Here is a 47912-nt window from a genome sequence, read left to right on the forward strand (position 1 = left end):
CAGCACCGGCAGCAGCCGGGCGGTGAGCACGATCGCGGCGAACGGCAGCAGCCGCAGCAGCAGCACGCTGATCAGCGCGTGGTTGCCGGTCAGCGCCGCCACCCACTTGGAGAACGCCACCCACAGCGGCCCGTACGGCGACGGGGTGTCGACCCACTTCCAGGCGACGTTGTCGAGGAACTTGCCGAGGTCCACGGCCGGCAGGTCGGCCGGGGTGGTGGTGTAGGGGTCCAGGCCGTGCCGGGCCAGCTGGGCCTGGGCCGCGTAGCTGTAGAGGTCGGAGCTGGCCAGCGGCATGCCGCACAGCAGCGGCACGCTCCAGCTGAGCAGCATCCGGCGCAGCCGGGCCGGCGCGACCACCTCGGTGCCGGTGGCCTGCTCGCCGCAGGTCGAGCCGGTCAGCAGCAGCCGGCCCAGCAGTAGCCAGGCGATCACCGCCACCACCAGCCCGAGGTAGTACAGCCCCAGTGCGGCGTGCAGGCCGGCCCGGCCGTGCCGCAGCAGCCCCAGCACCGGGATCAGCCGGGTTGGGTCGTTGGCGGGCAGCGCGCCGGCGCCGTAACTGCCCAGCGCGATCAGGACGGTGCCGACCAGGCCGGCCCGGCCGATCTGGGACAGTCCCCAGCCGGAGACCGGGCGTGCGAACCAGCGGAGCCGAGACGGCACCGGGGAAGGTGCCGGTAGCTGGCGCTGGACGCTAGCGGTCATGAAGCCATCGTGGCAGATGCCAGCGACACTTCAGGACGTGCGGTGCGAGGCGGCCCGGGCGAGTGCGGTCAGCGCCTGCGCGGCGTCCGGTTGCAGCCGGCCGTCGGCCAGCCGGCGGATCGCCTCGCCGGCCCGGGCGAGGATCCGCTGCTCGACCTGCTGGTGGGCACCGGTGGCGGTCAGCACCTCGCGCAGCCGGTCCACGCCGGTGCCGGACAGCTGCGGGTCGCCGATGCCGGCGCGCAGCAGCTCGCGCTGGGCGGGGTCGGCCTGCTGGTAGGCCAGCGCCACCAGCAGCGTCCGCTTGCCCTCGCGCAGGTCGTCGCCGGCCGGCTTGCCGGTCCGGGTCGGGTCGCCGAACACCCCGAGCAGGTCGTCGCGCAGCTGGAAGGCCTCGCCGACCAGCACCCCGTAGTCCGACAGCACCGAGATCAGCTCCGGGCTGCCGCCGGCCGCGGCGGCGCCGACCAGCAGCGGGCGCTGCACGGTGTACTTGCTGGTCTTGAACTCGATCACCCGCAGCGCCTCCGCCGGGTCGAAGGCACCCCGAGACTGGGCCAGCATGTCCAGGAACTGCCCGGCGACCACCTCGGTGCGCATCTGGCCGAACTGCGCGGTGGCGGCCCGGGCCCGGTCGGAGGGCAGGCAGCCGATCGCGGCGGTGAACAGCTCCTCCGACCAGGACAGCAGCAGGTCTCCCAGCAGGATCGCCCCGGCCGCGCCGAAGGACCGGGCGTTGCCCGCCCAGCCCTGCTCGCCGAGGAACCTGCCGAACCGGACGTGGGCCGCCGGCTGGCCGCGCCGGGTGTCGGAGGCGTCCATCATGTCGTCGTGCACCAGGGCGCAGGCGTGCAGCAGTTCCAGGCCGGCCGCGGCCCGGACCAGCTCGTCCTCGCCGGCGGCACCGGCCGGTGAGACGCAGCGCCAGCCCCAGTAGGCGAACGTCGGGCGCAGCCGCTTGCCGCCGTTGAGCACCGCCGCCCGGGCCACCTCGGCGAGCACGGACAGGTCAGCGGAGATGCCGGTCAGCTGGGCGGTCCGCTGGTCGAGGAAGGCCGCCAGCTCGGCCTCGACCCGGTCCGCCACCGGGACGGGCCGGTCGGTGCGGGGGGCGGGCGGGCCGAGGGAGGTCGGATCCGGGTCGGCCACAGTCGCGGACATTACCCTCAAGGCATGGCGCGTACGGTGCGGGACTGCTTCAAGGCCGGCAGGCCGACGTTCTCCTTCGAGTTCTTCCCACCGAAGACGCCGGAGGACGAACGGCTGCTGTGGACCACGATCCGGGAACTGGAGTCCCTGCATCCGGACTTCGTGTCGGTCACCTACGGTGCCGGCGGTGCCACCCGGGACCACACCATCCAGATTACCGAGCGGATCGCCAGCGACACCACGCTGCTGCCGGTGGCGCACCTGACCGCGGTCGGCCACTCGATCGCCGAGATCCGGGCCATCGTCGGCCGGCTGGCCGACGCCGGCATCTCCAACGTGCTGGCGCTGCGCGGCGACCCGCCCGGCAACCCGCTGGGGGAGTGGGTCTCGCATCCGGAGGGGCTGAGCTATGCCGGCGAACTGGTGAGCCTGCTGCGCGCGCACGGCGACTTCACCGTCGGGGTGGCCGCGTTCCCGTACAAGCACCCCCGCTCGACCACCGTCGAGCAGGACACCGACTACTTCATCGACAAGTGCCGGCGGGGCGCGGACTACGCGATCACCCAGATGTTCTTCGAGCCCGAGGTGTACCTGCGGCTGCGCGACCGGGTGGCGGCGGCCGGCTGCGACGTGCCGATCATCGCCGGGCTGATGCCGGTCACCAACATGGGCACCATCCAGCGCTCGGAGCAGTTCAGCGGTGCGCCGTTCCCGGCCGAGCTCGGCGCCCGGTTCGCCGAGATCGCGCACGACCCGAAGGCGGTACGCGAGCTGGGCATCGAGGAGACCTCGAAGCTGGCCCGCCGGCTGATCGACGAGGGCGTGCCGGGCATCCACTTCTACACCCTGAACCGGTCCCGGGCGACCCGCGAGGTGTGGGCCAACCTGACCTCCGCGGCGCTGACCGGCGGCTCGACCGGCTGAGAGCGGTCAGCCGGCGCCGGGTCGAGGGTCGCCTGCCGCCGGGGTGGTCAGCCGCCGGGTCGTCAGCCGGCCCGGCGGGGCTCGCGGGCGGCCCGTTCCGGCCCCGGCGGGAACGGCAGCCGGGCGCCCAGCACCCCGAACGGGCGGTGGTCGCCGGGAAACAGGTGGTCGCGGGCCAGGTCCTCGAAGCCCAGCCGGCGGTACAGCCGCCAGGCCCGGTTCTCACCCTCCGGGGTGGACAGCACCATCGTCCGGTGCGGCAGCCCGTCGGCCAGCGAGCGCAGCAGCCGCTCGCCGAGGCCAGCTCCCTGCGCGGGCGGCGTGACGTGCAGCTCGGACAGCTCGAAGGCGTAGCCCAGCCACTCCTGGGCACCGGCGGGAATGGCGCGCAGCACCAGGTCGTGCCACCACTGGCCGGGCATGCTGGTGTAGCCGTATCCGAAGCCGAGCATCCTGCCGTCGGCGTCGAGTGCCGCCCGGCACCGGAACGAGTCGAAGCCGGCATGCCGGAGCATGTGGGTGCCGCGCTGCGGGCCGCTGGAGGGCGGGTAGCCCATCGCGGTGACGTAGATGGCCATCGCCTCGGCCAGCCGGCCGCGGAGGGCGGAGCGCGGCACGTCGACGATGACGACCGTCGGCGCTCGGTCTCCGGTGGGCTGGGCCATCCCAGCAGATTAGGCGACTGCGACCGGCTGGGCCGACGTCAGGGCCAGCAGGTCGTCATAGCTGATCGGGAACATCGCGTGCGGGATGCCGCCGCCCGCCCAGATCTCGGAGTACTCGGCCAGCGCGGTGTCGAGCAGGGTGCGGATCGGCGCGGGGTGGCCGACCGGCGCGACCCCGCCAATGGGCTGCCCGGTGGCGGCCCGGACGAAGTCGGCGGTGGCCCGCGACAGCGAGGCGGTGCCGACCAGCGCGGCCATCTTGGCGGTGTCCACCCGGTGCGCGCCGCTGGTCAGCACCAGCAGCGGTTTCTGCTCGGCGGTGCTGAAGACCAGCGAGTTCACGATGGCGCCGACCGGCACGCCCAGCTGGCGGGCGGCGGTCACCGCGGTGGGGGCTGGCTCATCCAGGATGCGCACCCGGCCGGGCAGCCCGGCGCCGGCGAGGATCGAGTTGATGCGCACGCAGTGCGGGTGCAGGTCGGCCACGGTGGCACACCCTACGGCCGTCCGGCCGGAATGCCCGGCACGCTCAGACGTGCATGCCGCATTCGGTCCTCGACGTGCCGGCCCAGCGGCCGGCCCGGGCGTCCTCGCCGGGCAGCAGCCGGCGGGTGCACGGGGCGCACCCGATCGAGCCGTAGCCCTCGGACAGCAACGGGTTGACCAGCAGGCCGTGCTCGTCGATGTAGGCCTGGACGTCGGCGTCGGTCCAGGCCGCGATCGGGTTGAGCTTGACCAGGCCGTGCTTGGCGTCCCACTCGACCACCCGGGTGCCGGCCCGGCCGGCCGAGTCGGCCCGGCGCAGTCCGGACGCCCACGCCCGGTACGGCATCAGCGCCCGGTTCAGCGGCTCGACCTTGCGCATCGCGCAGCAGGCGTCGGGATCCCGCTGGTGCAGCCGGGGACCGAACCGGGCGTCCTGCTCGGCGACGGTGCGCAGCGGCAGTATCGTGCGCACCGAGACCGGCAGGGTGGCCGCGACCGCGTCGCGCATGCCGATGGTCTCGGCGAAGTGGTAGCCGGTGTCGAGGAAGATCACGTCCACGCCGGGCAGCACCTCCGATGCCAGGTGGGACAGCACGGTGTCGGCCATCGAGGACGCGACGCACCAGTCCGAGCCGAACTGTGCCACGGCCCACCGCAGGATCTCGGTCGCCGAGGCGGACTCGAGCTGCTCGCCGGCCCGTTCGGCCAGCAGCCGCAGCTCATCGGTGGAGGTTTGCGAATCAACGCTCATGTCAGGTGGTTCCCTTGCTGAGGCTGTGCGGGATCCGGCCCGGGCGGACGCACCTGCGCCGTCCAGTCAGCCGCGATTCCCAGATATCTCAAGGCGAAAACCCGTTGGCAGGCACCGCAGCGCCACTGCCCGTGGGTTTCGCCGAAGGGTCGGAGGTCTTCCTCTGCGCAGTACGGGCAGTGGAACGGTGCCGCGCGCTCAGTCATCGCGCACCGCTGTCCACTGTCCGACCGGCTCCGAAGGAGCCGGGGTCACAGCAGCCAGTCCTCGTCGGCGCGGCTGACGTACCCGGCGAACGACTCGCCTTCGGTACGCCGCTCGAGGTAGCCGGTCAGGATCCGCTCGACGTAGTCCGGGGCCTGCTCGGCGGTCACCTTCAGGCCGCGGAACTTGCGGCCGAACGCGGCCTGGCTGCCGAGCTGGCCGCCCAGATGCACCTGGAACGCCTCGGCGTCGGCGAACGAGCCGTCCTCGGCCTTCACCTTCTGCACGATGCCCTTGAAGCCGATGTCGGCGACCTGGAACCGGGCGCAGGAGTTGGGGCAGCCGTTGACGTTGATCGTGATCGGCGTGTCGAAGTCGGGCATTCGGCGTTCGAGCTCGGTCCGGATGGTCTCGGCCCGGCCCTTGGTCTCGACCAGGGCCAGCTTGCAGAACTCGATGCCGGTGCAGGCGATGGTGCCGCGGTGGAACGTGGTGGGGCGGGCCGACAGGTCGAGTTGCCCAAGGCCGTCCACCACCGCGCCGGTAGCTTCGGCGGGCACGTCCAGCACCACCAGCCCCTGCTGGGCGGTGGTGCGTACCCGGCCGCTGCCGACCGACTCGGCCAGGGCCGCCACCCGGGTCAGGGCGGTGCCGCTGGTGCGCCCGGACGGGGTGGTGGCACCGACGGCGTAGTTGCCGTCGGCCTGGGCGATCACGCCGATGTGGTCGCGGTGCGGCGGTGAGGCGTCCGGCGCCGGCCCGTCCGGCAGCTTGCGGTGGAGGTACTCCTCCTGCAGCACGTCGCGGAACTTGTCGGTGCCCCAGTCGGCGAGCAGGAACTTCAGCCGGGCGTGGTTGCGCGAGCGCCGGTAGCCGTAGTCGCGGAAGATGCCGGCCACCCCGGCCCACACCTCGGCCACCTCGTCCGGCTGGACGAACACCCCGAGCCGCCGGGCGAACATCGGGTTGGTGGACAGCCCCCCGCCGACCCACAGGTCGAAGCCCGGCGTGCCGTCGGCGTCGTGGACTCCGACGAAGGCCACGTCGTTGATCTCGTGGTTGACGCAGTGCTGGGCACAGCCGGAGATCGAGGTCTTGAACTTGCGCGGCAGGTTGGAGAAGGCCGGATCGCCCAGGTAGCGCTCGATGGTCTCGGCCAGCGCGTTCGTGGCGTCCGCGACGGCATCGGCCGCGACCCCTTCCAGCGGGCAGCTGAGCATCACCCGCGGGGTGTCGCCGCACGCCTCGGTGGTGCTGAGCCCGACCGCTTCGAGCTGTTCCCAGATGGTGGGAACGTCCTCGATGCGAATCCAGTGCAGCTGGACGTTCTGCCGGTCGGTGATGTCGGCGAGATCCCGGCCGTAGCGGGTGGCGATGTCGCCGACCACCCGCAACTGCTCGGTGGACAGCCGCCCGCCGTCGATCCGGATCCGCAGCATGAAGTAGCGGTCCTCGAGCTCTTCGGGCTCCAGGATCGCCGTCCGGCCGCCCGGGATGCCCTGGGCGCGCTGGGTGTAGAGGCCGTACCAGCGGAACCGGCCGCGCAGGTCACCGGGGTCGATGCCGTCGAAGCCGGTGTGCTGGTAGATGTCGATGATCCGCTGCTTGACCAGCAGACCGTCGTTGTCGCGTTTACTGCGTTCGTTGGGGTTCAGAGGCTCCCGGTAGCCCAGCGCCCACTGACCCTGTCCCTTGCCCGCTGCCATTGCCGGCGTTTCCCTTCGAGATTGCCCCCCGCTCGGGCTGAGAATCTGGTGAAGGGAAGATCAACAGGTCGCGCCGGCCACCCGAAGCAGATCGATGTGGCGGCGCGAGGTCAGGAGCAGGTCTCGGCGCACCCGTCCATGGTTCCACACCCGGTGCCTCTGGAACAACGTCGCACTGCTCACCCGGCCGGGCTTTACCGCAGGATGACGTGCTGGGCCCGGTTGCGGCCTGCCGGTCAGCGGCTGATGCTCCAGGTTGCGGTGTAGATGGAGTTGCTGCCGCAGCCGGAGGCGGAGTCGATGCCCGGGTGGTAGGTGGTGTGCGTGTACGCGCCGCGCGCGGTGTTGGCCCACAGTTGCGAGCCCTTGAACGCCGGCTGCTCGGCCGCCACCGGCCCGTCGCAGTCGGCGGTGAGCAACCCGGTCAGTTCACCGACCAGCCAGCCGGCGAGCAGGCCCAACACGGTGCCGACCACCGGCATCAGGTCCGAGCCGATCTCGGCGCCGACCGCGGCCCCGACGGCCGAGGTGGCCGCCTTGGCACCGGCCGAGGCGAGCGCCGAGCCGGCTCCGGTGAGGATCTTGTTGACGTCCTGCCAGCTCTGGTGGCCACTGTTGAGGATCACGTAGTTCATCGCGACGCCGACGTTCGGGTCGCTGATGGGGATCGGGCCGATGCTGAGGCCGATCGGGTAGCTGCCGTTGTTGACGTTCCCCAGATCCTTGATCACCGTGGTGGGGGTGCCGTTCGGGCCGACCGCGACGGTGAGGCTGGCCTTGTCCGAGTCCAGGTGCGCGGACCGGGTGTTGAGCACCTGCATGCTCACCAGCCGGAAGGTGTAGGACGCGGGCTGGAACGGTGGGATGGGCGGTGGCGGCACCGGGCGTGGGAACGGCAGGTGCGGGATCGGGTAGGGCCCGTCCTCTCCGATCAGCTCATTGATGGCTCGATGCTCGGGTGCCGGGGTCTCGGCCATGTGGTCTCCCTTTCTCGAGGTCAGGCAGTCCGGCCGATGGTCACAAGGCACGAAATACTAAGCAATACGTACTTTTGCGTAGACGAATAGTTAGGCTGTCGTGGTGTTGGCCGATAGCCAGGACATGGCACCTCGCGGTGAGCTGCGCGCCGAAGACCTCCGCAGGGCACTCGACCTGATCGGGGCCCTGCATGAGGCAACCGATCCGGGCGTACTGAGTCACCAGCTGGTGCTGCGGTTGCGATCGGTGCTCCCGGCCGACCTGGCCAGCTACCGGGATATCGACAGCACCGGTGCCACCGTCGGTGGCCACGCCTGGAGCCCGGAGCCGGCCGGCGGCTCGGCTGTGATCCGGGCCTTCGACCAGGTGCGGCACCAGCACCCGATGCTTGCCGATCTCATGGCTACCGGAGATCCGCGCTCGCGGCGGCTGTCGGACTTCCAGTCGCTCTCCGAACTGCGGAGGCTGGCGCTGTGGCACGAGGTGCTTCGGCCACTGGGCGTCCGCCGGCAGCTGATGTTCGCGGTGCGCCCGGCGCCGGGCCGGCTGGCAGATGTCGTCGTCAGCCGGCGGGCCGCTGACTTCTCCGACCGGGAGCTGGCGGTTGCCGAGCTGCTGCGGTCGCACCTGGCGGCCGCCTTCGACCATGCCCGGCTGCGTGCGCGGTTCGCCGACCGGCCCGATCTGCCGGCGCTGACTTCTCGCGAGCGGGAGATCTTGGCGTTGCTGGCCGGCGGCCGGTCCAATCGCGAGATCGCCCGGGTGCTGTTCATCCGACCGCGCACCGTGGACAAGCATGTGGAGAACCTGCTGGCCAAGCTGAGGGTGCACAGCCGGACCGAGGCAGCCGCGATCTACTTCGCCGCGGGCGGCTCGCGTGCACCCCGCATAGGTTGATTCCTACACTGCAGTCCGAAAGTGTCCCTGCCCTCGTTGGGTGTAGAGGCCATACCAGCGGAACCGGCCGCGCAGGTCACCGGGTCGATGCCGTCGAAGCTGGTGTGCTGGTAGATGTCGATGATCCGCTGCTTGACCAGCAGACCGTCGTTGTCGCGTTTACTGCGTTCGTTGGGGTTCAGAGGCTTCCGGTAGCCCAGCGCCCACTGACCCATGGCTGCTGCGCGTTAGAAACCATCAAATAGACCCCAAGTGTAGTGAAGTGCGGAGTTCCGGAGCTGACTCGAAAGGTGGATGTGTATATGCATGTTCGTGAGAGGACTAATGTAGTACCTGCCATCTCGCCCAGAATATGCGCTCATTGCTTGTCGCCTGCTGGCGGCCATGTAAACCAAGGACGAATGTCGTTCTCCGCATCTAGTCCATCTTCGAGTTCGACATGGACGTGTTCGGCGTGACGTTCAGTGCCGCGGTATGGAGTGGGGGTCCAAGGTGCGTAGACTTCGTGAGTTACCTTGTCTACGTGTTCTCTGCTCCACCACTTTGTGCCATTGAAGATGACCGCATATACCCGCGGATCGTGTCGGTCGACAATCTGTTTCGCGAGCCAATCCCCACTCAGTGTGTGTGTGTTTTTTACCATCGGCTGATCAGAACTCCCCGGAATTGCATAGACATCAAAGGCGTGGATCACCCCTTTGGCGTCCGGCACGTGCCAGGTCTGCCCCAAGAGACCTAACTTCAGGTGGTGGCCGTTGGGGTCGCCCTTACCCTCTCCGGGATGGTATCGATCCGGGAAGGCTTCGTAGAGTTGGTCATGGAGAACCATGAGTGACGGCGCAAGGTGCCACATAGAACGCGGAGGATAGTGCGCTAGGCATGACGCAGGGCACTCGCCAGCCGTGGGGTCAGCTGATCTTGCCGGCTTGCGACCATCCGGGTCGGTCTTGGTGAGTGGATTGGCGTCTGCATAGTCGTACAGATTGAGGAAGGTGGGAGCGGCGACGTCCGGTTCGGCGGCTTCGGCCTTCTTCGGTAGCTTGGCAAGGTTCTCGCCCAGCGCCGGGTCCGGGCTCTGCCATACCGAAGTACGCGCGTCGTAGTACCGAGCCCCGAAGTAGTAGAGCTGGGTTTCCTCGTCCAGTTCCTTGCCGGCGAACTCGTACGCGGTGTTGAAGCCGGGGTTTTGCTGGCTGTTGCTCTTCTCCTCGACCCAACTCTCGCCGGACGGGAAGTACTCCAGGTGCTCGTAAAGCTTGCCGGCGGCGTCGGTGACGTAGTTGGTGCTGGACAGATGGTCGGAGTGGAAGTAGAAGCTGTCCTTCTCGAAGGAGTGGTCCTTCACTAGCTTGGACGCCACCCGGGTGGTGCCGATGAAGACGTGCTTGGTGCCGATCTGGCCGTTGCTGCGGACGGTGAAGTACTGGTTGACGTAGTCGGTTTCCTCCTTCGGGCTTCGCTTGATCACCCGTTGGCCGGCGTCGTCGTACTTGTAGTCCTGTTCATTGCCGTTGTCGGTGACGCTCTGGATCCGGTTCTCCTCGTCCCAGACGATGGTTCGCCGCTGTCCGTTGCCGTCGTCGGTCCAGCCGTTCTGGTTGCCGTCGAGGTCGTAGGTGTAGGTCTGGGTGCCGATGTGCGACGGGGCGTGCGGCTGGGCGCCGGTGTAGGCGTAGGCCAGCGAGTAGGTGGTCTTGCCCTGGGTGACCGGCGTGCCGGAGCCCTGCACGATGGTGTTGGTCTGGTTCTTGGCCGTGATGTTGTGCAGGTTGTCGTAGCTCATCGCGTAGCTGTACTTATTGGTCTTGTCCGGCGAGAAGCTGTAGGACCCAGACGCACTTGTCAACCGGTCCAGGTCGTCGTAGTTGAAGGTCTGCGACGACGGGCCACCGAGAGTCGGCGACGGTGGTACCGCGATGCTGTTGGCGACCGCGGTGACGTTGCCGACGTTGTCGTAGGAATAGCCGAGGTTCTCGAAGTTGCCGAGGTTCTGCTTGTTGGGACTGAGCAGTGGCCCGGCCACCTGGTTGCTGAGCCGGTCCATCACCGGGTCGTAGGTGTAGCGAGTCTGGACACCGTTGCCGTCCTCGACGAACGCCTGCTGGCCGAACTTGTCGTACTCCACCCGATTGACGTAGTGGTAGCTGTCGCTGCCCTTCACCCCGGATGCGGCACGCACCATGCCACCCGAGTCATAGGCGTAGGTCAGCACCTCGCCGTCCGGGTAGGTCATGTTCTGCATCCGCCCGAACGTGTCGTACAGGTAGGACGTGGTGTAGGTCTTCGGCGAGCTGCCGGTGTATCCGACGACCGTCCGGACCTCCTTGGTGGTCTCACCCAGCTTGCCGTAGTAGCGGTCCTCACTGCCCGCTTGGTCCACCACATGGGTGATCCGGCCGGCCCGGTTGTCACTGGCCCCCGGCGCGCCGTAGGTGTAGCTGACGTTGTTGGCCGGGAACCGCGGGTAGCTGATCGTCTTCAGCCGCTCGAAGTCGTAGTCGTAGGTGATCTGCTGGCCGGTCGCGGCCAGGTTCGCGGTGATCTTCTGGTCCGGGTTGGACGCGAGGTCGTAGTGGGTGATGGTCTTGCCGGTGTCGGGGTTGTCCACGACGGTGCGCTGGCCGAGGCCGTCGAAACTCTGCCGGGTGACGTTGTTGCTGTTGTCGGTGACCTTGGTCAGCTGCCCCAACGGGTCGTAGCCGTAGCTGGTCCAGATGGTCTGCTGCGTGCCGCCGGTGGAGTGGAACTCCTTCAGGCTTACCAATTCCTCGCGGACATCGCGGTAGTAGGACTTCTGGTGAGTGTTGGCGTCGGTCACCGTCTGCTGGAACTGCCAGGTGCCGTAACGGTCGAGGCCGAAGCCGTAGGCGTTGGCGGTCGCGGTGTTGTCCGGGAACGTCGTCTTGGTGACCCGGTCGAGGACGTCGTAGGAAGACTTGGTCGGTGCGACCGTGTCGACGCCGGTGTTGAACGTGCCCGCGGTGCCGAGCGGCTCGGTGATCGGGTAGCGCACCGCGGTCTGCCGGCCGAATGCGTCGTAGCTGACGGCTCCGCTGACCGTCATCACGTCTTGGCCGCCGGCAGTGCCGTTGTAGACCGTGGAATCCTTCTTGGTCTGGATCTGTCGAGCCACACCGTCGATGAACACCACCGTGTCGATCGTGTCGGTCGGGCTGCGGAACTTGTCCAGGTGCCGGGTGATGGCCCACGGCGTGGCCGCCTCGGGGTGGTACTCGAAGGTGACCGTCGCCGGACCGCCACCCTGCTCGTACGGGCCGGTGACGCTGGTCTGGCGGCCGAACTCGTCGTAGCCGAAGCTTTCGACGTTGTTGTTCTCATCTTTCTGGGTCAGCACGGTGCCGAATCGAAGCTCATGGGTCGCGGACGAGGTCAACCCGTAGCTGTCGCTGATCTGCTCGACGTAGGTCTGCACCACCGAGTCGTAACCGTAGGTCTCGGTGTAGCGCTGGCCGTTGTCGTTCGGCGGGTTGGTCACCGTGCGGATGTTGCCGTCGGCGTTGTAGCTGAGGTCGGTGACCGCGACCCTGCCGTCCTCCAGGGACTGCCGCACCTGCGTGACATCGCCGGTGGCACAGTCCACGTCCGACTCGCGCCGGCGCATCTCGGTGCCACTGCCGGTGACGACGATGGAGTTCGCCGCCCGCACATGGGTGGTGGGGCAGGAGGTGTAGCCCACGTTCGCGATCACATCGTCGGCCGAGCCGACGTCACCTTGACCGGTCTCACCGAGGTCGGTGTAGACGTCGATGCCGCCGTAACTGTCGTAGTGGTTGGTGGTCGCCGTGCTCTTGACCGCTGTCGAGCCGCCTTCGTTGAACCGCTCGTCGGTGCGGGTCAACATCGGGAAGATGGTCGCGCTGGTGCTGGTGCCGTCGGCCGGCTCAGCCCCGCTGTTGACGTCGCGCAGCACATAGGTGTTCTGGGTGTCGGCGAACAGACCGCCGCTGGCGTCGTAGGTGCGCTCCCGCAACGACAGGCCGTGGGTGTAGTAGCTGTCGGTCGCGAAGTCGCGGACCACCTTGCGGTAAAGGGCATTGCTGTTGGCGGTGTCGAGCTGCTGCTGGCTGACCTGGCTGTAGCCGTAGAACTCCCGCTCCAGCCTGCTGTAGACGCCACCGGAGTAGGTGTACGTGGTTGCCTGGGTGTCCGCTCCGTCGCCGGAGTGCCCGTCGTTGACGGTGACCGTGGCCAGCACCCAGCGGGAGGTCGGGTTGGCGGTGGTGTTGCCGTCGCGGGTGTAGTCCACGGTGAAGGAGGCGCCCAGCGGCCGGGCCACCGACTTGAGCAGGTTGGTGCGCCCGGTCCGGTTGTGGGCGACCTTGAGGGTGCCGTCGCCGGAGCTGGCCAGGTGGTCGAGGTAGCCGTCCCCGTCGATGTCGCGCAGGCTGGCCTCGTCCCGGGACATGGACTGCGAGGAGTCGGCCCCGGGGTTGAGGATCACGAAGCAACCGGTGCCACACAGCGGGCCGATGCCGATGGTGAAGTAGGCGCCGGCGCCGTAGCCGGTGTTGCCGCTGCACAGTCGCGCGTGGCCCCAGTCGATGTTGGCGAGCCCCACGCTGGTGTCGTCGGAGCAGGCGCCGTCGATCGCGCCGTTCCAGGCGACGGGTACGGCAAAGCCGTCGCCGGTGTTCAATGCCACCTGCATGCCGCTGCTGCCGCCGGGCAGCACCCGGTCCGCCAGGCCGTCGCCGTTGACGTCTTCCAGGGTGTCACTGGTCTGGGACTTGTCCTTGGTCAGCGACAGTCCGCCGCCGAATTCGTAGATGCCGTCGTTGAAGCCGAGGGTCGGACCGACCGAACCGTTCTCGCTGGCTCCGTTGTTGATCGTCGCGCTGCCCCATGGTTCGGCGGCGGCGAAGCCGTAGCCGAGGTTGAGCGCCACCATCAGGGTCGAGCCGTTCCGGCTGACCACGTCGGGCAGTCCGTCACCGTTGACGTCGAGCAGGTCGTGATTCGGCTTGGACGAGCCCTTGCCCAGCGACGCCGAGAGGCCCAGCTCCACCATCTGGCTGCCGGTCTTGTTGCCGCGCGCCGGCGCCTGGTCGGCGGTGTCCACCTCGCCACGGCCGTTGGCCGCGAAGTGCGCCGGGCTGCCACCCACGTCGACATTGGTTGCCGAGGCGTCGCTGTCCCGCGGACTGCCGAGCCCGGACACCGCCCGGCTGCTCGCGTCCAGGCCGCCGGTGGCGGTGGTGTACTGCACCTTGCCGTTGCTGACGATGTCGGGGAACCGGTCACCGTTCAGGTCGAGGAAGTCCACGTCGCTGGCGGTGTTGCCGGTCGAGGTCGAACCGGACAGGTAGGACACCCCGGCGCCGACCGCGTCCTGACTGGTGTGGCTGAGCCGGGATACCCCTCGGGCACCGGCAAGATCGCTCGCGGCCGGCACTCCGATGCTGTCCAGGCCCTCGCGCGAGCTGCTCATCGTGGACGCCTTGACCCAGGCGGAGTCGTCCGCGCCGCGCCAGGACTTGTCGTCGGAGTAGGGCAGGAACGGGTACGCCTTCGCGGTGCGTGGGTCGTAGGTCGAGTTCGAGCTGAACGCCTGGTTCAGGTCGGTCTCGACCACGGGCTGGCCGGCCCGCGCCCCCGCGCCGTTGTAGCCCACGTAGGTCCACCCCCGGTACGGCGCCGCGAGCAGGCCCTGGGTAGCGGGGCCGTACAGCGCGTTGGGCACGGTGACCACCGTTCCGGTCGCTCGGGTGACCGTCACCTTGGTGGAGGTGATCTTGGACATCAGCGCGGGGTCGGTGACGGAGAAGTCGAAGTACAGCAGGTCACCGGCGGTGGCGAAGATCGAGAACGAGCAGGTGCCGGGGGTGCCGTTTGAGATGCTGACGGTGCACCGGGCCGCGACGTTCTTGTTGCGCTTGATGGTGAAGCTGACCTTGCCGGTGGTGCCGGCCGCCACGGTGAGGGTGGGGTTCACCTTGTCGCTCTCGGTGGCCGGAGCCGTCCACGGCTTCTGCGGCGCGGTGAGGTTGGTGGCGTAGCCGTCGATGCCGAAGGGCGGATGCAGCTGGATCAGCGGCTTGCCGGAGCTGTCGTTGACCGAGCTGACGTCCGGCGAGCTGAGGTAGTACAGGGTGGGCGACCAGCTCAGCTTGCTCAGGTCGACCGGCGTGCTGGAGGTGATGCTCAACGCGATGGTGTCCTGCTTGGCCACGGCGATATCGGTCTGGGTGGTGGTGTCCCCGGTACCGGCGGCAGCGATGGGCCAGCTAGCGGCCACCTGGCCGTTCTTGGTGACCTGCACGGTCAGGCTGTCGCTGAGGGAGGCGCTCTTGTGCAGCACGCCGGTCAGCCGCACGGTGCCGTTGAACGGTGCCTGCACGTAGCTGCCGCTGCGCCCAGCCATGGTGAAGTCCGCCGAAGCCTGGTAGCGGTAGGCATCCAGCCCGTTGGCATCGGGTGAAGCGGCCAACGCCGCCCCGGTGCTGGCGTTCACGTACTGGATCACCGGATCCCAGGCCACCTGGTCGTAGGCGCCGTCGGACTGGGATCCGACCCGGAAGTACAGCCGATCACCCTTGGCGACCGTGATCGCAGCCACCCCGGTCGGCGTCTTGGTCGTGTAATCGGTGGCACCGATCGAGGTCGACCAGAGTTCGGCGGTGTTCTTCTGGATGGCCACCCGGACGCCGTCGGCGCCGGTGTAGGCGGCCCGGGCCGCACTGGTGTCCTGGATCAGCGCCACCGTCCCGGTGACCTTCACGGTGCCGGCATAGGGCGCGGTCCAGCGGCGCAACACGTCGACCGGCGGGTTGTTGCTGTCCTGCTGGGCCTTGATCGCGGAGTAGTCCTGCACCAGCCCGCTGGAGTCAAGGGCTCCCGAGCCGATCGGCACCGGGGTGTCGTTGCTGTCGGTGGTGAAGGTCGGCACCCCGTTGGCGTCGAGGTGGTTGAACAGCACGGTGCCGTCGGTGACCAGATCGGTCAGGCCGTCGCCGTTGACGTCGCTGAAGTAGGTGGTGTCTTCGGTGAAGGTGTCACTGTGGTTGGTGAAGGCATTGACGGTGGTGTAGACCTCCGGGCCGAAGGAGGTCATGTCCGCCTTCTCCTTGGCGATGCCCGGCAGGGTCGGGGTTGCCACCGGAGAGCCGAAGTCGGTGGAGCCGTCCGGGCCGGAGGTGTTGAACCGGACCGAGATCCCGTTGCCGGACTTGAACACCTTGTCGGGCAGGTCGTCGCCGTTGAGGTCGACCAGGGCGAGCTGGCCGTCGGTGCTGGTGTGGGTGAAGCCGACCTTGCCACCGGCGCTGCCGTACTTGAGCGGCTTGGTCGGGTTGAACCCGGCATAGAGGTGGCCGCCGGTGGTGGTGGACAGCGAGCCGGACAGCGCGCTGGCCTTGCCGTGGCCGAGCAGTCCGGCGTCGACGCCGTCGGCACCCACCGTCCAGTTCACCGGGGGCGCGAAGGCGTTGTAGTTGCCGGAGGAGTCGCGGATGTCGTCGTAGTAGCTGAAGGTGTGGGTGCCGAGCGCGGTGTTGTTCGCACCGCGCTGGGTGACCGAGGCCAGCAGCTTCTTCCCGAACGCACCGGTGGTGTAGGCCAGGTCGTAGCTGCGCACCGGCTGGCCCTGGAACCCAACCTCGATACGGGACAGCAGCTCGGCGGTGACCATCTTGAACCCACCGCGCGCGTCGATCACCACATCCGCACGACGGGTGTAGTTCGCGAGTTCGCTGTCGCGCACGAACGTCACCGTGTACGGGCCGGCGGTGCTGCCCGAGCGGGTGTAGTCGATGCTGCGCGGGTAGAGCTGCCGACCCGGCACGGTGCCGCCGGCCACCCCGACGTCAGACACGGTCTGGTAGTCGTAGTGCACCGCGTTGCCGTGCAGGTCCCGACTCTCGCGCAGCGCCCACCGGAAGATGTTGCCGGCATCGTCGGCGAGCCGGGCCGCGGCCACCGGGCCACTTTCCGGGTCACCGCCGTAGAAGGACCGGGTGCCCTCCTTGTCCGTCACCTCCCACCAATAGTTGCTGGGCAGGCTGCCGTGCCGCACGATGGCGTTGAAGCCACCCTCGATCCGGGTGTGGAACGTCTTCTCCGCGGTGCGTGCCTGTGGCGTCCCGCGGTTGGCGAGCGGGGTCAGCTGCTGGTCGCCGACCAGATAGGTCTCGGTCTCATTCCCCGCGTCATAGCGCGGCACCCCCCACCGGGTGTCGATGGAGACACTCGGCACCGACAGGTCCCAGCCGACGCCGAGCCAGCCGTTGCCGGCGGCCGAGGAGTAGCTGAGCTGCAGCGACGGCGCCATGTCCTGCCGCCCCTTGGGCAGGTCGATCGGGTAGGAGAGCTTCGCATCACCGGAGCTGTTGCCCTGCGGCGGAGCGATCAGATCGACCCCGGCCGACGGGTCGCCGCCCTTGAGGTCCTTGATGCTGGTCGGGTTGAACGACACGTTCTCCGGGTGGTCCGGCACCGTCACAGTGGCCGCGATGAAGTTCGAGAAATGGGTGGACAGGCTCTCCACCTGGTCGGTCGTCTGGTTCAGGGTGTCCCGTTGCAGCGGCACCCACTGGCCCTGGGTGGAGTCGTCGGAGTAGTAGATCTGCACATCCTGCTCGGTCAAGCCAGCCGGGATCAGCGAGGCGTCGTACGGCACCGTGATGTGCAGGTCGTCGCCGAAGGTCATGTGTGGCGCGAACTGGTAGCCGTCCCGCGGGCCGTCCGTCACGTTGGTCATGCCCTGGTCCAGCGGTGGCAGGTCCGAGGTGCACACCGACGCCGCATCGATCGTGGTCGGCGAGGTCACCGCCGCCGGTGGCACCTCCACCGTCGCCGCGTCCTGCTGGATCACCGTCGTCACACCGGGGTTGGCCGTGGTCGTGCTCGGCGGCGGCAGCGAGCTGCCGGTGCAGGCCGGGTCCACCGCCACCGCGGCAGGAAGGTGCCCGGAGAGCACCGGCGGTACGCCGGTCACCATGGAGACGAGCAGGGCCAGCACCGTGACGACCCGAAGCCACCGGGAGCGGATCAGCGTGGGCAGGAGATTCCGAGCGGCCATGACGCCCTCCAGCGCAGTCAACCTGCAGCCAGGCGTGGCTCACAGCGGCGCGTCACAGCAGACGCGCAGGCTCCGAAGGGCTCACGGAGCGGCGTCGGTACAGGTTGGGAATTATTTGGTAATACGGGACGGATCTGTCCGATCTAACATCGGACAGACGTACTTAGGCAAGGGTTAAGAGGATAAATTATTCGTACATGATCTAACTGGCACTATTCGGGCTGATCAGTCATCATGCGGCCGCCGTGGATCAGCGGGGGTCCCATTCCGCTGGACCGGCCTGACCCAGCCGCATACGTTACGAGCGTGACCGCGCTGCACTCCTCGACCTGGCTCGCTCCGAGCACCTCGCGAGCCTGGCGGGCTCCGGCCCTCGACGCCAGCCCGGTCGACTTCCACCGCGGCCTGCCCGGCTACCAGCCGAGTCCGTTGGTCGAGGCGCCGGGACTGGCCGCCGAGCTCGGCGTCGGCCGGGTGCTGGTCAAGGACGAGTCGAACCGGTTCGGCCTGCCGGCGTTCAAGATCCTCGGCGCGTCCTGGGCGGTCGAGCGCGCGCTGAGCGACCGCGCGGATGTGACAGCACTGGTGGCCGCCACCGACGGCAACCACGGCCGGGCGGTGGCCCGGCTCGCCGCCCGGCGCGGGCTGGCCGCCCGGATCTTCGTGCCGGCCGGCGTCCACCCGGTCGCGGTTGCCGCGATAGCCGACGAGGGCGCGACGGTGACCACGGTCGGGCACTCCTACGACGCGGCGGTGGACGCGGCCGTCGCCCACGCCGAGCGCACCGGGGCGTTGCTGGTGCAGGACACCGCCTGGCCCGGTTATGAAGAGATCCCGGCGTGGATCGTCGCCGGCTACACCACCCTGTTCGTCGAGCTGGACGAGCAGTTGGGCGACATAGCCCCCGACCTGCTGGTGATCCCGGTCGGGGTCGGCTCGCTGGCCCAGGCCGCGATCGGCCACTACCGGCGGCCAGGCATCCAGAGCCCACCGGCCCTGCTGTCCGTCGAACCCGACCGGGCCGCCTGCGTGCTGGCCAGCCTGCGGCAGGACGCGCTGACCAGCATTCCCACCTCACCGACCGTGATGGCGGGGCTGTGCTGCGAAACCCCGTCCGGGGCCGCCTGGCCCTACCTGCGCAACGGCCTGGACGCCGCCGTCGCGGTGACCGATCCCGACGCCGTCGCCGCCGCCGGTGACCTGGCCGGCGCCGGAGTGCCCAGCGGCCCGTGCGGCGCGGCCACCCTGGCGGCGGCCCGGCTGGCGCTCGGCAGCCCGGAGCTCCGCACGCACCTCCAGGTCAGCGCCGATGCCACCGTGGTACTGCTGTCCACCGAGAGCAGCACCGCCAACCCCGAGCGCGGCACCCGACCCGAGCGCGGCAGGGCCCGACCCGAGCGCGACAGCACTCGACCCAAGCGCGACAGGACCAGCTCGACCACGAACCACTGGAGATCCCCGATGACCGAATCAGTGCTGGCGATCAACGGCGACCGGCTGTGGCGGTCGCTGATGGAACTGGCCGAGATCGGCGCCTATGACGACGAGCGCACCGGGCTGCGCGGCGTCAACCGGCTGGCCCTGACCGACGCCGACGCCGCCGGGCGCCGGCTGGTGATCGGCTGGCTGGCCGAGGCCGGCCTGGACATCCGGATCGACCCGATGGGCAACATCATCGCCCGCCGGGCTGGCACCGATCCCGGCGCGGCACCCGTCGTCACCGGCTCGCACCTAGACAGCGTCGCCACCGCCGGAGCCTTCGACGGCTGCCTCGGCGTGCTGGGCGGCCTGGAAGTGGTCCGCACCCTGAACGAGCGCGGCATCAGCACCCGGCGACCGCTCGAGGTGGTGGTGTTCACCGAGGAGGAGGGCGTCCGGTTCGGCGTCGACATGCTCGGCAGCGCCGTGGCTGCCGGCCGGGTTCCGCTAGAGGTCGCGCACGACCTGACCGACCGCGACGGGATTCGGCTGGGCGCGGAGCTGCGGCGTACCGGGTTCGCCGGCGACGGCCCGGCCCGGTTCGACCCGCCGCACGCCTACGTCGAATGCCACATCGAGCAGGGCCCGGTGCTGGCCCGGGCCGGGCTGACCGTCGGCGTGGTCACCGGGGTGCAGGGCATCTCCTGGCAGCAGGTCACCATCACCGGCCGGGCCGCGCACGCCGGCACCACCCCCACGGAACTGCGTGCCGATGCCGGCATTCCAGCCGCTCGGATCGTCCTGCGGCTGCGCGAGATGGTCGACTCCGGCGACTACGGCGACCTGCGCGCCACCGTCGGCCATCTGGCCGTGCACCCCGACCTGACCAACATCGTGCCGGCCCGCGCGGAGCTGACGGTCGACCTGCGCAATCCCGACGACGAGCAGATGGCCCGGGCCGAGGCCGATCTCGCCGATTACCTCGACAGCCTGGGCGGATCCGGCATCAGTGTGGACACCCGGCGGATGGCCAAGACCAGGCACGTGCCCTTCGACGACCGGATCCAGAAGGTGATCGCCGCGGCGGCCGACGACCACGGCCTGGAGCACCAGTCGCTGCTGTCCGGCGCCGGCCACGACGCCCAGGAGATGGCCGCCATCTGCCCCGCCGCCATGATCTTCGTCCGGGGCGAGTACGACGGCATCAGCCACAACCCGCGCGAGTACTCCACCCCGGAGGCATGCGCCCGGGGGATCGACGTGCTGGCCACCACCCTGGTCCGGCTCGCCGACGAGTGAGGCCGACTCGGTGACCCCGACAACGGATCCGCGTACCCAGGATGCGGTCGCGCTGACCGCCGACCTGGTCGGCATCGACTCGGTCAACCCGAGCCTGGTGCCGGGTGCCGCCGGTGAGCACGCGATCGCGGAGTTCGTGCGCGACTGGGCCGCCGGCTGCGGTCTGGACTCCCGGACGGTCTTTGGTCCGGACGGCCGCCCCAGCGTGCTGGTGCGCGGTGGCGCCGGCCGGCACGGACGCACCCTGCTGCTGTGCGGTCACCTCGACACCGTGGGCCACGGCACCATGCGCGATCCGCTGGCCGCCACCCGCGACGGCGGCCGGCTCCACGGCCGGGGCAGCTACGACATGAAGGCGGGGCTCGCCGCCGCGCTGGTGGCCTGCCGGGAGGCCGCCGCGGCCGGGATCGGTGGTCAGGTGCTGGTCGCCGCCGTCGCCGACGAGGAGCATTCCAGCACCGGCGTCCAGGCCGTCCTGAACTGGTTGCGGGCCGAGCAGATCGTGCCCGACGCCGCCGTGGTGACCGAGCCCACCGAGACCGATGTCGCCGTGGCGCACAAGGGATTCGTCTGGACCGAGATCGAGGTGATCGGCCGGGCTGCGCACGGCTCCCGCCCGCAGCTGGGCATCGACGCGATCAGCCGGATGGGCCCGGTGCTGGTGGCGCTCGACCGGTTCGACCGCGAACTGGCCCGCCGGCCACCGCATCCGCTGCTGGGCTCCAGCAGCCTGCACGCCTCGCTGATCAGCGGCGGGGCCGAGGCCTCCACCATTCCGGAGCTGTGCACCCTCACCGTGGAGCGCCGCACCCTGCCCGGCCAGACCGTCGGTGAGGTGGAGGCCGACATCGCCCGGCTGCTCGACCGGTGTGCTGCCGACCAGCCCGACCTGGTCACCCGCACCCGGACCCTGCTGGCCCGCCAGCCGTTGCAGACCCGGGCCGACGAGCCGATCGTGACGATGCTGACCGAGGTCGCCAGCCGCATCGACGGCCGGCCGCGCACCCCGTCCGGGCTCAGCTACTGGGCGGACTCCGCCTTCCTCGCCGCGGCCGGCATCCCGACCGTGCTGTTCGGCCCGCGCGGCGAGGGCGCCCATGCCGAGGTGGAATGGGTGGAGATCGCCAGCGTGCACGCCTGTGCCGAGGTGTTGACGGCGCTGGCCCGCGACTTCAGCGCCTGACCGCCGAGCCCGGACGGCGTCAGCCAGGCGGGGATGTCGCGACCGGCCAGCCGTGGGGGGAGACTGCACCGGTGACCGGTGTGCCGATTCTGCTCGACCTGCTCGGGCGGCGGGTCGTGCTGGTCGGCGGCGGCGCGGTGGCAGCCCGCCGGGGAAGGACCTTCGCCGAGGCCGGCGCCGACGTGCTGGTGATTGCCCCCGAGGTGGTCGGAGAGCTGGCCGAGCTCTCGGGGGTGCGGCTGCTGCGCCGGCGCTACCAGCCCGGCGACCTGGCGCAGGCCTGGCTGGCGGTGGCCGCGACCGACGACCCGGACACCAACAGCGCGGTCGCCGAGGAGGCCGCCGCCGGGAGGATCTTCTGCATCCGTGCCGACCAGGCCGACGCCGGCACCGCCCGGATGCCGGCCGTCCTGCGCCGCGGCGAGCTGACCGTGTCGGTGAACGCCGGCCGCGACCCGCGCCGGGCCGCCGGGCTGCGCGACCTGATCGCCGCCGCGCTCGACACCGGTGCGCTGGTCAGCCGGCCGGTACGCCCGCCCGGCGCCGGCAGCGTCGCGCTGGTCGGCGGCGGGCCGGGCGACCCGGAACTGATCACCGTCCGGGGCCGCCGGTTGCTGCTGGAGGCCGACGTGGTGGTCACCGACCGGCTGGCGCCCCGGTCATTGCTGGACGCCCTGGACCCGCAGGTGGAGATCATCGACTGCGGCAAGTCCGCGCACCGGCACAACCTCACCCAGGACGAGATCAACGCGGTGATCGTCGACCGGGCCCGGCAGGGCAGGCGGGTGGTCCGGCTCAAGGGCGGCGACCCGTTCGTGTTCGGCCGGGGCGGCGAGGAGATGGCCGCCTGCGTGGCCGCGGGGATCGACGTGCAGGTGGTGCCGGGCATCACCTCGGCGATCGCGGCTCCGGCGGTGGCCGGCATTCCGGTGACCCACCGAGGCCTGGCCGCCGACTTCGCGGTGGTGTCGGGGCACCGTGACCCCGGCCGCGCCGAGGCCGGCTGGAACTGGGCGGAGCTGGCGACCGGGCCCGCGACGCTGGTGGTGCTGATGGGCATGGAGGGACTGGCCGGCATCGCCGCCGAGCTGATCGAGCACGGCCGGCCGGCCGACACCCCCGCCGCGGCCATCCACCAGGCCACCCTGCCCGGCCAGCGGGTGGTGCGCTCGACGCTGGCTGGGCTCGCCGCCGAGGTGCGCCGGGCCGGGGTAGGTGCCCCGGCGGTGGTGGTGATCGGAGCCGTGGCGGCGCTCGGCAGCGACTGAGGCCGTGTTGTCAGAGGGTGTCTCTAGCCTGCGGGTATGGCCTTCTTCGTTGCCTCCCGACTCGCGGTTCCGGGTACTGGACAGCTGCCCGGACCGTGCTACTGTTCGAACATACTTTCGAATGCTTGCTCGTACCAGCCCAGCGAGGGGAGCCCGGCATGACCAGTCCGCTGCCGGCCAGCGTGGAGTCGTTGCTGTCCCAGGCCAAGACCACCTGGGCCGAGGCCGTCCTGGAACCCCGGGCCACCGAGAAGTACCGGTCGGCCCACCTCGCCGCGCTGCGGGCCGCGGCCGCCGTGCTGGCACTGCGGGCCCGACCGGTGTCGGCCAGCCGGCGCCGGCCCACCAGCGCCTGGGTGCTGCTCGAGGCGGTGGCCCCGGAGCTGTCGGAGTGGACGCTGTACTTCGCCGACAGCGCCCGGCGCCGGGCCGCCATCGAGGCCGGGGTCACCAGCGTGGTCTCCGAGCGGGACGCCGACGACCTGCTGCGCGCGGCCGGTGAGTTCATCGCGATCGTCGAGCGGATGGTCGGCGGGCTGGTGCTCGGAGTCGCCAGTTGATCTCTGGCCCGGGCTAGTGTCTGTACTCGTGGCTAGCGATGCGGCGGAACTGGCAGCGGGAGGCAGCCGGCTGGCCGGCCCCGCCGGCTCCGCCGAGCCCGGCTGGCCTCCGCACGGTCGCTCGCCGCTGCTCTGGGCCGGCCTCCGGCGGATCGTGCAGGAGCACCAGCAGGACCGCACGGCACCCCGGGTGCTGGACTGCGGCGGTGGTTCGGGCGGCCTGGCGGTGCCGCTGGCCGTCCATGGCGCGGTGGTCACCGTGGTGGACGTCAGCGTCGACGCGCTGGCCACCCTGACCCGGCGGGCGGCCGAGGCCGGGGTGTCCGACCGGGTCACCGCAGTCCAGGGGGACGCGGAGTTCCTCGCCGACCTGGTGCCGGCCGGCGCCTTCGACCTGGTGCTCGCCCACGACGTGCTCGAGGACGTACCCGACCCGGTGCTGGTGCTGCGCCAGGTCGCCGAGGTGCTGCGGCCCGGTGGGATGCTCAGCGTGGTGGCGGCCAACCCGGTGGCCGGCGTGCTGGCCAGGGCGCTGGCCGGCGACCTGGCCGGTGCGCTGGTGGCGCTGTCCCGGCCGGCCGGCCCGGACGACACCGTGGGAACGCTGACCGCCCAGTGCCGGGCAGCGGGCCTGGAGGTGCGGTCGGTCGAGGGACTGGGCGTGTTCACCGACCTGGTGCCGGGCATCGAGCTGGACCGTCCCGGTGCCCTGGCCACGCTGGCCGACCTGGAGTCGGCGGTCGCCGGCCGGCCGCCCTACCGCGACATCGCCGCCCGGCTGCACCTGCAGGCCCGCCGGCCGGCGGCCGGCTAGGCCGGGCGGAGACGGGTCATGGGGCGAAGCGCGGACCTGCCCCGGTCCTCCGGCGAGATCGACGGCGACGACACCGGCTGCCACGTCCTGCACGTCGACATGGACGCCTTCTTCGCTAGCGTCGAGATCCGGGCCCGGCCGGAACTGCGCGGCCTGCCGGTGGTGGTCGGCGGCACCGGCGGGCGCGGGGTGGTGATGGCCGCCTCCTACCCGGCCCGCGTCTACGGCGTGCGCAGCGCGATGCCGATGGGCCAGGCGCTGCGGCTGTGCCCGCAGCTGATCGTGGTGACGCCGGACCGCAAGGCCTACGTCGAGGCCTCCAGCGCGATCATGCGGATCTTCACCGACATCACCCCGCTGGTCGAGCCGTTGTCGCTGGACGAGGCCTTCCTCGACGTCTCCGGGGCGGTGGGCCTGTTCGGCCGGCCCGCCGACATCGCCCGCCGGATCCGGCGCCGGGTGGCCGAGGAGCACCAGCTGACCTGCTCGGTGGGCATCGCCCCGGTCAAGTCGGTGGCCAAGCTGGCGTCCGGCAGCTGCAAGCCGGACGGGCTGCGGGTGGTGAGCCGGGCGGGGCTGCTCGACTTCCTGCACCCGCTGCCGGTGACGGCGCTGTGGGGGGTGGGGCAGCGCACCGCCGAGGAGCTGCGGCGGCTGGGCATCCGGACGGTGGGGGAGCTGGCCGCCACCAGCCCGGACACCCTGCGCCGGACGGTCGGCGCCGCCTCGGCCGACCACCTGCACGCGCTGGCCAACGGCCACGACGAGCGGGCGGTGAACCCGGACACAGTGGAGAAGTCGATCTCCACCGACCGGACGCTGGACACCGACCTGCTGACCGAGGAGGAGGTGTGCCGCGAGCTGTTGCGCGGCTCCGGCGAGGTGGCCGAGCGGCTGCGGCACTCCGGCTGGGTGGCGCGCACCGTGGGCATCAAGATCAGGTTCGCCGACTTCACCACGGTGACCCGGGTGCGCACCCTGGCCGAGCCCACCGACGCGGCGACGGTGATCTACGCCGAGACGGTGAAGCTGTACCGCTCGCTCGCCCTGGACCGGCCGCGAATCCGGCTGGTCGGGGTCAAGGCCGAGAAATTGCGTCCGGCCGGCGAGGCCACCCAGCTCGCCCTGGACCTCTTCTCCGACCAGCGGCCGGCCAGCACCTCGGCCGGCACCTCGGCCAGCACCTCGGCTGACAGAGTCATCGACGCGCTGACCGCCAGATTCGGCAAACAGGTGGTGGGACCGGCGTCGCTGCTCGGCAAGCAGGCCGACGGCACGGCGGTGGGCGGTTTCAACCGCTCGATGGACCGTTCCGGCCGGCGGACGCCTGCCGGAGATAACGAATGATCACGGCACGCAGAGCAATCCTTGTAGACAACTTTCGCACTAACATTTCGGCTCGTATGCTCGATGGTGTGTTCCAACAGCTGCTACGGCGCTGATGGACGGTCTGTAACGGTTCACTACATAGCGACAGGGATTGGAGGGCATGATGCCGCTCTCCGAGCATGAGCAGAGACTGCTCGACGAAATTGAACAAGCCCTGTACGCGGAGGACCCGAAATTCGCGTCCTCTGTCAGGTCGGCTCGCCCCCGCAATCGCGTGCGCACCATGCTCGCGTTGTCGGTGGTCGGCGTCCTGCTGGGGCTCGCTGTGGTCCTGGTCGGGCTGACGGCCAACCTGACCTTGCTGGGTGTCCTGGGTTTTGTTCTGATCGTGGGCTCGTGCGTGGCCGCCGCAAGTGCGCTGCGGGGTCCGCGGCAGAACGGCTCCGCCTCGCTGGCGGCCCAGGCCGGCCAGGCGCGCAACGCCAAGTCGAACACCTTGCGCACCAAGATGGAAGACCGGATGCGCAAGCGGTTCGAGGAGAGCTGACCCGGATCTTCTCACCGGCCCCGGCCTGCTGACTGGTCACCAGCCAGCGGACCGGGGCCGCTGAGTGTCCGGACAAACCTGGGCAAGCTGCTGTGCTCCCGGCCTGGCAGGCCCGCCCGACGCCCGGTTGAGCCGCAGCCGGCCGAACCCGAGGTTCAGCGCCGCCAGCGCGGCTGCCGGCTGATCAGCGACCGTGGCAACCACCGGTGCAGCATGCTCAGCCGCCGGTCGGTACGCCGGGCCCACCGGGTCAGCGCCTGGTCGAGGGCCGCGATCGAGTCGGCGGGCACCTCGGAGACCCGGTGCGCGCTGAATCGGTCCTGCTCGACCCGGTCGGCCACCGCGGTGACCGCGGCCCGGCCACGGTCGTCGACGCCGTGCCGGGACAGCCACCCGGGCACCTGCCCGACGGTCACCGTGCTGGGCCACAGCGCGTCCCGGTCGATGGCGGTGGCCGCCAGCTCCAGCCAGAGCGGCTCGGGATTGCCGGTGGTGCGGGCCCGGTCCAGGCGCCGGCGGCGTTGCCGCTGCCGCACCCACTGCGGACCGAAGACCAGCGCGAGGATCACCAGGATCACCAGCAGCACCAGCAGCGCGATCCCCACCACCTTGGCCGACAGCAGGGAGCTCCCGCCGTCCTGGCCGTTCTGATCGGCCTGGTTGGACGCCGACGAGGTTGCCCCCGACGGACCGCGGTTCGCGGTCTCGGCAACGGACGGCTCGGCAACCTCCTGCGGATGCCGTGCCCAGGGCAGCTGCACCAGCCGGCCGGCGTCCGCACCGGACAGCGGGGTCGGGTCGAACGGGATCCAGCCGATCGTGGAGAAGTACACCTCGACCCAGGCGTGCGCGTCGGAGGTGGTCACGGTGAACACGCCGTTGGTGTCCGGCTGGCGGTGGGTGTAGCCCACCACGACCCGGGTGGGCAGGTTCGCCACCCGCATCAGCACCGCCGCGGCCGCGGCGTACTGCTGGCAGAAGCCCTTCTTGTTCTGCAGGAAGGACACCAGGTCGTCCTGGCCGTCCTTGGGCGCGGTCTCGAGGGAGTAGACGAAGCCGTTCTTGCCGTTGCTGAAGTAGTCCGAGATGGCCTTGGCCTTGTCGTAGTCGTTGTCCAGCCCGGCGACCAGGTCGCGCGCCCGATCGGTCACCGAGGCCGGCAGGTCCGGCAGGCCGAGGTAGCGCTGGCGCAGGCTCTCGTCCACGTTCCACGGCTGGGCCGCCCGCAGGGTGGCCACCGAGGGGTCGGGCTGGCTCACCGCCTCGGTGTAGGACATCCCCCGCCGCAGCGAGGCGTTGACCACGCTGGCGGTGGCGCTGTTCCAGTTGCCGGTGGGCGGGCGCAGGCCGCTGCCGTCCGGCGGTTTGATCTCGGACGGGTTGGCCAGCAGCGGCAGCGTGCTGCCGCCGAGCGCCAGGATGGTGAAGGTGGCGTTGTAGGAGGGCTTCTTGGCACCGGGGTCGCTCTGCTCACCCGGGTCGATCGGGAACACTCCCTGGCCCAGCGGGAGCAGCGGATCGGCGATCCTGCGGGGTGAGGCCTGCCAGCCCTCGGTGGTGTACTGGTCGGCCACCTCCTGCCGGACGTAGTAGGGGACGCCGGCGCTGGCCTGTACCCGGAACAGCTGCACCGGCGTGGTCCGCTGCAGCGAGCCGCGCAACTTGGCCAGGCCGCTCAGCACCACCTGGCCGTTGCCGGAGCCCGAACCGTTGCCGTTGTGGTGGGTGGCCCGGGCGAGCACGTTCACCGACACCGACGGCAGCAGCAGCGGAACGATCAGCGCGGCCACCACGCCGGTCACCGCCATCCGCCGGGCACCGCCGAGCCGGCCGGCCGAGCCGTCCACCGAGGGGCCCCAGGCCCGGTCCTGCAACCGGGTACCGGACAGCAGGATGAGCAGGAACCCGCCGGCCGCGGCGGCGAACCAGACCGGGTGCGCCGCCTCCGAGGAGGTCGCCGAGGCGATCGCCAGCACCTCCAGCAGGGGTGCCGCGGCCAGCAGCGGGCGGCGCAGCTGCACCGCCAGGACGTCGGTCAGGGCCACCAGCGCCACCAGCGCGGAGGCGACCAGCAGCCGCAGCGCGCTGGTGGAGGCCAGCGGCGCGTTCTCCTGCTGCATGGTGGTGTTCGCCGTCCGGACCAGATCGCCGATGTCGGACAGCGAGGTAGGGGTGGGCAGCACCCCCACCAGCAGGTGCTGCGGAACGAAGACCCACAGCACCATCAGCACCGAGGCCACCAGTCCCAGCAGGCTGTGCCACCAGCGCGGGGCCGAGCGCATCCGGAACAGGGCCACCACGGCCAGGTAGGGCAGCACGCAGCCGATGCTGACCATCAGCCAGGCCCAGTCGGTGAAGATCGAGCGCAACGGCAGGGTGGTCAGCAGCACGCCGGCGGCGACCGTGCCGGTGGCGGCCACCACGACCTGGTCAGGTGCGGCGCGGTAGGAGTCGGCGGAACTCATCGGACGCTGGTCACCCTCCTCGAGAGCAGGCTGGGCCACAGTTCGGCGATGTCGTCGCCGGCCTCGGCCGGCACCACCCGCCAGCCGGCGGCCCGCAGGGTTTCGGCGCTGGACTGCCAGGCGGCCTCGGCCAGCAGGTCGGAGGTGTCGCCGTTCCAGGTCCACGGCCGCAGCAGCACCGCCACCGCCGTGCCGGGCATCCGGGGCTGGGTGAGCAGCCCGCTGACCGAGCTCTTCGGGCTGGCGGCCAGCACCGCGAACACGGCGGCATCCCGGCCGAGGCCGGTGAGGGCGGCGGTCAGCGGCTCCAGGTCGGCCCGCAGGGCGGGCTTGACGTCGGCCAGCATGTCCAGGATCGCCGGCGAGCTGTCGTGGGCCACCTGCCCGTCGCCGGTCACCACCGCGACCCGCCGGCCGCGTTCGGCCAGGTGGCAGGCGATGCTGGCGGCCGCCGAGATGGCCCATTCCAGGGCGGCCGAGTCCGGTTGGGACGGCACCGTCGGGTAGGCCAGCGAGCGGTGGTCCAGCAGCACCAGCGACTCACCGTGCCAGGGCCGCTCCTCCTGCCGGACCATGAACGCACCGGACCGGGCGGTACTGCGCCAGTGGATCTTGCGCAGGTCGTCGCCGTGCCGGTACTCCCGTACCGAGGCGTCGTCCGAGCCGCCGCTGCCGACCGAGTGGCTGAGGGTGGCCGCCCCGTCCCGCCAGGCGATCGGCAGTGCCAGGTCGGCCAGTCGATAGGTCTTCGGCCGCACGACCAGCTCGCCGACGTCGGTGGACTGGGTGTCGGCGGTGACCAGGCCGAACGGGTCGCTGGCCATCACGGTGGTGGGGCCCACGGTGTAGTGGCCACGGCGCAGGGTCGGCAGCGGGTAGGCCACCGTACGGCGCTGCCGCCCCCGGACGCCGGCCACGCTGAAGCGCAGCGGCCGCCCGCCGGGCACCGTCTCGGTGATCCGCAGCGGGCCGGTGCCGAAGCTGTGCGGGTTGCCCAGCACCAGCCGGACCTGGGCCTGCTCGCCGACCACGATCCGGGACGGGGTCACCGCGTGCCCGACCCGCAGCCCCGAGCGGGCCTGCCGGACGGCCAGCCAGGCCGGCACCGGCAGCACCAGCAGCAGCACGCCCAGCCGTTCCAGGTCCGTCACGCCGAGCAGCAGGCCGCTGGCCAGCGAGATCAGGCCCACCGTCAGGAAGGTCCGGCCCCGGCTGGACAGCGCCACCCGCTGGGTGCCGATCGCGGCGGTGTCGATCAGCCGGGGAGCCGCCGAGGAGCCGCCGATGGGGCGAGTGGTCACGTGCGCGTACCTATCTGCCTAGCCGCGGGGACTGGCCACCGGAATCGGGACCTTGGCCACGATCTCTGCCAGCAGGTCCTCCGGTGAGCGGCCGGCCACCGTGGCGGTGGCTGCCGGGATCAGCCGGTGGGCGAGCACCGGCACGGCCAGCTGCTGGATGTCGTCGGGCAGCACGTAGTCCCGGCCGGCCAGCGCCGCGGCGGCCTTGGCGGTGCGCAGCAGGTGCAGCGAGCCGCGCGGCGAGGCGCCGAGCCGGATCTCGGGGTGGTTGCGGGTGGCCTCGGCCAGCGTCACCACGTAGTCCTTCACCGAGTCGACGACGTGCACGCTGCGCACCGTCTCGATCAGCGAGCGGATGGTGCCGGCGTCCGAGACCGGCTGCAGGGTCGACAGCGGGTCGGTGGTGGTCTGGTCGCTCAGCATGGCGATCTCGGCGGTCCGGTCCGGGTAGCCGAGCGAGAGCTTGGCGGTGAACCGGTCCCGCTGCGCCTCGGGCAGGGCGTAGGTGCCCTCCATCTCGACCGGGTTCTGGGTGGCCAGCACCAGGAACGGCGACTGCAACTCGTACCGCACGCCGTCCACGGTCACCTGCCGCTCGGCCATGCACTCCAGCAGCGCCGCCTGGGTCTTGGGGGAGGCGCGGTTGATCTCGTCGCCGAGCAGGAGATTGGCGAACACCGGGCCGGGCTTGAACTCGAAGTCGGCGGACTCGGCGTTGTAGATGCTCACCCCGGTGACGTCGCTGGGCAGCAGATCGGGGGTGAACTGGATTCGCCGCACCGAGCAGTCGATGGACCGGGCCAGCGCCTTGGCGAAGGTGGTCTTGCCGACGCCGGGCACGTCCTCGATCAGCAGGTGGCCCTCGGCCAGCAGGACGGTGACGCCGAGCCGGACGACGTCGTACTTGCCGGCGATCACCTTCTCGATGTTGGCGATGATGCGCTGGGCGGCGGGACCCACCTCGTTGACCGGAATGGCCGGCGGGGCCTGCGTCCCGCCGTGGGCTCCCGGCTGCGGGCCGTGGCCGTTCTGCGCCGCCGAGCCGGCCCCCAGCTCCGCGGCCTGGGCTGCTGCATGTGTCACTACGGAATCCGTTCTGTGCTCCGAGGGGCCGACAGCCGGGAACTGCCTGCAATCCCTTCGAGGTTGTCGAGAAGCGGTCATGAGCGGGTAGTCACTCGAGGCCGGCGGCAGCCGCCGGCCCGATTCGGCTCCAGCGTAGTTGCTCGGGCAGGCACTCGTGTGGGGTCTGCGCGGACTTCCAGCTAACGGTTCTGACGCGGCCGGCTCCGTCCGGCAGGGCCAGCCCGCGGTGCTTCGCACGGCCGAAGTGGGGATTTCGCCGCCCAGGATTCCGGCTCGCCGCCCGGTTCATCCGGGTTTCTACCAGCTGTGCGCGTCAATCCGGCCGACATTTCTGCAGTGCAGTGGTGACCAGTGGGGTATGGTGGGTCATAGTGGGGATATTGTTAAGTAGCGCTGACCTGGGAGGTGGGCGATGTTCCTCGGCACCCACACCCCCCGGTTGGACGACAAGGGCCGGTTGGCGCTGCCCGCGAAGTTCCGCACCGAGCTGGAGGGAGGACTGGTGATCACCAAGGGCCAGGAACGCTGCCTGTTCGTGTTCCCGATGGCGGAGTTCAGCCGGATCACCGAGTTGCTGCGCTCCGCCCCGGTCACCCAGCGCAGTGTCCGGGACTACAGCCGGGTGTTCTTCGCCAGCGCCTCGCACGAGGTTCCGGACGGCCAGGGCCGGATCACCGTGCCCAGCCAGTTGCGCGAGTACGCCGGACTGTCCAAGGACTGCGTGGTGATCGGCGCCAACAGCCGGGTCGAGGTCTGGGACGCCGAGGCGTGGCAGGCCTACCTGGCCGGCACCGAGCAGGCGTTCGCCGAGGCCGAGGAGGTGCTGCCCGGCCTGCTCTAGGTCACTGCACAGACCCGTCGAGGCAGGCGCATGCGGATCGGCCTCCTCCCGCCACCCCGGCAACCACCTGACGCACTTCCCCAGCGCCAGGCGGCCCGGTTCTCCCAGGCGGGCGGGGACCCATCGGCATGAGCCCGGCCGGCAGGGACGACCGGCAGGAAACCGCAGGCAGGAAACCACCCGCAGGAAACGACAGGCACCACCCGAAGTACAGGCACCCGCGTCACGAGGCAGCACCCGAGATGTACAGGAGTTCCCGCATGGGCGAACCCGGGCCGCCGGCCCCGGCTGGGCACGTCCCGGTGCTGCTGGACCGGGTGGCCGAGCTGCTCGCCCCGCCGTTGGCCCGGCCCGGCGCGGTGCTGGTCGATGCCACCCTGGGCCTGGCCGGCCACAGCGCGGCACTGCTCACCGCGCATCCGCAGGCGGTGCTGGTGGGACTGGACCGCGACCAGCAGGCGCTGCGGATCAGCGCCGAGCGGCTGGCTGGCTTCGCCGGGCGGACCCACCTGGTGCACGCCGTCTACGACCAGCTGCCCCGGGTGCTGGCCGAGCTGGACCTGGACCGGATCGACGCCGCGCTGTTCGACCTGGGGGTCTCCTCGATGCAGCTGGACCGGCCCGAGCGCGGCTTCTCCTACGCCCAGGACGCACCGCTGGACATGCGGATGGACGCCGAAGACCCGCTGACCGCGGAGGAGGTCGTCAACAGCTACCCGGTACCGCAGCTGGCCCGGGTGCTGCGTGACTACGGCGAGGAACGGTTCGCGCTGCGGATCGCCCAGGCGATCGGGCGGCGCCGCGCCGAGCACCGGCTGACTTCCACCGCGGAGCTGGCCGAGCTGGTCCGGCAGGCCATCCCGGCGGCGACCCGCCGCACCGGCGGGCATCCGGCCAAGCGCACCTTCCAGGCGCTGCGGATCGAGGTCAACGCCGAACTGGCCGCGGTGCAGGCCGCGATCCCCGCCGCGCTGCAGGCGCTCACCGTAGGAGGGCGCATCGTGGTGCTGGCCTACCACTCGCTGGAGGACCGGATCGTCAAGCGCAGCTTCGCCGAGCTCGCCACCGACCGGACGCCGCCGGACCTGCCGGTGGCGCTGGCCGCGGCCGGCCCGCAGATCAGGCTGCTCAACCGGGGCGCCGAGCCCGCCACCGAGGCCGAGATCGCCGCCAACCCGCGGGCCGCCTCGGTACGGATGCGGGCCGCCGAGCGCATCCGGGAGGCGGCATGACGGCCCGCCGGGTGCGCCGGCTGCCGCTGCCGGTGCTGCTGGCGGTGCTGCTGGTGGGCGGCCTGTGCACGCTGCTGGCGTTGAACACCGCCTCGGCCGCCCAGGAGCTGCGGCAGCGCTCGCTGACCGAGCGCAACGCCGAGCTGTCGGACCTGGCCCAGCAGCTGACCCGCGACCTGGCGGCCCAGCAGGCACCCGGGTCGCTGGCCTCGGCCGCCGCGGCCGAGGGCCTGATACCCAATCCCAACCCGGCCTTCCTCCGGCTCAACGCCGACGGCTCGGTCACCGTGCTGGGCTCGCCGGCGCCGGCCAGCCTGCCCGCTCCGGTGGTGACCCCCACGCCGACCGCCGCGCCGCGACCCAGCGTCACCCCCCGGGCGACGGCCAGCCCGACCGCGTCCGGCACGCCGGCCAGCGCCGGACGGTCGAGCCCGGCCGGTTCGACCAGCCGGCCGAGTGCCAGCGCCAGCCGGTCCGCCGCCGGCTCCCGGTCGCCGGCGCCGGTAGTGACCGTCACGGTGACCCGGTCCGTCCCGCCGCCGAGCCCGACGAAGTCTTCCGCGCCCGGAGGGCACTGATGAGCCGACTGCCCCAGCCACCGACCCCGCCCCAGCGGCCCGCGGTGCCGCGGCCGGCCGCGGACCGGCAGCGGGGGACCGCCGGGCGGCCGGCCCCGGGACACCATCCGGCGGCCGGCCCGCGGCCCGCTGCCGACCCACGGCCTACCACCGGCCAGCGACCTCCGACCGGCCAGCGGCCGGCGGCGGCCCAGCGGTCCGCTGCCGCCCCACGACCCACGACGGCCCAGCGGCCTATGACCGGCCAGCGGCCGGCGGCGGCCCAGCGGTCCGCTGCCGCCCCACGACCCACGACGGCCCAGCGACCCACGACTGGCCAGCGGCCGGCGGCGGCCCAGCGAGCTACCACCGCTCAGCGACCGGCGACCGGTGACCGTCCCGTCGCCGCGCCCCGCTCGGCCGCAGCCCAGCGGCCCACCGCAGCCCAGCCGGCCGACCGGCGGCCGCAGGACTGGCGCCAGCAGGACCGGCGGCGGCAGGACTGGCAGCGGCCGGAGCCGGCGACCCGGCCGGCCCGGGGTGCCCGCCAGCCGCTGCGGTCCCGCGAGCCCGCGCCGGCCGCCCGGCGTCCGGCCCCCCGGCGGCGGGTACCGCGCGGCCGGCGCGCCCTGCGGCTGGGCAAGTCGCTGCGCCGGCTGTGGGCCAGCGTGGTGGTGGTCAGCCTGCTGCTGGCCGTGGTGCTCGCCCGGCTGGTGTGGTTGCAAGGCATGGACGCCGGCGGCTACGCGCTGGCCGCCTCGGACGAGAAGCGCGAGTTCGTCACCCTGCACGCCGCCCGCGGGTCGATCGTGGACCGCAACGGGGTCCCGCTTGCCTACACCGCCGACGCCAAGGACATCGTCGCCGACCCGACGATGGTGCCGACGGCCGACCGGTGGGACTACGCCACCATGCTCGCCCCGTTGCTCGGCAAGTCGGTGTTGACGATCTCCGACCTGCTCACCTCCAGCTCGCGCTACGTGCTGCTGGCCACCGCGCTCTCCCCGGCGGCCGCCAAGCAGGTCGAGGACCTCAAGCTGCGCGACGAGCCACTGTCGGGCATCTTCGCCCAGGCCACCTCGCAGCGGCTCTATCCCGGCCGGACCACCGGCGCCAACGTGGTCGGCCTGATCCAGTCCGACGGCACCGGCGCCGCCGGCATCGAGTACAGCTACGACGCGCTGCTGCGGGGCACCGACGGCTCGGTCAGCTACCAGAAGGACGCGGTCGGCAACGTCAACCCGGCCGGTCCGATCAAGCGCAAGGCGGCCGCCGACGGCGGCACGGTGCGGCTGACCATCGACCAGGACCTGCAGTACCTCAGCCAGAAGTACCTCGACGACTCGATCCGGCAGTCCGGTGCCCGCGGTGGCCAGCTGACCGTGCTGGACGCCCGGACCGGCCAGGTGCTGGCGATGGCCTCCAACGGCACCTTCGACCCGCAGAACCCGGCCACCCTGGACGGCGGCCGGTCGCTGAACCCCAACATCCAGCAGGTCTTCGAGCCCGGCTCGGCCAACAAGATCGTGACGATGGCCGCCGCGCTGGAGAAGGGCCTGATCACCCCGCGGTCGGTGTTCTCGGTGCCCGACACCATCTCCACCGGCGGGGTCACCGTGCACGACGCCTGGTGGCACCCCACCCAGCGGTTCACCGCCACCGGCGTGCTCGCCGAGTCCTCCAACGTCGGCACCCTGCTGATCGCCGACAAGGTGGGCAAGCAGACCTTCGACGACTACCTGCACCGGTTCGGCCTGGGGCAGAAAACCGGCATCGAACTGCCCGGCGAGAGCGCCGGCCTGCTGCCCGACATCGACAGCTGGTCCGATTCCACCTTTGCCAACCTGCCGATCGGGCAGGGGGTGGCGATGACCTCGCTGCAGCTCGCCTCGATGTACCAGACGGTCGCCAACGACGGGGTGCGCATCCCGCCCCGGGTGGTCGCCTCGGTGACCCACTCCGACGGCTCGGTGTCGGCCACCGCGCAGCCGGCCGGCATCCGGGTGCTGTCGGCCGCGACCGCCCGGACGCTGCGCACCATGCTGGAGTCGGTGACCCTCAAGGGCGGCACCGGCACCAAGGCGGCCATCCCGGGCTACCGGGTGGCGGGCAAGACCGGCACCGCCCAGCAGCCGGATCCGGTCACCGGCCGGTACTCCGACTCTGTCTACTGGGACACCTTCGCCGGGATGGCGCCGGCCGACAACCCCCGGTTCGCGGTGGCCATCATGATCGACAACCCGGCGCACGGCCTGGAGGGCGGCGACGTGGCCGCTCCGCTGTTCCACCACATCGCCGCCTACCAGCTGTCGGCCGAGAAGATCGTCCCGAGCGGGTCGCAGTCGGTGCTGGTTCCGCTGACCCTGAACTAGCGCCGCCCAGCGCCGCTCGGCAGCAGCCAGCAGTACTGCCCGACCAGTCGCGACCGACCGAACCGGCGAGGAGGGGAATGGCCGAGTCCCGGAATGTGGGCCGGAGCCCATCGGTAACGTGGGCAGGCGTGGCGCCACCGCAGCGAGCTCACCCGGACGGGGCCGGGCCCCGTCCGAGCCAGGCCGTCGCCCGACAGCTCGGCGCCCTGGCCGACCTGCTCGGCGCCTCGGTGGTCAGCGCCGACCCGGAGGCCGGCAGCGTCCTGGTGTCGGGGGTGAGTGCCAGCTCCACCCAGGTCCGTCCGGGCGACCTGTTCGCGGCCCTGCCCGGCGCCAGCCGGCACGGGCTGGCCTTCCTGGACCAGGCGCTGGCCGCCGGCGCGGTGGCGGTGTTCACCGATCCGGCCGGTGCCGCGCAGCTGGTCGGCTTCGCCACCCCGGCGCTGGTGGTGGACGACCCGCGCACCGCGCTGGGGCCGCTGGCGGCCGAGGTGTACGGGCACCCGTCGGCGAGCCTGCCGGTCTACGGGGTGACCGGAACCAGCGGCAAGACCACCACCACCTTCCTGGTCCGGGCGGGCCTGGCCGCGGCCGGCCGCCGCACCGGCCTGATCGGGACGGTCGGGGTGTTCCTGGACGCCGAGACGGTCAAGACCCCGTTCACCACGCCGGAGGCCCCGCAGCTGCAGGCGCTGCTGGCGGTGATGGCCGAGCGCGGCCTGGACAGCGTCGCGATGGAGGTGTCCTCGCACGCGCTGCGGCTGGGCCGGGTGGACGGCACCGAGTTCGCGGTGGCCGCCTTCACCAACCTCTCCCAGGACCACCTGGACTTCCACGCCGACATGGAGGACTACTTCCAGGCCAAGTCCCTGCTCTTCGACGGCCGGGCCCGCCGCGAGGTCGTGGTGGTCGACGACGACTGGGGACGCCGGCTGGTGCGGCCGGCCACCGTCACCGTCAGCACCCGGGACCCGGCCGCGGACTGGCATGCCGGCGACGTACGGGTGCTGGCCGACGGCAGCACCCAGTTCACGGTGCACGGGCCGGGCACGGACTTCGAGGCGGGCTGCCGCATCCCCGGCGCCTACAACATCGCCAACGCGCTGCTGGCCTTCGCGATCCTCGCCGAGGCCGGCGTCGAGGCGGCCGCGGTGGCGCCGGCGGTGGCCGCCGCCCAGGTGCGCGGCCGGATGGAGCGGGTGGACGGCGACCAGCCGTTCCTGGTGGTGGTGGACTACAGCCACAAGCCGGCCGGGGTGGCCGGTGCGCTGCAGGCGCTGCGGGCGCTGACCACCGGCCGGCTGATCGTCGTGCTGGGCTGCGGTGGGGACCGCGACCGGGGCAAGCGCGCGGTGATGGGGGAGGTCGCGGCCACCGGCGCCGACGTGCTGATCGTGACCGACGACAACCCGCGCTCGGAGCCGCCGGCCGAGATCCGGGCCGCCATGCTGGCCGGCACCCGGTCGGTGCCGGCCGACCGGCGCGCCACCGTCCTCGAGGAGGGCGACCGGCGCACCGCGATCGAGCGGGCCGTCGCGCTGGCCCGGCCCGGCGACACCGTGCTGATCGCGGGCAAGGGCCACGAGACCGGGCAGGAGGTCGGCGGCACGGTGCTCGCCTTCGACGACGTCGAGGTGGCCCGGGCCGCCCTGGCCGGCCAGGGATACCGGCACCGCGAGCCAGGTCACCCGGTGACCGGCGGGGCGGACTCCGGCATGGAACCCGATACCGCACCCGATACCGCATTCGGAGCGGGCCGGCTGTGATCGAACTGAGCATCGCCGAGATCGCCGGGATCGTCGGCGGCCGGCTGGTGAACGCCGACCCGGATCGCACGGTGTCGGGCAAGGTCGAGTTCGACAGCCGCAAGGTGGTGGCCGGCGACCTGTTCCTGGCCATTCCCGGCGCCCGGGTGGACGGCCACGACTACGCCGAGGCGGCGGTGGCCGCCGGCGCGGTGGCGGTGCTGGCCAGCCGGCCGGTGCCGGTGCCGGCCATCGAGGTGGCCGACCCGGTCGAGGCGATCACCACGCTGGCCCGCGCCGTGGCCCGCCGGTTGAGTGCGGTGACCATCGGCATCACCGGCTCGTCGGGCAAGACCTCGACCAAGGACCTGCTGGCACAGGTGCTGGCCGACGCTGGGCCCACCGTCGCCACCCCGGGCTCGTTCAACAACGAGCTGGGCTACCCCTACACCGTGCTGCTGGCCGACGAGAGCACCCGGTTCCTGGTGCTGGAGACCTCGGCCCGCGGGCTCGGCCACATCCGGCACCTGACCGGGATCGCGGCTCCCCGGCTGGCCGGGGTGCTCAACGTGGGCAGTGCCCACCTGTCCGAGTTCGGCAGCCGGGAGGTGATCGCGCAGGCCAAGGGCGAGCTGGTCGAGGCGCTGCCCGCCGCCGCCGACGGCGGGGTCGCGGTGCTCAACGCCGACGACCCGCTGGTCTCGGCGATGGCCGCCCGCACCACCGCCCGGGTGGTCACCGCCGGCGAGCGGGCCGGGGCCGACGTGCGCGCCGAGGGGGTCGCGGTGGACTCCGCGGGCCGGGCGAGCTTCGAGCTGGTCAGCGCCGCCGGCCGGGCCGGGGTGCGACTGCAGGTGCGGGGCGAGCACCAGGTCTCCAACGCGGTGATCGCGGCGGCGCTGGCGCTGGCCTGCGGCATGGAGCTGCCGGCGGTGGCCGAGGCGCTGTCGCGGGCGACCGAGCGCTCGGCCTGGCGGATGGCGGTCAGCGAGACCGCCGCCGGCATCACGGTGATCAACGATGCCTACAACGCCAATCCGGAGTCGATGCGGGCCGCGCTGAAGGCGCTGGCGATCATGTCCGAGGGCCGCCGGTCGATCGCGGTGCTGGGCCACATGGCCGAGCTCGGCCCGGACTCGATCGCCCAGCACGACGCGCTAGGCCGGCACGCCGTCCGGCTGGACGTCTCGGTGCTGATCGCGGTCGGCGAGCAGGCCCGGGCGATCGCCACCGGCGCGGCACTCGAAGGCTCCTTCGACGGTGAGTCAGAGTGGATGCCGGACACCGCGGCGGCCCTCGCCAGGCTGGCGGAGCTGCTGCGGCCAGGTGACGTGGTGCTGGTGAAGGGATCCCGGTCGGCGGCGATGGAGGTTGTGGCGCAGGAGCTGGTCCGACGCTTCGACAGCACGCAGGACGTGCACGGCGCGGAGAGCCCGAACGGCGCGCAGAGCACTGACGCCCGGGAGGGCCGGGCATGAAAACCATCCTGGTCTCCGCGCTGTTCGGGCTGATGACCTCGATCCTGTTCACCCCGCTGGTGGTGAAGTACTTCCGGATCAAGGGATTCGGACAGGAGATCCGCGACGACGGGCCCAAGAGCCACCTGATCAAGCGAGGCACCCCCACCATGGGCGGGGTGGCGATCATGGGCTCGACGATCATCGGGTACCTGATGGCGCACCTGATCGGCTCGTTCCGGCACGACTCGGGCCCGACTGCCTCAGGGTTGCTGCTGCTGTTCCTGATGCTGGGCTCCGGAACGGTCGGCTTCATCGACGACTTCATCAAGCTGCGGCACCGGCGGAGTTTGGGCTTGCGGGCCCGGGCGAAATTCGCCGGCCAGCTGCTCGTCGCGCTGGTGTTCGGGGCCGCGGCGATGATGTTTCGCAACCGGCGCGGGCTGACTCCGGCCTCGGAGCGCATCTCCTACGTACGTGACATCGCCGGCCTCTCGATCGGGCTGATCGGCTTCCTGCTGCTGGCCTACCTGATCATCACCGCCACCACCAACGCGGTGAACCTGACCGATGGCCTGGACGGGCTGGTGGCTGGCAGCGCCGCCATGGTGATGGGCGCCTACACGCTGCTGACCTTCATCCAGTTCCGCAACAGCTGCTACCCGGCCCCGGCGCTGCCGGGCTGCTACGCCATCCGCGATCCTCAGGACCTCGCCCTGATCGCCGCGGCGGCGATGGGCGCCTGCTTCGGCTTCCTGTGGTGGAACGCCAAGCCGGCCCAGATCTTCATGGGCGACACCGGGTCGATGGCGCTCGGCGGCCTGATGGCCGGACTGGCGATCCTGTCGCACACCGAGCTGCTGCTGGTGGTGCTCGGCGGCCTGTTCGCGGTGGTGACGCTCTCCAGCGTCATCCAGACCGGCTGGTTCAAGTACACCCGGCTCAGATCCGGCACCGGCAAACGGGTGTTCCGGATGGCGCCCTTCCATCATCATTTCGAGCTCGGCGGCTGGGAGGAGACCACCACCATCGTCCGGTTCTGGATCGTCAGCGGGCTGGCAGTGGCCTTCGGAATGGGCTTGTTCTATGCCGAATTCATCTCCCACGGCTAGCTGGCCGCCGGTCGGGGGACGGCGGGGCGGGCCGGCTGAGATCACTGCCACGGTGGCGCGACACGCGACACGCCTCCCGAAGATCAGGTTGCCCAGGACCGACGATAGGGCCATGCACGAGGTCGTGGCCGCCGCGACGTCACCGGCCGGCGCCGGTGCCGTGGCACTGCGCGCACCCTCGACCAGGCCCGGACTCCGCGCGGTTCCCGCTTATCGCTCAAAGGCATTGGCCATCGGCCTCGTCCTGACCGGCGGCCCGCGGGCGGTGTCATGATCAACCGGTTGCGCGACCGGGTGAGTGGCATCCGGGTGGTGCGGGCCTCCAGCCGCTACCTGGAAGGCCCTTACGCCTCGGTCCAATTGATGCTGGCCGCCGGTGGCGGGTTGCTGTTCTTCGGCCTGCTGATGTCGGCCTCGACGACCATCTCTGCCTCGGTGCACACCACCGGCGACGCGCCCTGGGCGCAGCTAATCCGCGAGGTGCAGTTCATCGTGCTGAGCGTGCCGGTGTTCTGGCTGGCGGTGCGGATGTCGCCGGCCGCCTACCGCCGGATGGCCTATCCGGCGCTGGGACTGGCGCTCTGCGCCCTGGTCGGCGTCCTGGCGCCCGGTATCGGCGTGACCATCAACGGGGCGCACCGCTGGATCCAGCTGGGTCCGCTGACGGTGCAGCCCTCGGAGTTCGCGAAGCTCGCGATCCTGGTCTGGGGGGCCGACCTGCTTGCCCGCAAGGAATCCCTGCGCACCCTGACCACGGCCAGGCATGTCCTGATCCCACTGGTGCCGGGCTTCGTGGTGGTCATCGGGCTGGTGATGCTCGAGCCCGATCTCGGGACCTCGCTGTGTTTCATCCTGGTGCTGCTGGGCTTGCTGTGGATGGTCGGCCTGCCGTTCCGCTACTTCGCGGTCCTGCTGGTCGCGGTGGCCGGCGTGGTGACGCTGCTGGCGGTCACCGAGGCGTACCGGATGGAGCGGCTGACCACCTTCCTGCATCCCAACCTCGACCCTCAGAATGCGGGCTACCACACCATCCAGGGGTTGTACGCGCTGTCCAGCGGCGGCGTCTTCGGCGTCGGCCTCGGGCAGGGGACGTCGAAGTACGGCTGGGTGCCCAACGCCAACACCGACTATGTCTTCGCCGTCGTGGGGGAGGAGCTGGGGCTGCTCGGCTGCATCGTGGTGCTCGCCCTGTTCGGGCTGTTCACCTACGCCGCCATGCGGATCGCCCATCGCAGCCAGGACCCGTTCGTCCGGCTGGTCAGCAGTGGCGCGGCCATCTGGATCGCCGGGCAGGCCCTGATCAACATCGGCTACGTGACCGCGTTGCTGCCGGTCACCGGCATCCCGCTGCCGTTCATCTCCAACGGCGGCACCTCGCTGGTGCTGACCTGCGCGGTGCTGGGCATGCTGGTCTCCTTCGCCCGGCACGAGCCCGTCGCCGCCCGGGCCGCTCAGCAGGCGGCCGCCGACGGCAGCACCGCACGGTGGATCCGCGCACTGCGGCTGGGGGCGCCGCGGCTGGCTACCCGCTTCGGGACGGCGCGGTCGGGGGCAGCGCGGTCGGGGGCAGCGCGGCAGTCCGCGACCGCCCGGCAGGCCGGCAGCGCCTCCGTCGGCGATCCCGGCACCTCGGCAGCCGCGCCGGCCAGGTCCCGCGCCGGCTCGGGTACCGGCCCGCCCGCCGCCGCGCCCGCCAGGTCGGGCGCCAGCGGGTCCACCCGGGCAGCCGGCATGCCTGCGGGCCGCCAGCTCGACCGGGCCGCCTCTCCACCCCCCGGCGCCCGGGCAGCGACGTCGAAGCGGTCGGCCCCGGCCGGTCGGCGGCAGCCCGCCCCGCACCGGCCGGCGGGCCAGTCCGCGACTCGCCGCAAGGGCGCCTGAGGCGATGGGGCACACCAGCATCGTCCTGGCCGGCGGCCATTCCGCCGGACACATCGAACCAGCGATGAACGTCGCCGACGCGATCCGCGAGCTGGAGCCGGCCGCGCTGATCACCGCGCTCGGCACCGCCCGGGGCCTGGACACCACGCTGATCCCGGCACGCGGGTACCCCTTGGAGCTGATCCCGCCGGTCCCGTTGCCACGGCGGCTGAACCTGGCGCTGCTCAAGACCCCGGGCCGGGTGGCCGCAGCGGTCCGGGCCGCCGGCGCGGTGCTGGACCGGGTGCAGGCCGACGTGGTGGTCGGCTTCGGCGGCTATGTCGCCGCGCCGGCCTACCTGGCCGCCCGCCGGCGCGGCATCCCGATCGTCGTGCACGAGGCGAACGCCCGGCCGGGGGTGGCGAACCGGCTGGCGGCCCGGCTGACCAGCCACGTCTACACCGCGACCGCCTCGCTCGGGTTGCCGCACGGCCAGCCGATCGGCATCCCGCTGCGCCCGGCGATCATCGAGCTCGATCGCGACCGGGAACGGCCCGCCGCCCGGGCCAGGCTGGGGCTGGCCGCCGACCGGCCGACGCTGCTGGTCACCGGCGGCTCCCAGGGCGCCCGGCGGCTGAACGAGGCGGTGCTGGGGGCGCACCGGGCGCTGGCCGAGGCGGGCATCCAGGTGCTGCACATCGCGGGCGCCAAGAACCCGCTGACCGCCCCGGCCAGGACCGCGGACGAGCCGCCGTACCTGGTGCTGCCCTACCTCGACGCGATGGCCGACGCCTACGCCGCCGCCGACTTCGTGCTGTGCCGCTCCGGAGCGATGACCTGCGCCGAGCTGACCGCGGTGGGCCTGCCGGCTGGCTACGTGCCGTTGCCGCTGCGCGGGGGCGAGCAGCGCCTGAACGCCGACCCGATCGTCGCCGCCGGTGGTGGCCTGATGGTGGCCGACGAGAACTGCGACCCGGCCTGGGTGGCCCAGAACGTGGTCGCCGTGCTCACCGACCCGCCCCGGCTGGCCGCGATGGCTGCCGCCGCCCGGCGTGCCGGCGCCAGGGACGCGGCGGCGGTGCTGGCCCGCGCCGTGCTGGAGGTGGCCCGTGACCACCACGCCTGAGCCCGCCGGCCGCGCCGAGCCTGCGAACCGGGCTGAGCCCGCCGGCCCGGCAGCTTCGGGCCCGGCAACCCGGTCCCAGGCCAGCTATGACCGGCCGGCCGGCTGGGCAGCGCCGGGCGCCGCGTTGGTGTCCAGCGCGGCCACCGAGGTGGTGCCGGCCGCGGCCGAGCTCGGCAGGGTGCACATCATGGGCATCGCCGGCTCGGGCATGAGCAGCCTGGCCCGGATCATGCTGGCCCGCGGCCTGCCGGTGACCGGCTGCGAGAGCCGGGAGTCAGCGACCGTGCGGCAGCTGCGCGATCTCGGCGCTCGAATCGAGATCGGGCACTCGCCGCGGCACCTGGATTCCTGCGACACCCTGGTCTACACGACCGCGATCGACCCGGCCAACGTCGAGCTGGCCGCCGGCCGCGAACGGGGGATGCGGGTGCTCCGGCGGGCCACCGCGCTGGCCGCGATGATCAACGGCGCCCGGTGCGTCGCGGTCGCCGGAACCCACGGCAAGACCACCACCACCTCGCTGCTGGCCACCGCCGCGCTGGCCGGCGGGCTCGATCCGTCCTTCGCGATCGGCGCCAACCTGGCCGGCGCCGGGGTGAACGGGCGCTCCGGCAGCGACCCGCTGTTCCTCGTCGAGGCCGACGAGAGCGACGGCTCGTTCCTGCTGCTGTGGCCCGAGATCGCGGTGGTGACCAACGTCGAGGCCGATCACCTGGAGAACCACGGCGACCTGGAAGGGGTCTTCCGGGCCTTCGAGCAGTTCGTCGACCGGATCACCCCCGGTGGCCAGCTGCTGTACTGCGCCGATGACCCCGGCGCCAGCCGGCTGGCCCGCTATGCCGGCGACGCCGGCGTCCGGGTCCGCGGCTACGGCGCCGGGCCGGAGGCCGACATCCAGGTCACCGACATCCGCGAGCTGCCGGACGCGGTGGAGTTCACCGTGCACGGCGCCGCTGCCGGCCCGGTCGAGGTCCGGCTCGGTTCGCTGGTCGGGCGGCACATGGCGCTCAATGCCACCGCCGCGCTCGCCGTCGCGGTCGAGCTCGGCCTGCCGGCCGCACAGGCGGCCGAGAGCTGGCGCGGCTTTGCCGGCGTCCAGCGCCGTTTCGAGTTCCGTGGCGAGGCGGCCGGCGTCCGCGTGTATGACGACTATGCGCACCATCCGACGGAGGTGCGTGCACAGCTCGCCGCCGCCCGCGGGGTGCTGGCCGGCTCCGGGCGGTTGATCGCGATCTTCCAGCCGGGGACCTACAGCCGGACCCAGACGTTCGCCGCGGAGTTCGGCCAGGCGATGGCGCTGGCCGACATCGCCGTGCTGATGGACATCTTTCCCGCCCGCGAGCGGCCGATTCCCGGCGTGACCGGAGCGATGATCGCCGAGCAGGTGCCGTTGGCTGCCGCCCGGGTGGTGTACGAGCCGGACTGGCACGCGGTCGCCGGCCGGGTCGCGGCGCTCGCCCAGCCCGGCGACCTGGTGCTGACCATGGGCATCGGCGACGTCCACCTGTTGTGCGCCGACATGCTCGCCGAGCTCGCCCGGCTGGCGGCAGATCGATGAGCGGCAGCCCGATGTCAGGCAGCCCGATGACCGGCGGCGGATCGATGGCTGGCGGCCTGGCCGGCGGGCTGGGCGGGGTCCGGCGGCCGCGGTGGTGGCACTGGTGCGCGATGGCCGTGGTGCTTGCGCTGCTGGTCTGGCTGGTGGCCTTCTCCAGCGTCCTCGGGGTTCGTACCGTCAATGTGGTCGGGACCCGGACGCTGACCGCCGAGCAGGTCCGCGCCGCGGCCGGCATCCGGTCCGGCACCCCGCTGGCCCGGCTCGACCTCGGCGCCGTCCGTTCGCGGTTGAGCGCGGTCGCGCCGATCCGCGCGGTCACGGTGAGCCGGTCCTATCCGGCCAGCGTCATCATCAAGATCACCGAGCGGGTTCCGATCGGCTACCGCCCGATCGACAGGGGACAGGTGGTGCTGGTCGACCCTGACAACGTGGCCTTCCGCACGGTGGCAGCGGCGCCGGCCGGCCTGCCGCGGTTGCTGGTGCCGGCCATCGGCCCGCAGCCGACGGCGGCGGCAGCGGTCGCCGGAGCGCTGCCCGGCAGGATCCTGCGGGCCCTCAGCTCGATCTCCGCGCCCAGCGCGGAGTCGGTCACGCTGACCTTGCGCGACGGCCGGGTGGTGCTGTGGGGCGGCACCGACCGCAGCACCGACAAGGCGCGGCTGCTGACGGCGCTGCTCGGCCGTCCCGGCCGCTACATCGACCTCAGCGATCCGAGCGCGGTGACCACCCGGACCGACCCCGGCAGCTAGGACGGCCGAGCCCCGCTTCGTTCCTTCGGCTCCGGCGACCCGGATCTCCAATGTTTTGCGGCGTGTCACGGCGCGCCTGCGGGCGGCGGCGGCTCGGCGAACTACTTTTCCTGGTATCGCTCAGGTTGACATAACGTTAACGGTCTACTTGAGGGTGAGGGTTCGAACAGGTGCCCGACCACAACAGCGAAGATCGAAGCCCCAAGCGAAGGACTCCCCACATGACCTCACCCCACAACTACCTCGCTGTGATCAAGGTCGTCGGTGTCGGCGGCGGCGGCGTCAACGCGGTCAATCGGATGATCGAGCAGGGCCTCAAGGGTGTCGAGTTCATCGCGGTGAACACCGACGCCCAGGCTTTGCTGATGTCCGATGCCGACGTCAAGCTCGATGTCGGGCGTGAGCTGACCCGGGGCCTGGGCGCCGGCGCGCAGCCGGAGGTGGGCCGCAAGGCCGCCGAGGATCACCGTGACGAGATCGAAGAGGTGCTCAAGGGCGCCGACATGGTGTTCGTGACCGCGGGTGAGGGCGGTGGCACCGGTACCGGCGGCGCCCCGGTGATCGCCAGCATGGCCCGCAAGCTGGGCGCCCTGACCATCGGCGTGGTGACCAGGCCGTTCTCCTTCGAGGGCAAGAAGCGTGCCACCCAGGCCGAGCTCGGCATCGAGCAGCTGCGGGCCGAATGCGACACCCTGATCGTCATTCCCAACGACCGGCTGCTGCAGATCTCCGACCCTAACGTCTCGGTGATGGACGCCTTCCGCAGCGCCGACCAGGTGCTGCTCTCCGGTGTCCAGGGCATCACCGACCTGATCACCACCCCCGGCCTGATCAACCTGGACTTCGCCGACGTCAAGAGCGTGATGAGCGGCGCCGGCTCGGCGCTGATGGGCATCGGCGCGGCGCGGGGCGAGGGCCGGGCCCGGGCGGCGGCGGAGATGGCGATCGCGAGCCCGCTGCTGGAAGCCAGCATGGACGGCGCGCACGGCGTGCTGCTGTCGATCTACGGCGGGTCGGACCTGGGACTGTTCGAGATCAACGACGCCGCCAGCCTGGTCGCCGAGTCCGCCCACCCCGATGCCAACATCATCTTCGGCGCCGTGATCGACGACACCCTCGGCGACGAGGTCAAGGTGACGGTCATCGCCGCGGGCTTCGACTCCGGCCAGTTGCCCTACAAGAAGGTGGAGATCCCGGCCCGGCGCGAACCGGAGGCACAGCTGGCCACGGTGTCGGCCGCCCCCGCGATGAACGGGGCCTCGCGTCCCGCGCCGTCGTTCTTGCCCAGCTCGGGCGCCACCGCCTACGGCGCGGCACCCACGGGCGCACCGGGCACCGGATGGTCACCGGCCACCACTCGCAAGCCGGTCGAGCCGGACGAGGAACTGGATGTCCCCGACTTCCTCAAGTAGGCCGGCCGCCTTCGATGAGCTCGCCGGAGGATCGGCTGGCCGAGTTGCGCGACAACCTGGCCGCGGTCCGTTCCCGGATCGCTCAGGGCTGCGCGGCCGCCGGCCGGTCCGAGGGCGAGATCACCCTGATCGCGGTGACCAAATTCTTTCCGGTGAGCGATGCGGCGCTGCTGGCGCAACTCGGCGTGACCGACCTGGGGGAGAGCCGCGATCAGGATGCCTCGGTCAAGTCGGCCGAGCTGGCCGCGCTGACCGGCGTCGCCGTCCGGTGGCACTTCATCGGGCGGTTGCAGACCAACAAGGCACGGTCGGTGGCGCGCTATGCCGACCTGGTGCACAGCGTGGACCGGCAAGGCCTGGCGGACGCGCTGGAAGACGGCGCCCGGCGGGCCGGCCGGCAGGCGCTGGATGTCCTGGTCCAGCTGAGCCTCGACCCTCAACCCGGCGCTGAATCAGGTCCGACGGCCCGCGGTGGTGGCGCGGCGGACGAGCTGCTGCGGCTGGCCGATCGGGTCGCCGCATCGGACGTGCTGCGGCTGGCCGGGATCATGGCGATCGCGCCGTTGGGCGGCGATCCCGACGAGGCGTTCGGCCACCTTGCCGAGGTGGCGCAGCGGTTACGGGAGAGCCATCCGGCAGCCGTCATCGTCTCGGCCGGCATGAGCGAGGACCTGGAAGCGGCGCTGCGACATGGCGCGACACACGTGCGGATCGGTACGGCGTTGCTCGGCCGCCGCGAACCACAATTCAGATAGCGTCGGCCCGCAGCAGCGGGAAGTACCTACACAGGAGGACGAAATGGCTACAGCCTTTCGGAAGATGGGCGTCTACCTCGGGCTCGTCGAGGATGACGACTACGCCGACGGCGGCGGCACGGAGTCCTACGGTGCGCTCGCGCGCGATCCGCAGTACCACCGGCGCGAGGTCGAGGCGGCCCCGGCGGCGCGGGCCGGCTACGAGGCCGCGGGCCCGGAGGCCGACGGCTACGACGACTACGACGCATCCTACGAGCAGCCACCGCAGCGGATCACCACCCTGCACCCGCGTACCTACAACGAGGCCAAGACCATCGGGCTGCAGTTCCGCGCCGGAACGCCGGTGATCATGAACCTGTC

General features: G+C 71.5%; 34 protein-coding genes and 2 pseudogenes. 23 read left to right on the forward strand and 13 right to left on the reverse strand.

Features of this window, described 5'->3' with window-relative positions; genetic code table 11:
* A partial coding sequence (gene mptB, locus VLJ82_RS01415) for a polyprenol phosphomannose-dependent alpha 1,6 mannosyltransferase MptB (protein ID WP_408661536.1) occupies positions 1-708 on the reverse strand: 708 nt, incomplete at its 3' end.
* 30 nt (positions 709-738) lie between these two features.
* Positions 739-1869, reverse strand: coding sequence for a polyprenyl synthetase family protein (locus tag VLJ82_RS01420; RefSeq protein ID WP_408661537.1), 1131 nt, complete (start codon positions 1867-1869; stop codon positions 739-741).
* A gap of 12 nt (positions 1870-1881) precedes the next feature.
* Between VLJ82_RS01420 and metF the strand changes: the two genes are divergently transcribed.
* Positions 1882-2781 carry a methylenetetrahydrofolate reductase [NAD(P)H] gene (gene metF, locus VLJ82_RS01425; RefSeq protein ID WP_408661538.1) on the forward strand — a complete coding sequence of 300 codons (900 nt, stop codon included), beginning with the start codon at positions 1882-1884 and terminating at the stop codon, positions 2779-2781.
* A 62-nt stretch (positions 2782-2843) separates the two neighbouring features.
* Here metF and VLJ82_RS01430 read toward each other — a convergent pair whose 3' ends face one another.
* The 6 genes from VLJ82_RS01430 to VLJ82_RS01455 form a co-directional block, all read right to left on the reverse strand.
* The gene (locus tag VLJ82_RS01430) at positions 2844-3446 is read right to left on the reverse strand and encodes a GNAT family N-acetyltransferase (protein WP_408661539.1); all 603 of its coding nucleotides are present in this window, start codon (positions 3444-3446) and stop codon (positions 2844-2846) included.
* Between the two features lie 9 nt (positions 3447-3455).
* Entirely contained in the window at positions 3456-3932 is a 477-nt protein-coding gene (locus VLJ82_RS01435; protein ID WP_408661540.1) for a YbaK/EbsC family protein, read from the reverse strand.
* A 43-nt stretch (positions 3933-3975) separates the two neighbouring features.
* Positions 3976-4683 (reverse strand): phosphoadenylyl-sulfate reductase, encoded by a 708-nt coding sequence (locus VLJ82_RS01440; protein WP_408661541.1) that lies wholly within the window; start codon positions 4681-4683, stop codon positions 3976-3978.
* A 251-nt stretch (positions 4684-4934) separates the two neighbouring features.
* Positions 4935-6593 carry a nitrite/sulfite reductase gene (locus VLJ82_RS01445; protein WP_408661542.1) on the reverse strand — a complete coding sequence of 553 codons (1659 nt, stop codon included), beginning with the start codon at positions 6591-6593 and terminating at the stop codon, positions 4935-4937.
* Between the two features lie 60 nt (positions 6594-6653).
* Positions 6654-6947: a putative leader peptide gene (locus VLJ82_RS01450; protein ID WP_408661543.1), complete on the reverse strand. Its 294-nt coding sequence runs from the start codon at positions 6945-6947 to the stop codon at positions 6654-6656.
* Complete coding sequence (locus VLJ82_RS01455) at positions 6830-7570, reverse strand: hypothetical protein (protein WP_408661544.1); 741 nt, start codon at positions 7568-7570, stop codon at positions 6830-6832. The genes VLJ82_RS01450 and VLJ82_RS01455 overlap by 118 nt, the downstream gene beginning before the upstream one ends.
* Before the next feature lie 100 nt (positions 7571-7670).
* On the opposite strand from VLJ82_RS01455, the gene VLJ82_RS01460 reads away from it, so the two are divergent.
* Positions 7671-8468: a helix-turn-helix transcriptional regulator gene (locus tag VLJ82_RS01460; protein ID WP_408661545.1), complete on the forward strand. Its 798-nt coding sequence runs from the start codon at positions 7671-7673 to the stop codon at positions 8466-8468.
* A gap of 24 nt (positions 8469-8492) precedes the next feature.
* Here the strand turns inward: VLJ82_RS01460 and VLJ82_RS01465 are convergent.
* Together VLJ82_RS01465 and VLJ82_RS01470 are read right to left on the reverse strand one after the other, a co-directional pair.
* Positions 8493-8683, reverse strand: a pseudogene (locus tag VLJ82_RS01465) (nitrite/sulfite reductase); the annotation flags it as partial.
* A 143-nt stretch (positions 8684-8826) separates the two neighbouring features.
* A complete protein-coding gene (locus VLJ82_RS01470; RefSeq protein WP_408661546.1) occupies positions 8827-17505 on the reverse strand; it encodes a SpvB/TcaC N-terminal domain-containing protein in 8679 nt (2892 codons plus the stop codon).
* A gap of 306 nt (positions 17506-17811) precedes the next feature.
* On the opposite strand from VLJ82_RS01470, the gene VLJ82_RS01475 reads away from it, so the two are divergent.
* The 7 genes from VLJ82_RS01475 (at position 17812) to VLJ82_RS01505 (ending at position 25924) form a co-directional block, all read left to right on the forward strand.
* Complete coding sequence (locus tag VLJ82_RS01475; protein WP_408661547.1) at positions 17812-20223, forward strand: hydantoinase/carbamoylase family amidase; 2412 nt, start codon at positions 17812-17814, stop codon at positions 20221-20223.
* Positions 20224-20233: 10 nt separating this feature from the next.
* Positions 20234-21406, forward strand: a complete 1173-nt coding sequence (locus tag VLJ82_RS01480; protein ID WP_408661548.1) for a M20/M25/M40 family metallo-hydrolase — start codon at positions 20234-20236, stop codon at positions 21404-21406.
* Between the two features lie 71 nt (positions 21407-21477).
* The gene (gene cobA, locus VLJ82_RS01485) at positions 21478-22674 is read left to right on the forward strand and encodes a uroporphyrinogen-III C-methyltransferase (RefSeq protein ID WP_408661549.1); all 1197 of its coding nucleotides are present in this window, start codon (positions 21478-21480) and stop codon (positions 22672-22674) included.
* 158 nt (positions 22675-22832) lie between these two features.
* Positions 22833-23234 carry an SAV_6107 family HEPN domain-containing protein gene (locus VLJ82_RS01490; RefSeq protein WP_408661550.1) on the forward strand — a complete coding sequence of 134 codons (402 nt, stop codon included), beginning with the start codon at positions 22833-22835 and terminating at the stop codon, positions 23232-23234.
* 28 nt (positions 23235-23262) lie between these two features.
* Positions 23263-24048 carry a class I SAM-dependent methyltransferase gene (locus VLJ82_RS01495; RefSeq protein WP_408661551.1) on the forward strand — a complete coding sequence of 262 codons (786 nt, stop codon included), beginning with the start codon at positions 23263-23265 and terminating at the stop codon, positions 24046-24048.
* An 18-nt stretch (positions 24049-24066) separates the two neighbouring features.
* Complete coding sequence (dinB, locus tag VLJ82_RS01500) at positions 24067-25395, forward strand: DNA polymerase IV (RefSeq protein ID WP_408661552.1); 1329 nt, start codon at positions 24067-24069, stop codon at positions 25393-25395.
* A gap of 142 nt (positions 25396-25537) precedes the next feature.
* Complete coding sequence (locus VLJ82_RS01505; RefSeq protein ID WP_408661553.1) at positions 25538-25924, forward strand: DUF3040 domain-containing protein; 387 nt, start codon at positions 25538-25540, stop codon at positions 25922-25924.
* Between the two features lie 155 nt (positions 25925-26079).
* Here VLJ82_RS01505 and VLJ82_RS01510 read toward each other — a convergent pair whose 3' ends face one another.
* The 3 genes from VLJ82_RS01510 to VLJ82_RS01520 are packed head-to-tail and all read right to left on the reverse strand — an operon-like array spanning position 26080 to position 30773.
* Positions 26080-28389 (reverse strand): DUF3488 and transglutaminase-like domain-containing protein, encoded by a 2310-nt coding sequence (locus VLJ82_RS01510; protein WP_408661554.1) that lies wholly within the window; start codon positions 28387-28389, stop codon positions 26080-26082.
* The gene (locus tag VLJ82_RS01515) at positions 28386-29690 is read right to left on the reverse strand and encodes a DUF58 domain-containing protein (RefSeq protein WP_408661555.1); all 1305 of its coding nucleotides are present in this window, start codon (positions 29688-29690) and stop codon (positions 28386-28388) included. The genes VLJ82_RS01510 and VLJ82_RS01515 overlap by 4 nt, the downstream gene beginning before the upstream one ends.
* Positions 29691-29708: 18 nt before the next feature.
* Positions 29709-30773 carry an AAA family ATPase gene (locus VLJ82_RS01520; RefSeq protein ID WP_408661556.1) on the reverse strand — a complete coding sequence of 355 codons (1065 nt, stop codon included), beginning with the start codon at positions 30771-30773 and terminating at the stop codon, positions 29709-29711.
* 415 nt (positions 30774-31188) lie between these two features.
* On the opposite strand from VLJ82_RS01520, the gene mraZ reads away from it, so the two are divergent.
* The 14 genes and pseudogenes from mraZ to VLJ82_RS01590 all read left to right on the forward strand — a co-directional run.
* Positions 31189-31617 (forward strand): division/cell wall cluster transcriptional repressor MraZ, encoded by a 429-nt coding sequence (gene mraZ / locus VLJ82_RS01525; protein WP_408661557.1) that lies wholly within the window; start codon positions 31189-31191, stop codon positions 31615-31617.
* A 242-nt stretch (positions 31618-31859) separates the two neighbouring features.
* The gene (gene rsmH / locus VLJ82_RS01530; RefSeq protein WP_408661558.1) at positions 31860-32849 is read left to right on the forward strand and encodes a 16S rRNA (cytosine(1402)-N(4))-methyltransferase RsmH; all 990 of its coding nucleotides are present in this window, start codon (positions 31860-31862) and stop codon (positions 32847-32849) included.
* Positions 32846-33427, forward strand: a complete 582-nt coding sequence (locus VLJ82_RS01535) for a septum formation initiator family protein (RefSeq protein WP_408661559.1) — start codon at positions 32846-32848, stop codon at positions 33425-33427. Before rsmH ends, VLJ82_RS01535 begins: the two co-directional genes overlap by 4 nt.
* Before the next feature lie 236 nt (positions 33428-33663).
* Positions 33664-35778, forward strand: coding sequence for a peptidoglycan D,D-transpeptidase FtsI family protein (locus tag VLJ82_RS01540; protein ID WP_408661560.1), 2115 nt, complete (start codon positions 33664-33666; stop codon positions 35776-35778).
* A gap of 77 nt (positions 35779-35855) precedes the next feature.
* Positions 35856-37544, forward strand: a complete 1689-nt coding sequence (locus VLJ82_RS01545; RefSeq protein WP_408661561.1) for a UDP-N-acetylmuramoyl-L-alanyl-D-glutamate--2,6-diaminopimelate ligase — start codon at positions 35856-35858, stop codon at positions 37542-37544.
* Positions 37541-39001: a UDP-N-acetylmuramoyl-tripeptide--D-alanyl-D-alanine ligase gene (locus tag VLJ82_RS01550; RefSeq protein ID WP_408661562.1), complete on the forward strand. Its 1461-nt coding sequence runs from the start codon at positions 37541-37543 to the stop codon at positions 38999-39001. Before VLJ82_RS01545 ends, VLJ82_RS01550 begins: the two co-directional genes overlap by 4 nt.
* Complete coding sequence (gene mraY, locus VLJ82_RS01555) at positions 38998-40092, forward strand: phospho-N-acetylmuramoyl-pentapeptide-transferase (protein ID WP_408661563.1); 1095 nt, start codon at positions 38998-39000, stop codon at positions 40090-40092. Before VLJ82_RS01550 ends, mraY begins: the two co-directional genes overlap by 4 nt.
* 270 nt (positions 40093-40362) lie before the next feature.
* Positions 40363-41973: a putative lipid II flippase FtsW gene (gene ftsW / locus VLJ82_RS01560; RefSeq protein WP_408661564.1), complete on the forward strand. Its 1611-nt coding sequence runs from the start codon at positions 40363-40365 to the stop codon at positions 41971-41973.
* A 4-nt stretch (positions 41974-41977) separates the two neighbouring features.
* Positions 41978-43078, forward strand: coding sequence for a UDP-N-acetylglucosamine--N-acetylmuramyl-(pentapeptide) pyrophosphoryl-undecaprenol N-acetylglucosamine transferase (locus VLJ82_RS01565; RefSeq protein WP_408661565.1), 1101 nt, complete (start codon positions 41978-41980; stop codon positions 43076-43078).
* A gap of 187 nt (positions 43079-43265) precedes the next feature.
* Entirely contained in the window at positions 43266-44636 is a 1371-nt protein-coding gene (gene murC / locus VLJ82_RS01570; protein ID WP_408661569.1) for a UDP-N-acetylmuramate--L-alanine ligase, read from the forward strand.
* 26 nt (positions 44637-44662) lie between these two features.
* The gene (locus tag VLJ82_RS01575) at positions 44663-45385 is read left to right on the forward strand and encodes a cell division protein FtsQ/DivIB (RefSeq protein ID WP_408661566.1); all 723 of its coding nucleotides are present in this window, start codon (positions 44663-44665) and stop codon (positions 45383-45385) included.
* A gap of 221 nt (positions 45386-45606) precedes the next feature.
* Positions 45607-46797 carry a cell division protein FtsZ gene (gene ftsZ / locus VLJ82_RS01580; RefSeq protein WP_408661567.1) on the forward strand — a complete coding sequence of 397 codons (1191 nt, stop codon included), beginning with the start codon at positions 45607-45609 and terminating at the stop codon, positions 46795-46797.
* A 14-nt stretch (positions 46798-46811) separates the two neighbouring features.
* The gene (locus VLJ82_RS01585) at positions 46812-47552 is read left to right on the forward strand and encodes a YggS family pyridoxal phosphate-dependent enzyme (protein ID WP_408661568.1); all 741 of its coding nucleotides are present in this window, start codon (positions 46812-46814) and stop codon (positions 47550-47552) included.
* A gap of 64 nt (positions 47553-47616) precedes the next feature.
* A pseudogene (locus VLJ82_RS01590) lies at positions 47617-47912 on the forward strand (cell division protein SepF); the annotation flags it as partial.

It is taken from the genome of Jatrophihabitans sp., assembly GCF_035474675.1.
Classification (GTDB): Bacteria; Actinomycetota; Actinomycetes; order Mycobacteriales; family Jatrophihabitantaceae; genus Jatrophihabitans_A.

What these genes read in the sequence shown, in the direction of transcription:
- VLJ82_RS01420 (WP_408661537.1), bottom strand. Translation starts at nt 1,869, where the DNA reads ATGTCCGCGACTGTGGCCGACCCGGATCCGACCTCCCTCGGCCCGCCC.
- VLJ82_RS01545 (WP_408661561.1), top strand. Translation starts at nt 35,856, where the DNA reads ATGGCCGAGTCCCGGAATGTGGGCCGGAGCCCATCGGTAACGTGGGCA.
- VLJ82_RS01535 (WP_408661559.1), top strand. Translation starts at nt 32,846, where the DNA reads ATGACGGCCCGCCGGGTGCGCCGGCTGCCGCTGCCGGTGCTGCTGGCG.
- VLJ82_RS01440 (WP_408661541.1), bottom strand. Translation starts at nt 4,683, where the DNA reads ATGAGCGTTGATTCGCAAACCTCCACCGATGAGCTGCGGCTGCTGGCC.
- VLJ82_RS01470 (WP_408661546.1), bottom strand. Translation starts at nt 17,505, where the DNA reads ATGGCCGCTCGGAATCTCCTGCCCACGCTGATCCGCTCCCGGTGGCTT.
- ftsZ (WP_408661567.1), top strand. Translation starts at nt 45,607, where the DNA reads ATGACCTCACCCCACAACTACCTCGCTGTGATCAAGGTCGTCGGTGTC.
- murC (WP_408661569.1), top strand. Translation starts at nt 43,266, where the DNA reads ATGGGCATCGCCGGCTCGGGCATGAGCAGCCTGGCCCGGATCATGCTG.
- VLJ82_RS01455 (WP_408661544.1), bottom strand. Translation starts at nt 7,570, where the DNA reads ATGGCCGAGACCCCGGCACCCGAGCATCGAGCCATCAATGAGCTGATC.
- dinB (WP_408661552.1), top strand. Translation starts at nt 24,067, where the DNA reads ATGGGGCGAAGCGCGGACCTGCCCCGGTCCTCCGGCGAGATCGACGGC.
- VLJ82_RS01575 (WP_408661566.1), top strand. Translation starts at nt 44,663, where the DNA reads ATGACCGGCGGCGGATCGATGGCTGGCGGCCTGGCCGGCGGGCTGGGC.
- mraY (WP_408661563.1), top strand. Translation starts at nt 38,998, where the DNA reads ATGAAAACCATCCTGGTCTCCGCGCTGTTCGGGCTGATGACCTCGATC.
- VLJ82_RS01445 (WP_408661542.1), bottom strand. Translation starts at nt 6,593, where the DNA reads ATGGCAGCGGGCAAGGGACAGGGTCAGTGGGCGCTGGGCTACCGGGAG.
- VLJ82_RS01565 (WP_408661565.1), top strand. Translation starts at nt 41,978, where the DNA reads ATGGGGCACACCAGCATCGTCCTGGCCGGCGGCCATTCCGCCGGACAC.
- mraZ (WP_408661557.1), top strand. Translation starts at nt 31,189, where the DNA reads ATGTTCCTCGGCACCCACACCCCCCGGTTGGACGACAAGGGCCGGTTG.
- rsmH (WP_408661558.1), top strand. Translation starts at nt 31,860, where the DNA reads ATGTACAGGAGTTCCCGCATGGGCGAACCCGGGCCGCCGGCCCCGGCT.
- VLJ82_RS01510 (WP_408661554.1), bottom strand. Translation starts at nt 28,389, where the DNA reads ATGAGTTCCGCCGACTCCTACCGCGCCGCACCTGACCAGGTCGTGGTG.
- ftsW (WP_408661564.1), top strand. Translation starts at nt 40,363, where the DNA reads ATGATCAACCGGTTGCGCGACCGGGTGAGTGGCATCCGGGTGGTGCGG.
- VLJ82_RS01585 (WP_408661568.1), top strand. Translation starts at nt 46,812, where the DNA reads ATGAGCTCGCCGGAGGATCGGCTGGCCGAGTTGCGCGACAACCTGGCC.
- VLJ82_RS01505 (WP_408661553.1), top strand. Translation starts at nt 25,538, where the DNA reads ATGATGCCGCTCTCCGAGCATGAGCAGAGACTGCTCGACGAAATTGAA.
- VLJ82_RS01430 (WP_408661539.1), bottom strand. Translation starts at nt 3,446, where the DNA reads ATGGCCCAGCCCACCGGAGACCGAGCGCCGACGGTCGTCATCGTCGAC.
- VLJ82_RS01490 (WP_408661550.1), top strand. Translation starts at nt 22,833, where the DNA reads ATGACCAGTCCGCTGCCGGCCAGCGTGGAGTCGTTGCTGTCCCAGGCC.
- VLJ82_RS01540 (WP_408661560.1), top strand. Translation starts at nt 33,664, where the DNA reads ATGACCGGCCAGCGGCCGGCGGCGGCCCAGCGGTCCGCTGCCGCCCCA.
- metF (WP_408661538.1), top strand. Translation starts at nt 1,882, where the DNA reads ATGGCGCGTACGGTGCGGGACTGCTTCAAGGCCGGCAGGCCGACGTTC.